This is a genomic window from Vibrio sp. 2033, from assembly GCF_033339735.1.
The window spans coordinates 57,672-115,342 of sequence record NZ_JAWOVC010000017.1; the positions used below are offsets into that span (position 1 = coordinate 57,672).

Consider the following 57,671-nt stretch of genomic DNA (forward strand, 5'->3'; position numbering starts at 1 on the left):
CCGTGGCAGCGTGAAAACGGTCGAAACCGTATGCTTTGAGATATTACGCGAGATTACTCGTGTGAACCGTGCTTACGACGCCGATAATTTTGTCGTGTACGCATCGCCGTTTGTTGCTGAAGCGCTATTGGGCGATGAGTCTCATGCGTTGGCAGAGCTCGAAGTATTTATTGGCAAGCAAGTGCGAGTTCAGGCTGAACCCCTGTACATTCAGGAACAGTTTGACGTCGTAATGATGTAATTTGGAACATTTGTGAATTCTGGTGTTAACCGTTTTGGGCGTTTTTGTGCGTGGAGTTTAGTTACTGTATTGGTGTTATTAGCCATATTAGTAACCACGCTTCGCGTCACACTGCCGCAACTTAACCATTTCCAAGATGAGATCAAAACCTGGGTCAAACAAGGCACAGGTTTTGACGTTTCTATTGCTAATGTCGCAGGGACGTGGCGCAATAATCATCCCTCAATTGCGTTACTGGGTTTAGAGGCAAATCTACCAAACGTGCAAGATGCACGCTTCGCTGTTGAAGAAGTCCAAATTGAGTTCGACCTTATTCAATCTCTTTTTCAACTTAAACCTGTAGTTGCAGACCTTACCATTCATAACCTCGCTTTAGACATTCACACGGTAGACATTCTGCCGACTTCTCATCGTCAAGATCCGAAGCCTGAAGTGGATAAGAGCGAAGTGAAACTCATTGACCAACTCGACTCACTTCTTTTACGTCAGTTCGAAGACTTCACTATTAGCGATTCACGGATTTGGTATAAGTCGGTGTCTGGTGAAACTCGCCGTTTAGATATTGAGCAGCTTCGTTGGAGCAATCAAGGGAAACGTCACGTAGCCGAAGGCACGGTTAGCATTGCCGATGTTCGCCTGAACTCATTGTTAGTAAGCGCTAACTTTAAAGATCATGGCTCGTTGCGCGATGTATCTGGTGAGTTTTACGTGAGTGCTCAAGATGTCTCGGTCACACCTTGGCTGACCACTTACATGCAAGAAGAGTCAGGAGCAGAGTCGGGTAAAGTCAGCTTAAATACTTGGCTAACGCTCAAACATAGCCAACCGCATGATGCTTATGTTGAATTGCTGCCTTCCGAGTTGGTGTGGAATGAAGATGGACATCATGAGCTGTTTATTGAGTCTGGAATTTTCAATCTTCGACCAGATAAACAAGGCTGGAAAGTAAATGGTCACTCACTTCAGATCAGAACCGATAATACCCCTTGGCCAGAGCTAGACGTCGCGTTTGATTGGCAACCAAACGGCTGGATGCTTAATCTCTCTCAACTCGACATAGAAGCACTCATTCCGCTCATCAAGCTGGCTCCAGAGTCAGAGTCGACCAGTGACCTTATTAACAAACTAGCACCGAAAGGTCGGGTCGAAGATGTCCGATTGTCAATGAACGGTGGTTTAGACACCTTACGCTACTCGGCTGAACTGGATGAACTCGCGATGACACAATGGGAGCTCCTACCCGGGTTTCATCACGTACAGGGCAGCGTATCGGGGGATGTGAATCAAGCTAAAGCAAAAGTCACCGTCATTGATGATGTCTTTCCGTACGGCGATGTATTCCAAGCTCCGCTGAATATCAAACAAGGTGAAGTCGATATTATCTGGCAGCAAGATGATGCGGGTTGGCGTTTGTGGGCGGATAAAGTGACGGCAGCAACGCCTGATCTTCAAGTCTTGGGGGCATTCCGTCTTGATTTTCCAAAAGAACAAAGCCCATTTTTATCGTTCTATGCCGAAGCGGATCTCTACAACGCGGGTGAAACATGGCGCTATCTACCGACTCTGGCACTTGGGCAAGACTTGACCGACTATCTTTCGACCGCGATTCAGGGTGGAAAAGTGAACACAGCAAAATTGTTGTGGTATGGCGAGTTAGGTGATTTTCCTTACAAAGAACATAATGGCATGTTCCAAGCTTGGGTTGGATTAAAAGACGCGAAATTTAGCTTTGATACGGCATGGCCAACCATCACGGATTTGCAGCTAGACTTGCTGTTTGAAAATGATGCCATGTATTTGGATTCAAAATCAGCCACACTAAATGGCGTTCATGCCAAGCGTATCACTGGGCGAATCCCTGAGTTGGCAGAAGGTGGACACATCGAGATTGAAGCGAAAGCAAGCGCGCCGGGTAATGAAGTCCGTGACTACATGATGGCGACGCCATTAGTGGATTCAGTCGGTGCCGCATTGACAGCGCTGCAAGTGAGTGGGCCCGTTTACTCTGAGTTTCAACTCAATATACCGTTTGATTTTGAGAAAGAGTCTCGCGCTTGGGGTTATGCCGATTTAACAGAAAATCGTGTTGATGTTGAAGCGCCGCCAATGACGCTTGAAAACGCCACAGGGCGTATCACCTTCGACAATGATGTGGTTACCACATCGGGTTTGTCGGCCGAATTATTACAACAGCCTATCTCTCTTGATTTCCATGGAGAGAGTGCGGAGCAAGGCTACAACGTGACAATTAATACACTAGGAGATTGGGATGTCGAGCCTCTCAAACCCTATGTCGGTGAGCGTTGGTTAAACCTTGTTTCTGGCCATGCGCCGTGGCAAATGGACATTGACTTGCAACTCAATGATGTTGGTTTCACTTATCAGCTTGAAGTGCTGGCGCAGCTAAATCGTCTGGCTAGTCAATATCCTTATCCTTTAGCGAAACAAATTGGCGAGTCTGGGCAAGCGAAACTGCAAGCATCCGGCAACCAAGAGAGTATTTCAGCAAGACTACAGATCCCAAATGTGAAGTATCAAACTGAGATAGATATCGCTGGCGATGTCCCGGTTCTGACTGCGACTCATTTAATGGTTGGCAAAGGTGGCTTCCGGATTAGTCCTATTGTCGGGCACGATGCTTCGGTGCGTGTCGAAGAACTGAATTTAGACCAATGGGCTGAGCTTGCGCAGGTCTCTGAGAGCAAGCCTTCATCGTCTGTTTTGGCAAGCATGAAAACGCCGACCATTCCATTGCCGACACGCATTGAAGTTGAAACGCCAAACTTACAGCTCGGTGGGATTGAGTTTCATGATGTGGATTTTTCAGCAAGCAAGAAAAATTTGAGTTGGCAACTCGATGTGGACAGTCAAGAGGTTAAAGGGAAAGCTAACTATCTGAAACCCTATGATCTATCGGTCTCTTTTGAGCACTTGCATCTGTACATCCCAGGGTTTGAAGAGATGACCAAAGAGCGCAGCTCAATCTTTGCGAGTGAAGATCAAAACGCACCTTTGATTACCAATTTTGACCGCAAGTTTCACGCTGAGATGCCAAACTTAACTTTGAACATTGATGATTTTTGGCTGCAAGGCTACAAAGTGGGCAAAGTGAATGTTGATTTGCAGCGTCGCCAGAACCGCTTGGAGTGGAAAAATATCACCTTTAGTAGCGGCAAAAACCGCATTGATATGAGTGGTTGGTGGGACCTGACGAAAGAGAGTAGTCATTCCAACTTAACCATGAAAATGAAAGGTGATAACAACACCGATCTTATGGAGCGCTTTGGTATTACATCAGGCATTCAACAAGCACCATTTGAGATCAATGCCAATATGGAATGGGACGGCGCACCTTGGTCAATGAAGACACAAACCTTGCAAGGAAACGTCTCAACGGAATTTGGTAAAGGCGTGATCAGTGAAGTTAGTGGTGCGGCACGCTTGTTAGGCTTGTTTAGCTTGGATTCTATCATCCGTAAGATGCAGCTCGACTTTACCGACGTATTCGATAAAGGCATGGCATTCAACTCGATCACGGGAACGGGCAAAATCCAAGACGGTGTGTTTATCACCAATGATATTGTAATGGATGCGTTAGCAGGGGAAATGCAAATCCGCGGCATCGCTAATATGAACAGCAGAATGGTTGATGCGGAAGTGAAATTCACACCAGACATCACATCAGGCCTACCAATGCTGACCGCGTTTGCCGTTGCGCCTCAAACTGCTTTGTATGTCTTGGCCATCTCTACGGTGATATCTCCGGTGGTTGAGGTCTTCACTCAAGTCAATTATGAAGTGAAAGGCCCACTAGATTCACCAACGGTGAAAGAAATTTCGCGAAGTAAAGGTGAATACAAGCTGCCAGAAAAACTGCGTGAACAGGCCAAATAACTCACCGAATATAATGGAATAGGGAGGAAACACATGGAGCGTGTTGGCATTATTCAAATGACTTCGGGTCCGGATATTAACGCGAATTTGGACTTCATTGAAAAACAGTGTGCTTTAGCGAGCAAGCAAGGTGCCAAACTTGTTCTTACTCCTGAAAATACAGTGCTATTTTCCAGTCGCGAAGCTTATCATCAACATGCAGAGCCACTTGGCAGTGGCATGATTCAACAGCGGCTCTGTGAAATCGCCAGAAAGAACCAGTTAACGCTGATTGTCGGAAGCATGCCCATTCAAACCGCAAAAGGTGTCACCACCACAACACTTGTATTGCCGCCGCACGGTAAATGCATTGCTCACTATGACAAACTGCATATGTTTGATGTCGACGTAGCCGATGGTTATGGTAGTTATCGTGAGTCGGATACGTTTATGGCGGGTAATCAAATAGTCGTTGCGGAAACTGATATCGGCAGTGTTGGATTGAGCATTTGTTATGATTTACGTTTCCCAGAACTTTATAAAGTATTGCGTCAAGAAGGGGCGGATATCATTGTGGTGCCCGCTGCGTTTACCGCTGTGACGGGGCAAGCTCACTGGGAAGTATTATTGCGAGCTAGAGCGATTGAGGCACAATGTTGGATTTTGGCAAGCGGACAAACTGGAACGCATCCATGTGGACGAAAAACATGGGGACACTCGATGGTCGTTGACCCTTGGGGACGTATCCATAAGCAGCTTCAGGATGAAGTAGGCTTATTGGTGACAGAGATAGATTTGTCACAAAGCCAACAAGTAAGGCAGAATATGCCGCTGACTCAACACAGTCGCTTTCAAAATGAATTGAGACGGAAATAAAAGAGCTAACTATGAGCACAAACCAAATAGAACAGGCACTCCTTGCCCCAAATGGTCTGACAGAACAAGACATTGCTGACACGCTTGCCAGCATTGCTACGCGCCAGATCGATTATGCGGACATTTACTTTCAGTCCAGCTGGCATGAGTCTCTGGTTCTAGAAGATAGCATCATCAAAGATGGCTCTTTTAACATTGATTGTGGTGTTGGTGTCCGTGCAGTAACTGGCGAGAAAACCGGCTTTGCCTACTCTGATCAAATCCAGCCTGAAGGCCTGAAGCAGAGTGCAATGGCGGCGCGCGGTATTGCTCAGCAAGGGCAGAATGGTAAAGTCCAAGCGTTTAAACGCACCGAAAACCAAGCGTACTACGCCGCTGTGAATCCACTAGCTGAATGGGAAAAGCAGCAAAAAACAGAATTGCTCAAATCTCTAGATGCTTACATCCGCACTAAAGAACCATTGATTAAAGAAGTCTCGATCAGCATCAGCGGTGTGCATGAGCAGATGCTTGTTGCGGCAACAGACGGTACTTATGCAGGCGATATTCGTCCTTTGGTGCGTTTGTCTATTAGCGTGCTCGCACAAAAAGGCGAACGACGTGAACGCGGTAGCGCTGGTGGCGGCGGCCGTTTCGGTTACGATTTCTTTTTAACGGAAAGCAATGGTGTGAAACAAGCTTTTCATTACGCAGACGAAGCGATTCGCATGGCGTTAATCAACCTTGAAGCAGAAGCAGCACCAGCTGGCATGATGCCAGTGGTATTGGGTTCTGGCTGGCCTGGCGTGTTGCTACACGAAGCGGTAGGTCATGGCCTAGAAGGTGATTTTAACCGGAAGGAATCTTCGGTTTTCTCTGGCAAAATGGGTCAACAAGTGACGTCTTCGCTGTGTACCATCGTCGATGACGGCACGTTAAAAGACCTTCGTGGTTCACTGAATGTGGATGATGAAGGGGTAAACGGTCAGTACAACACGCTTATCGAGAATGGTGTGCTGAAAGGCTATATGCAAGACAAGCTAAACGCGCGGCTCATGGGTGTAAATCCAACGGGTAACGGTCGTCGTGAGTCGTATGCACACTTGCCAATGCCTCGCATGACCAACACCTACATGCTTCCAGGTGAACATACGCCAGAAGAAATTATCTCGACGGTCGAGAAAGGTTTGTATGCGCCAAACTTTGGTGGCGGCCAGGTGGACATTACTTCGGGTAAGTTTGTGTTCTCTGCATCCGAAGCATACTTGATTGAAAACGGTAAAATTACGCGCCCTGTTAAAGGTGCGACGTTGATTGGCTCAGGTATCGAAGCAATGCAGCAAGTGTCTATGGTCGGTAACGACTTAAGTATCGACAAGGGCGTTGGCGTATGTGGTAAAGCAGGTCAAAGTGTGCCGGTTGGTGTTGGTCAGCCGACCTTGAAGCTGGACTCACTGACAGTGGGTGGCACTGAGTAACTCAGTCGAATCGTTATAAAAAGAGCGCTCATTAGAGCGCTCTTTTGCTTTGTGAGTCGGTGTCAATTACAGGTTTTCTTCAGCAAATTCCGCCAAGCGGCTACGAACCACACCGTTGAGGTGAATATTTGCGCTGCCTTCAAAGTTCTTGAAGCGCTCAACCATGTACGTCAATCCTGATGTCACTGGGGTGAGGTAATGAGAGTCAATCTGCGCCAAGTTACCGGAGCAGACGATTTTGGTTCCTTCGCCACAGCGGGTAATGATGGTTTTGATTTGTGATGCAGTGAGGTTTTGACACTCATCAAGCAGTACAAACGCATTTTGAATCGAACGGCCACGCATAAAGTTGATCGATTTAAATTGAATGTTGGCTTTATCGCAGATGTACTTCAATGAGCCTTCAGTGCAGTGATCGTGTTTATGTAGTGCTTCCAAGGTATCGGTCACCGCCGCTAACCACGGCATCATTTTCTCCTCTTCGGAGCCGGGTAAGAAGCCGATGGATTCACCGATATCTGGCGTGTTACGTGTTACGATAATTTTATCGAACATGCTTTTTTCAATGGTTTGCTCCAATGCTGCTGCCATTGCCAGTAATGTCTTACCACTACCCGCTGCACCCGTTAGAATCACCAAGTCAATTTCTGGATCGAGTAAGGCATCTAACGCCATTCCCTGGTAGATATTTTTAGGTGTGATGTCCCAAGCCTTACGATGCATTAGACGTTCGCGGCTCAGGTCGAGAAGCGTTAGCTTGTCTTCATTGATGGTTTCTACGCGACCAGCAAAGTCACTGTCTTCATCAATAACGTATTGGTTGATAAAGGTTGGGTCGAAGGGTTCGCGACTGAGTTTGTGGTAAGTTTTTCCGCCCAGTGCATAGCTTTCTACTTCCTCAATACCGCTCCAGAAATCACCTTCACGCAATTGAAAGCCTTTGGTTAGGTATTGAATGTCGTCAATCAGTTGGTCGGTTCTATAGTCCTCAACAAAGCGTACACCAGCCCCTTTGGCTCGCAGACGCATGTTGATGTCTTTCGTGATCAGTACCACTTCACGTGGTGCACGTTTATTTTGCAGATAAAGCACCGCGTTGAGAATACGGTTGTCACCGGCCTTGTCGGCGAAGGCTTTGACGGTTTCCTGCAGTTCAAAATCCGCCAAAATGGAAATGGTACCTTGGTCGGGGTTGTCTTTAGAAACAGGAATACCTTCAGAGATTTCATCTGGCGTTGCTTCTTTAAACAAATCTTCCAAGGTGCGAATAGCTACGCGCGCATCTCTTGCAACGTCGCGCTTGCTGTCTTTGATTCGGTCGAGTTCTTCCAACACGGTCATGGGGATAACGACATCGTGTTCTTGGAAAGAGAAGATGGCAAAGGGTTCATGAAGAAGAATGTTGGTATCGAGTACAAACAGTTTCCGATCGGTATCGCCCATAGCGTCTCCTTGCCGTAGTACGGCTCTGCATGCGAGTTGTTAGGTCGTTTCCAAATAGGTGTGAAGTGACCTAACTCTGATTGCTTGCAATAGAGGTTGTCGGGCTGATGTCGGCTAGTGTGCAACCGAGTAGCAAGACAACTTACTGCAAACCCGTGTTGATCCTAATCGTGTACTAACGCGCTTAAATCATATGCAATGGTTTTAAACGCCCCTCATTAGAAGTATACGTAATATTTACGTTCTACAACTTAATAATTGGCTTGAGTATTTTACAATTTGATTGCATTTAGAGTTTGGGAAAAAAAGTTTCTGCTTGGTGCGGTTTCGGCGTGACCTAAATCACAGCTTCAAGTAAGATTAGCGACCTTTTTCTGCGTATAGGCTACGTCCGATTTATCATGTTGAGCTGGCTTAAAAAATACTCAGTTCATACTGAAATGACGAATGCTATCGGCATAGCAGAAGCCAGAATCAGATCTAAACTATTATCCATGCCCACGGGCATGAGTAGACCAACAAGAAATACGAATCAAGAACTAATAACGAGGTAGTCAATTCATGACATTTGCTTTGGGGCAGCGCTGGATTAGCGATACGGAAAGCGATTTAGGTTTAGGTACCGTTGTAGCAATGGATGCTCGTACTGTGACATTGATGTTTGCAGCGTCAGAGGAAAACCGAGTTTACGCACGTAACGATGCACCTGTTACCCGAGTCACCTTTAATGTTGGGGATGTCATCGATTGCCAAGAAGGTTGGTCTCTAAAAGTAGAAGAAGTACTGGAAGATGAAGGTCTTTACACCTATTTCGGTACTCGTGAAGACACGCAAGAAACCGCTGTTGTTCTGCGTGAGATTTTCCTTAGCAACCAAATTCGTTTTAACAAACCTCAAGATAAGTTGTACGCCGGTCAAATCGACCGTATGGACAACTTTGTTCTGCGTTACCGTGCGCTAACCAACCAGTTTGAGCAGCATAAGAGCCCAATGCGTGGCCTATGTGGTATGCGTGCAGGTTTGATCCCTCATCAGCTTTACATCGCGCACGAAGTTGGCCGTCGTCACGCGCCACGCGTCTTGTTGGCGGATGAGGTAGGTTTGGGTAAAACCATCGAAGCGGGCATGATCATCCACCAACAAGTTCTGTCTGGTCGTGCCGAACGCATTTTGATTGTGGTGCCTGAAACACTGCAGCATCAATGGCTGGTTGAGATGATGCGTCGTTTCAATCTGCATTTCTCTATCTTTGACGAAGAGCGCTGTATCGAAGCGTTTGCGGATGCAGAAAACCCATTTGATACTCAGCAATATGTGCTGTGTTCTTTGGATTTCCTACGCAAGAGCCGCAAGCGTTTTGAACAAGCACTGGAAGGTGAATGGGACCTACTGGTTGTCGATGAAGCGCATCACCTTGAATGGAGCCAAGATAAACCGAGCCGTGAATACCAAGTGGTAGAAGGCTTGGCTGAACGTACTCCAGGTGTGTTGCTACTGACTGCAACGCCAGAGCAGCTTGGTCGTGAGAGTCACTTTGCTCGTCTGCGTTTGTTGGATCCAGACCGCTTCTATGATTACGAAGCATTCGTTGAGGAAGAAGAGCAATACGCACCCGTAGCAGATGCGATTACTTCACTCTTTTCCGGTGAAAAGCTACCTAATGAAGCAAAAAACCAGATCACTGAGTTGTTGTCTGAACAAGACGTAGAACCACTTTTCCGCATTATCGAAAGTGAAGCGGACGAAGAAGCTAAAGCGTCGGCACGCCAAGAGCTGATCGATAACTTGATGGATCGTCATGGTACAGGGCGTGTTCTGTTCCGTAACACGCGCGCGGCCATCAAAGGCTTCCCTACGCGTAACGTGCATCTGATGCCAATGGATATTCCACCGCAATACACTACATCAATGCGTGTTGCTGGGATGATTGGCGGTAAGATGAGTTCTGAAGCACGTGCGATGAAGAACCTTTACCCGGAAGAAATTTTCCAAGAATTTGAAGGCGATGACGCGAGCTGGTGGCAGTTTGACTCGCGTGTGAATTGGTTGCTTGAAAAAGTAAAAGAGAAGCGCAGCGAGAAAATCCTCGTGATTGCTTCTCGTGCGAGTACCGCACTGCAATTGGAGCAAGCACTGCGTGAGCGTGAAGGTATCCGCGCCACCGTTTTCCACGAAGGTATGTCGATTCTTGAACGTGACAAAGCGGCGGCTTACTTTGCGCAAGAAGAAGGTGGAGCACAAGTTCTTATCTGTAGCGAAATCGGCTCTGAAGGTCGTAACTTCCAGTTTGCCAACCAACTTGTCATGTTCGACTTGCCATTTAACCCAGACTTGCTTGAGCAACGTATTGGTCGTTTGGACCGTATCGGTCAAAATCGCGATATCGACATTCATGTTCCTTACCTGAAAGGCACATCGCAAGCGATCTTAGCACGTTGGTTCGATGAAGGCCTGAACGCTTTTGCGGAAACCTGCCCAACAGGCCGTGCTGTTTACGATAAGTACTCCGATGATCTGATTGAAATTCTTGCCTCTGGTGATACCAGCACGCTAGATGAGATCATTGAAGCGTCAGCAAAAATGAATAAAGAGCTGAAATCCCAATTGGAGCAAGGCCGTGATCGCCTATTAGAAATGCATTCAAATGGCGGGGAAAAAGCACAACAAATCGTTGAGAAAATTGAATCAACTGACGGCGATACCAATCTGGTCACCTTCGCACTTTCTCTTTTTGACACGATTGGCTTGAATCAAGACGATAAAGGTGAAAACGCCCTGATTGTGACCCCATCTGAGCACATGATGGTGCCAAGCTATCCAGGTCTGCCATACGAAGGAGCGACGATCACGTTTGATCGTGATACGGCTTTATCTCGTGAAGATATGCACTTTATCAGTTGGGAACACCCAATGATCCAGGGTGGTATCGATCTTCTTATGAGTGAAGGGGTGGGGACGTCTGCGGTATCTCTATTGAAAAACAAAGCGTTACCAGTCGGGACTATTCTTCTTGAGTTGATTTACGCGGTAGATGCGCAAGCGCCAAAACGCAGTGGTATCGCGCGCTTCTTACCGAAAACGCCAATCCGTTTAATGATGGACTCGCGTGGTAATGATTTGTCTGCTCAAGTGGAGTTTGAAAGCTTTAACCGCCAGCTCAGCCCTGTAAACCGTCACTTAGGTAGCAAGTTGGTTACGTCGGTACAGAAAGACGTACACCGCTTAATTGAAGCCGGTGATGTTCTTATTGAAGAGAAGGTCGAAGAAGTACGCAAACAAGCTCATCAAGATATGCAGCACAGTTTGAATGCAGAGCTTGAGCGTTTGCAAGCACTGAAAGCGGTGAACCCAAATATTCGTGACGAAGAAATTGAAGCTATCGACGCACAAATTAAAGAGCTTACTGGTTATATCAACCAAGCTCAGGTTCAGCTCGACTCGCTGCGTTTGATTGTGGTGAGCCACAACTAAGTAAGTATTTATTGCTCATTAAAAAAGGTCTTCAGTTGAAGACCTTTTTCTTTATTTACGGTTTAGTTTCTTTATGCGGAATGCATTAATCACTGATAGCTATCTCATTTACATCAACCACTTCCACCAGATAAATACAGCCAAGAAGCCAAACAAGTAAATCAGGCCTGCAATCGACAACCACTTTAGTTTAGGTCCAACAGCCAAAGGCTCAGGTAACTCAGTTTTGCTCACTAAGGTGTAATTTAGCAGAGCAAAGAATGGCGTGGTCATAAAGGCGAGAATCATCGCAAAGTTCAGCATAGGCAATAACGCAGAAGCCCAGAAAACCACAATACCTAATGCAAGTAAGGAGACTACCAGCATGATCGCTGAAGTGGTTTTAGGGTTAGTGTCTGGTTGTGAGCGCAGTAGGCGTTGAGAATCCGAAATAACGCGCGAATAGCCATCAATAACGGTAATCGTGCTGCCAAAGATACAGAAAAACGCAATTACCGCGATTAAGTAACGAGACCATTCGCCAATCGTTGCCGCATATAAGCCAACCAATTGGTGGGAGAAGCCAACGCCAGAGCTTTCAAGCGCAACGCCAGAACCATAAAGCATCAAAGAGCCTAGCGATACAAAGATAATGGCAAGAAACGCCGTGCCAATATAACCGACATTAAAGTCAAATAGAGCAGAGCGGTATGTTACTTCTTGCTGGCTTGATTGGCGTTTTAGCCATGCTGAGGTTAAACAGGAGATCTCTATCGGTGCAGGCATCCACCCCATTGTCACAACGATAAAACCAATAGCCGCAATAGACCAAGGTGACGGCGGCTCGAAGTTGGCCACTTGTTCAACAGGGTTACCAAAGGCGATAGAAACAGCGAGTAAAGTCGCGATGGTTAACACCGACATGATCACTTTAGATAGCGTATCGAGCGCTTTGTAATGGCCAGCAAATAATATGATCAGGCAGGTGACAATCACAATGATGCTGAGTGATGCCATTGATAGTGAAAACGGAATGAAGTAGCCCAGCAAGCTAGCGCTAAACATCAACAAAGCGGCGGTATTGATGACGGCCGATACCACGCTCAGAAATAGAAATAGCCATAGATAAGGCCGACCTAATTTCGCGTAGCCCTCAACCAAGGTCAGCCCTGTCCCCATGGTGTACTGTACGCCCGCTCGGAAAAAAGGGTATTTAAACAGGTTTACGAGCAGAATCAGTGCAGCCAATTGCCAACCATAAATCGCACCAGCCTTGGTTGATGCCACGAGGTGAGAGCCACCGACCGCAGCAGATGCCATTAATATGCCGGGGCCTAGCGAACGAAAAAATAAGGAAAGTTTGGATTGGGGTTTATCTATAACGGCGGAGTCCATTGCTTATTGTCCTTTTTATCTTATGTATCTTTCTAAAGAGATACATACCGCAGTACATGACAAGCTGAGCGATCGCCCTATACTGCGCAACGGTAATGTCTTTTAAATGCTGTGTTTTGATGTATTTATTTTAAGTATTCTTTGCGAATATCATGCTGTGTGCATCTAGCACTCTATTCAGTTATGCGTCTTGTTGTCAAACTAAATTTACAACGTGCTATTTTTAGTTTTTATGCTAAAGGATTGACTTTGTTTTATTGGGTTGAACTTTTCTTCAGAATCCTGCATCTGGGTGCTATTTGGGTATATAATCGCGGCGTTTTTATTTTGTAGAGATCTCCCATGGCAATGCTTGAATATACCCCTCCCACCGACCCTTGGGTTGATATCGTTTTTGAGGATGACGACATTCTGGCAGTGAATAAGCCATCAGGGCTGCTGTCTGTCCCTGGTCGCCTTGCAGAGCATTACGACAGCATGTGGAGCCGCCTCAAAGAGTTGCATCCAGAAATTCAAGTTGTGCATCGCTTGGATATGTCGACATCAGGGTTGATGTTGCTGGCGAAAAACAAACCCGCGGAGCGAGCATTAAAAAAGCAGTTCCAATATCGCCTCACTCACAAGGTGTATTACGCACGTGTTTGGGGGCATGTTGAGTCGCAAGAAGGGAATATTGATCTTCCATTAAATTGTGATTGGCCAAATCGTCCACGACAAAAAGTATGTTTTGACGACGGCAAACCATCTCAAACTTTATTCCAAGTAGTGAAGCGTGAAGTGCACCCTGATGGCACCCATACGACCGTTGTGCGGTTACTCCCCATTACTGGTCGATCGCATCAGTTACGCGTGCATTTGATGGCGATTGGTCATGCGATTGTGGGTGATGAGTTTTATGCAAGCGAAGAGGCGTATCAGTTTTCAGAACGTTTAGAGTTGCACGCTGCGGAGCTAAGTTTTTATCATCCAGCTACGGATCAGCTGAGCAGTATTTTTGTACCCTGTGACTTTTATTCTGAAGCCGAGGCGATGATCTTTAACTATTTTTCGCCAGAGCGTACATTGCCTGATTATAAAACGTTGCCACACCCTTAATGCCAATTGCACTAACAGCGGTTCTTTCTAGTTCGCTATTTTTGGCTATTTCGTTACTGTGGTTGATGTATCCTGTCTTTCAGCCGTGAACAAGGAGTTGTTATGTCTTTGCCAAGCATCGTATTTTTAGATCGAGCGACCATCCCAGAACATATTGAGATCCCACGACCTAGCTTTCCGCACCACTGGCGTGAGTACGACCTAACTGCGCCTGGGCAGGTAATAGAAAGGTTAGCCGATGCCGATATCGTGATTAGCAATAAAGTCCTGCTTGACCAACATGTATTAGAGCAACTACCAAAATTACGGATGATCGCGGTTGCCGCAACTGGTTTTAACAACGTCGATGTGAACTACTGTGCTAATCATGATATTGCGGTTGCTAATGTACGTGGTTACGCGACGCGTTCGGTGCCCGAGCACGTGATGGCAATGTTATTCGCTTTAAGACGGAATTTATTTGGGTACCACCAAGATATTGCCGCAGGTGAGTGGCAGCGTAACCAGCAGTTTTGTTTTTTTACTCACCCAATCGGGGATATTGGTGGTAGCACGTTAGGTGTTGTTGGTAGTGGGTCACTAGGGCAAGCGACGGCGAATCTGGCTCAAGCGTTAGGAATGACCGTCTTGTTTTCTGAGCGTAAAGGGGCGGCAGAATGTAGACCAGGTTATGTGTCGTTTGAGGAAGTATTAAAACGCTCCGATGCGCTGACCTTGCATTGCTCGCTCAACGATCATACTCAGAATTTAATTGGTCAAGCAGAGTTGCAACAAATGAAGTCCAACGCCATTTTGATTAATACAGGGCGTGGAGGTTTGGTGGATGAGAGCGCGCTGGTGGATGCCTTAAAACAGCAAGAAATTGCAGCGGCTGGTTTTGATGTTTTTACACAAGAACCGGCAGATGAGAGCAATCCGCTGATTGCCAATATGAGTTTACCTAATTTGTTACTGACACCGCATGTTGCATGGGGCAGCGACTCATCTATCCAACGTTTAGCGGAAATCCTGATTGAGAACATTAACGCTTTCGAGCGCGGAGACCGCGTTAATCGCTTAGTGTAACGCTGACTGTAAAATCAAAGATAAAAAAAGCAGACATTGACGTCTGCTTTTTGCGTTTAAATCGAATGCTCATTGCTTGAGCCGTCGAATTAAAACTCTTCTTCGTTTAGACCTTTAAGGATCTGAAAGATTTCGCGGTACGCTTTTGCTGGTTTCCCAGCTTTTTTCTCTTTCGCTGCTTGGCGAGCAAGTTGGCGTAGACGCTGACGATCCGCTTCTGGGTACATTTCCATTACGTCATCAATGGCTTTGTCACCTTCTTCCACTACGCGATCACGCAACGCTTCAAGTTTGTGGAATACAGCCGTTAATTGAGAGTGCTTATTACGAATTTTATCCAGTGCGGCTTGGATTGGCTCTGGATCTTCGTAACGCATCAATTTACCGATACGTTGCAATTGGCGACGACGCGCTTCATTTTTAAAGCGTTGCGCGTCAGCAATTGCTTCTCGCAAATCTTCGCTCAATGGAAACTTTTCTAGAACTGAAGGTTTGAGGCCGACAAGCTCCTCACCTAGCTTTTGCAGTTCTTCCATGTCTCGCTTCATCTCGGATTTACTTACCCAGATGATCTCTTCTTCTGGTTCCCATGGCGCTTTTTGATTCTTACGTGCCATTTCAGTTGCCTGTGTTTTGATTAATATTATGACTATTTTAACAAGAATCATGGGGAGAAAGCGAAATTCTTGTTATCCTATTGTTCATCAAAGACAAGATGTGAAAGACAATGGATATTAAACAGCAGGTTGCTGAGCAACGTACCGAGCTAGAGCAAGCCGTCGCAAGAGCCTTAAAGCTTGCATCGGCAAAATCTGACGCCGCCGAAGTCGCAATTACTAAAAGCACTGGTTTAAGTGTTTCAACTCGTATGGGTGAAGTAGAAAATGTCGAGTTCAACAGCGATGGTGCGCTGGGCATTACCGTTTACCGAGGTCAACGCAAAGGCAGTGCTTCCACGTCTGATTTAAGTGAAGCTGCAATCGAGCAAACCGTTATAGCGGCGCTAGATATTGCACATTACACATCTGAAGACCCATTTGCAGGCCCTGCACCGAAAGAATACATGGTGCAAGAGATCCCTGAGCTTGATCTTTTCCACCCTGACGCACCCGATCCAGACTATGCTGCCAATGTGGCGATTGCAGCAGAAAAAGAGGCGCTAAATTATAATAGTGCAATCAAACAAAGTGATGGCGCGAGTTATGATAGTCATTACGGCGTGAAAGTGTATGGCAATAGCCATGGCTTATTAGCTAGTTATGCGTCTAGCCGACATAGTACTAGCTGTTGTGTAATTGGCGTTGGTCAAAACGGCGAGATGGAACGTGATTACAGCTACACCGTGGCACGTCATCGTGATGACTTATGGACCCCAGAAACGGTGGGTCGTAAGGCGGCAGAGAATACGGTTAACCGCCTAGATGCGCAGCGTCTAAAAACAGGTCAATACCCAATCATGTTTGCGGCTGATGTTGCGACAGGCTTGATTGGCCATCTCGTTATGGCGATCAGCGGTGGTAACCTGTACCGAAAATCTTCTTTCTTACTTGACCATCTAGGCAAACAAGTGCTTCCTGAATGGTTCAATATCTCAGAACGTCCGCATGTATTGCGTGGTTTGGCATCAAGTCCATTCGATAGTGAAGGTGTGTACACTCAAGACCGTGAAATCATTACCGACGGTGTACTAGCAACTTATCTGTTAACCAGTTATGCCGCACGTAAAATGAAGATGACGCCGACAGGTCACGCTGGTGGGATTCATAACTGGTACGTGAAGTCGACAGGCCAAAACTTCGAACAAATGCTTAAAGAGCTCGGTACTGGTCTTCTAGTGACAGAAGTCATGGGACAAGGTGTGAACGTGGTAACGGGGGATTACTCTCGCGGTGCCGCAGGCTTCTGGGTTGAGAATGGCGAAATCCAATACCCAGTATCAGAAATTACCATCGCAGGTAATCTAAAAGACATGTTCACCAAGATTGTGGCGGTTGGTAGTGATATTGAAACGCGCTCACAAATCCAAACGGGCTCTATCCTACTGGATACCATGAAAGTGGCGGGTGAATAAGCTTTTCTAGCAATTCAGAATCAAAAAAGCCTGATGTGTTCATCAGGCTTTTTCTGTTAGGTAATCAGTATTGTGGCAAGCCCTAAGAAGACAGATAAACCAATCACATCCGTCACCGTTGTTAATGCCATACCACCAGCTAAAGCAGGATCGATGTTCATTTTTTTCAATAGGATTGGAATCGTTACTCCTGCAATACCTGCGACCAATAAGTTGGTCAGCATGGCGGCGGAAATGATTCCTCCGAGCATCCAGTTACCTTTCCAAGCAACAACAATACCACCAATAATCAGCGCCCACATGATACCGTTGAGTAAGCCGATCGAAGCTTCTTTCATTAACAGTTCGCGTTTGTTTGAGTCACCGATATGACCAAGAGCAAGACCACGAATCACTAGTGCGACGGTTTGGTTACCAGCGACACCACCCATGGACGGAACAATCGTCATCAATACTGCAATGGCCGCCATTTGATCTAATGTGGCCTCAAACATATTAGAAACGGAAGCAGCAGCAAGGGCGGCTAATACGTTAGCGCCAAGCCAGATACTGCGTTTGCGAGCTGATTTTACAACAGGCGCGAAAGTATCTTCGTCATCGTCCATACCCGCCATACTCATCATCGAGTGTTCCGCGTCTTCACGAATAACGTCAACCACGTCATCGATGGTGATACGACCGACCAAATGCAAGTTTTCATCAACAACAGGTGCAGATACCCAATTACGGCGTTCGAACAGACTCGCAACATCTGAGTCGCTAGTATCGACGGTGATGGCCTCGTCCGCGTCTTCCATTACATCAATGATTTTTACGTCTGGCTGAGTGGTAATAAGCGTCGTGATCGGCAGTTCACCGATGAGCTTACTCTCTTCATCGATCACATACAGGGCATCCGTAGCTTCTGGAAGCTCGCCTTTCATACGTAGATAACGCAAAACTACGTCCACATCGACGTCACCACGAATTGTGATGACGTCGGTGTTCATCAGTCCACCCGCAGTGTCTTCTGGGTAGGATAGGGCGGTTTCGACCCGTAGACGGTCAGAGGAGTCCATTTGCGACAGGACTTCGCGTGACAGGTTGTCAGGCAAGCTACGCAGTACGTAAGCCACGTCATCGGTATCCATGCCTTCTGTCGCTTCTGCAAGCGCTTCTGGTGCCATTTTGGATACGAGGCTGTCTTTGACATCTTCGTTCAGCTCGTCAAGGATTTCACCATAATCTTCAGGGTCGGTGAGTTGCCAAAGAACTTCACGGCTCTTCCGTGGGGAGGCTTCTAAAAGGTGAGCGATATCCTCAGGTTCCATGTCCTGTAATTGACGACGAACATGGACGAAGCGACCATTTTCTAGCGCTTCTGTGACTTCTTGGAGGGCTTGGTGAGCTTGGTCGAATTCAATTTGCTCTGCCATTCATTCCTCCCAATTCCTGATATTTACAATGCGTTGAATAATAACTTAATTCTAGGCGCCTTTTAATAACAACTTATGATACTAAGCAAATTTATTTATTAGGTCAGGGAAGAGAAAGATAATGGGAGGTAAGAAAAAAGCGAGTAAACTACTCGCCTTCATCAAATTTATCTTCGATCAAGTGGCAAACGGCATCCAGTGCTTCTTCCGCTTGCCCACCCGTTGCGTGGATCGTGACGTATTGTCCTTGAGCGGACTCTAGCATTAACAGGCCCATTACGCTGTCTGCTGTGGCGGTTTTGTCTTCTTCATTGTCGATGGTGATGACCGCTTCAAAGCTCTGTGCCAGTTCGACCAGTTTGACTGCTGCACGAGCATGTAAGCCAAGGCGGTTTTGAATCAATACTTTACGACTTAACTCCACGGCTACTCCTTAGCGTTTTTCTCTAGTGAGGTATGGCGAATTTGTACTTGGTGTCCTTTGTTGGAGAAGTATTCACCGATTTGCTGAGTTAAGTACACCGAGCGGTGCTTACCACCAGTACAACCGATTGCAACGGTCAGGTAGCTGCGGTTGTTTTTCTCAAGCAGAGGTAACCAATTCTCTATAAAGCTTTCAATTTGATATTTCAAACTTAACACCGATTGGTGTTGCTCTAAAAATGCGGCGATAGGAGCATCCAGACCTGTAAGCGGGCGTAGTGCTGGTTCCCAATGTGGGTTAGGTAAGAAGCGAACGTCGAATACGTAATCGGCATCGGAAGGCAGGCCGTATTTAAAACCAAAAGACTCAAATACCATAACGAGCCCTTTGCGATCTCTGCCTTCAACGCGCATACGCACGGTTTCACTCAATTCATGCAAAGACTGCCCACTACTATTTAGGACCAGATCTGCATGCGCTTTGAGTGGCGTCAAAATTTGCTTCTCACGCTCGATGGCTTGATCGAGCGAGAGGGAGGTGCCACCTAAAGATAACGGGTGAATTCGGCGTGTTTCGCTGTAGCGTTTGAGTAGCGTTTCTTTATTAGCGTCCAAGAAAAGCACGGTCACATCAAGCTCAGTTTTTAACTGTTCTAGTGTACTCGTCAGTTCTTTTAGCTTTTTAGGAATATTACGAATATCAATACTGACTGCAACATTCTGTTTGCTGTCAGCAACAGAATGAACAAATGCGTCCAGCAAGTTAACTGGCAGGTTATCAACACAGTAGTAACCTAAGTCTTCCAGTACACGAAGCGCAATACTTTTACCGGCACCTGAGTGCCCGCTAACAACGATTAGTCGCATGGAGTTAGTCCTGCTTATTGGTGAATCATGATGTCGTAAAGTTCTTCATCACTCTGAGCATTACGCAGTAGTTTTAATACTTGCTTATCGCTCAGACGTTCTGCCATAGAGGATAGAGTCTTGAGGTGCTCTTTGCACTGTTCTTCTGGTACAAGGAGCGCAAAAAGAAGATCGACAGGTCGATTGTCAATCGCATCAAATTCGATTGCTTCATCACATTGCAGTAAGACAGCAATGGCCTTGTCGCTTGATTGCATTCTCGCGTGAGGGATCGCAATACCGTTTCCGATACCGGTACTGCCCATTTTTTCTCTATTGAGCATGCATTCGAACAGCTCGGTAGAATCTTGGCCCGTTTGATCAGCCACGATACGGCTGATCATTTCAAGGGCGCGTTTTTTACTCGTGCAGTGGACCGCACTTTTGGTGCAGTCCAATGACAGTATTTCGCTCAGTTGCATGATTAATGACTGTTTAGTTTTTCTTTGTGCTTATTAAGTTGGCGAACCAATTTATCTACCAGCGAATCGATCGCGGCATACATATTTTCGTCATCGGCTGATGCGTGGATTTCGCCTTGATTTATGTGAAGCGTAGCTTCCGCGATTTGAGTAATTTTTTCAACTTTTAGTACAACATGCACTTGATTGATATGGTCGAAGAACCTTTCGAGCTTCTGAAACTTAGAATTTACATAGTCTTGCATTGAATCGGTAAGATCAACGTGATGGCCTTGAATATTGATTTGCATAGACTTTCCTTTTCAGTTAGTGCCTTATAATAGGCGTTTACGCTGACTTGAAGGGGCAATTCCCAAGGATTCGCGATATTTGGCTATCGTACGTCTTGCGACCTGAATCCCTTGGTCAGCCAGAAGAGCAGCAATCTTGCTATCACTCAGTGGTTTGGCAGTATTCTCTGCTGCGACCAGTTTTTTAATGAGTGCACGAATTGCTGTTGACGAACATTCTCCGCCATTGTCAGTACTAACATGGCTAGAGAAGAAGTACTTCAATTCAAAAATACCACGTGGTGTATGCATAAATTTTTGCGTTGTTACACGAGAAATCGTGGATTCATGCATGTCCACAGCCAAAGCGACATCATTGAGTACCATTGGCTTCATGGCTTCCTCACCATACTCGAAGAAATCTTGTTGATGTTCAACAATACATCTTGCAACTTTGAGTAGCGTCTCGTTTCTACTCTCTAAGCTCTTAATTAACCATTTTGCCTCTTGCAAATTGCTGCGGATGTACTGGCTATCCGCGCTATTACCTTTGCCTAATTGAGCATATTGTTGATTTACTTTTAATTTTGGCACGCTATCCGGGTTTATAGAAACGGTCCATTTGCCATTGTCTTTAAAAACGGATACGTCTGGAATTACGTACTCGGTATCATCAGGAGTGATGCGACTACCTGGACGAGGATCTAACTGTTGGATAAGCTTTAAGACTTCACGAAGATCGGCTTCTTTCAGCTTAGTCTCTTTGATGACGAGCTTGTAGTCTCGGTTGCCTAGGTGATCAATGTGATCCGCAAGTATCATTTTGGCTTCAGCAAGCCACGGTGTGTCTTCCGGGAAGGTCGTCAATTGCAGTAACAAACATTCTTGTAAGTTACGTGATGCAACGCCAAGAGGATCGAATTGTTGAATGCGTTTACGAACGGCTTCTACTTCGTCTAACTCTATCTCTTCATTATCGAAGCTCTCATGAATCTCTTCAGGCGACAAAGTTAAATAGCCGTAGTCGTCAACAGCGTCAATAATCGCTAATGCAATCGTGCGGTCGGTTTCACTGAATGGTGTTAGGTCAAGCTGCCACATGAGGTAATCATGTAATGATTCAGTGGTTTCGCCTTGGTAGACGGGCATATCATCATCAAGAGCTAAGCCAGTGCTACCAGTATTCGCGCTGTAGACGTCATCCCAAGTCGTGTCGATTTCAAGTTCAGAGCTAATTTCTGATTTCTCTATCACATCGGAGCTATCTGGAACGTCAATTTCTGTTGGTTCGCTAGCACTGTTGCTATCAGCAGCCTCGACCGCTGACTTATCTTCACCGTTTGCTAGAGGCTCGTCTTGGCCTTCTTCAACTTCCAATAATGGGTTTGAGTCCAACGCTTCTTGGATTTCTTGTTGAAGATCGAGTGTCGACAATTGCAATAAGCGAATCGCTTGCTGCAACTGTGGCGTCATGGCTAACTGCTGACCTAGCTTGAGTTGTAATGAAGGTTTCATTCAGTGTTACTTACCTTGTAATGCTCAGAATCTTACCGTTCCTAATATAATCATAGACGGAATTGTTCGCCGAGATAAACTTGTTTCACCTGTTCATTATTGAGAACTTCTGCCGGAGTTCCCGATGCAATTAGGTGCCCTTGGCTCACGATATAGGCTTTTTCACATACGTCCAGTGTTTCACGTACATTATGGTCAGTGATTAACACTCCGAGACCACGATCGCGCAGATGCTCAATGATTTTCTTGATGTCATTAACCGAAATTGGGTCAACACCAGCGAAAGGTTCATCCAATAAAATGAACTGAGGGTTGGCCGCTAAAGCTCGAGCGATTTCCACCCTGCGTCGCTCACCCCCTGATAGTGCCATACCAGCACTGGTTCTGATGTGCTGGATGTGGAATTCTTCCAACAAATCTTCCAGTTTATCTTGGCGCTCTTCCCTCGTCATTTCTTGACGAGTTTCAAGTACGGCCATGATGTTATCTTCTACTGAAAGCTTACGGAAAATCGACGCTTCTTGCGGAAGATAGCCAATGCCAAGTCGTGAACGGCTATGCATCGGCAAAATACTGATGTCATTGTCGTCAATGGTAATGGTGCCTTCATCGCGAGGTACTAAGCCGACAATCATGTAAAACGAGGTGGTTTTACCCGCACCGTTTGGACCGAGTAGCCCAACAATCTGACCAGATTCAACTTCTAAGCTAACATCAGTGACGACTTTGCGTTTTTTGTAGCTTTTCGCCAAGTTTTTCGCACTCAGTACTGCCATATTAGTTCTCTATCTGATTGGGTTGCAAAATGGTCGTAACGCGCTCTTCCTTAGAGCTATCTGCGACTAGCTTTTGTTTACCAATTTGGTAACGAATCGAAGAACCTTTGATGGTGTTGTTGTCTTGTGCCAGCTGCGCTTGACCTTTCATGGTCAGTTCGTCTGTAGAAATACGGTAATCCAACTCCGTAGCTTGACCACTAAGTGTTTTACCATCGTCCATCAGCTGAGAAAACTTCGCAGGTTTACCAAATGCTTGAATCTGTTTAATTGCTTCGGTTTTAGGATCGCGAGTTACCACGATTCTATCAGCATCGATATTGATGCTCCCTTGCTTAAGAGATACATCGCCTTCAAAAACAACCTGGTTACTCTTCATATCCACCTGTTGGGTGTCAGAGTTTATGTAAACCGGCTGTTGAGTATCCGACTTGAGTGCCAGCGCTTGAGGCGCCGCCAATACCAGTGCCAGTAGGCTAAGGTGTAACGGTTTCATATCGACCTTGAACTTCATCTGTCAGAGTCGCAGTATGCTGTTTTAAGTTGCCTTGCATTGCGCCTCCAGTAGTTTCAAATTGTGGTCCAACCAACATCACTTGTTGGTCAGCTTTAAAATCACGATTGGTTAGATTAATGACCAATTTGTCTGTTGCCATGGTATCAAAACTCGCACCAGGCAGAAGATTTTGCATTAAGACTTTGTCATATAAAGTCAAAACTTGGTCTTCATCTAACACTGCTCTTGTGGCAGTCACCTTCCATTCAATGACGCTACCTTCACGGTAAACCATCAAAGTCGGGTTATTAAAAATAGTATCTCCACTCTTAGCATAATGGTCTAAGTTAGTGGAGCGAATGATGTAACTGCGGACACCATCTTCACCGTAGGTGATGTTTTCTAATCCAGAACCACTGAACATGGGCAGTTCAGAATCTGGTGCTACTTGAATTGCGTCGTTGCCTTTAGGGGTTAGTAGGTAATAACCGCACCACGCTACAACGAAGATCAAGAGCAAATAAATAAGGCGAGTAAAACTCATATAATGAAGGCCTATCGTTTAGCTCAGTACTTCCCTGACCATTGCCTTTATTCGTCTAATAAATGATTTAAATGTTTGTGCTGATATTACATCACGCCAGCTTTTAGTAAATCGTGCATGTTCAGTGCACCCACAATTTTTTCGTCTTTACATAAAATCAGAGCGTTAATGTTTTTATTCTGCATCAAGTTCAAACCTTCAACCGCCAGCATATCAGGGTGTGCTGTGGTTGGGTTTGTCGTCATGACCTCGCCAATTGCCGTCGTATGAATATCGATACGCTTGTCTAAGGTACGACGTAAATCACCATCGGTGAATATACCAAGCATAGCATCGTGCTCATCGACGATGGCTGTCATGCCTAACCCCTTTTCTGAAATTTCAAGCAAGGCATCGCGAATTAATGCGTCAGGAGAAACTTTAGGTAACGCTTCTCCAAAGTGCATAATATCAGACAACTTAAGTAGCAGTTTTCTCCCCAGTGCACCACCTGGGTGAGACAGGGCAAAATCTTCGGCAGAAAAACCACGAGCTTGAAGCAGAGCTACGGCTAATGCATCTCCCATCACTAATGTGGCAGTCGTACTGCTAGTTGGCGCCAGGCCTAACGGACAAGCTTCTTGAGGTACCGTAATTTGCAGGTGTAAGTCAGACAGCTTGGCCATATTTGATTCTGGCTTACCTGTCATGCTGATGATCTTAATATTCAGGCGCTTTAATACTGGAAATAGAGACAGAATTTCGTTTGATTCACCAGAGTTAGAAATTGCCAGCACAATGTCACCAGGGCTGATCATACCCAAGTCGCCATGTGCGGCTTCGCCTGGATGAACGAAAAACGCCGAAGTCCCTGTGCTTGCCAGAGTGGCGGCAATCTTGTTACCAATATGGCCTGACTTGCCAATACCCATAACGACAACTTTGCCGTTGTTGGAAAGGATAAGTTCACACGCTTTTTCAAATTGATCATCAAAGTAGGTATCTAGCTCTTGCAGAGCAGCAACTTCGATATCAAGAACTTGTTTAGCAGCAGCGCGAAAATCAAATTGATTGGACATATCAGATCTCTACTTATTGATCGTGGTAATTAAGCGGTCATGTTTGCGAATAAGTACACTTGGTAACCTAAGAAGCACACAAACAAGATGGCACCTTCAATACGGTTAATACTACGTGATTTACCCAAACACATCGCGACAAGTAACAATGAAACGCCTAACATGACCCAGAAGTCACGTCCCATCGCGTACTCACTGAGCACCGATGGATTAATGATGCCAGGAATCCCCATGACCGCCAGAATGTTAAACACATTCGAACCGATAATGTTACCGACAGCCATGTCGTCTTCACCCTTTAAAACTCCCGCAAGTGATGCGGCCAGTTCAGGCAGGCTAGTGCCAATGGCGATAATAGTTAGGCCGATAACAAGGTCGCTCATACCAAAGTGTTTAGCAATGATTACCGCGTTATCAACCAGCATGCTGGCTGCCAAAGGAAGCAGTATCAAGCCAATAACCACCCACATGATTGCTTTAGGGTTACTGACGCCTTCTGGGATCTCTGACTCTTGGTCATCAAGAAAAACATCACCTGATTTTTGCTCTTTGCGGCTGATTTGCAACATAGCAAATAAAAATGCCCCAAAGAGTACAAACAATAAGACACCCTCATAAAAACCGAGATGGCTATTCCAAAGCAGAATACCAGCGAGTACGGTTACGGCTATCATGAGTGGAAGTTCTCGGCGGATGACGGCGGAGCTAATCGACAAAGGCTTGATCAGCGCTGTAATACCTAGGATTAACGCAATGTTCGCTATGTTTGAGCCTAATACGTTACCCACCGCTGTATCTGTTTTACCATCCCAAGCAGCGGTTGCAGATACCATCATCTCAGGGGCAGATGAGCCCATCGCAAGGATTGTCATGCCGATGACAAGCGGGGAAATACCGACGTTGCGGGCTATCGCTGCAGAGCCAAAAACAAGTTTATCTGCACTCCAAACAAGCAAAACAAGACCGACTATAAGCAACGCAACGGCTTCGAGCATGAGAATTCCTAAGTATTAAATAAGTAAAATGAATAACCGCTAATTTTGACCTTTTGCGGCCTAAAATGGAAGATAAACGAAGAATAAATTAAAGGTTAGTAACGAAAATGTATGTAAATCTCACTCATTTAAATGAGCAATTCTGGTCTAGGATTTAAACACTTCGTGCTAATTAGGTCATAAACCATGAGAAATTGCAGGGATATAGTCGACTTTATTTAATTGAACAGTGCTTTAAATTCAACGCCAATGTGCTTATGATTGCAGCCTAATAAATGTACCGACGTTACTTTATTAAACGTAGAATTCAACTCCGATGAGTATCTGCTTGATGATTCCGTGAGTTGCAACGCTCCTACAGTAGAAGAGATGATATGTCGAACAACGATTTAGTCACCGTGAACAACCTCACTTTTTCACGGGGAGAACGCATGATCTTTGATGATATTGATCTGCATGTTCCTGAAGGCAAAGTGACGGCCATTATGGGACCATCGGGAATTGGTAAAACAACACTGCTGCGTTTGATTGGTGGTCAGTTGTATCCCGAGCAAGGAGAGATCTGGTTTGATGGCGACAATATTCCCTCTCTCTCGCGTAAAAAACTCTACCATGCTCGAAAGAAAATGAGCATGTTGTTCCAGTCAGGGGCTTTATTCACTGATTTGAATGTTTTTGATAATGTCGCCTTTCCATTGAGAGAGCATACCGATTTATCGGAAGATTTGATTCGCACCATGGTGTTACTCAAGCTCGAAGCTGTCGGTCTGCGCGGCGCGGCGCAATTAATGCCGAGTGAGCTTTCAGGTGGTATGGCAAGACGCGCTGCTTTGGCTCGTGCAATCGCACTTGACCCTGACTTGATCATGTACGATGAGCCGTTTGTGGGGCAAGACCCAATTACTATGGGCGTTTTGGTTGAGCTAATTAGCAATCTAAACCAAGCGTTAGGTTTGACCTCTATTGTGGTTTCTCACGACGTACCTGAAGTCATGAGTATTGCTGACTGGGTATACCTGATGGCCGATGGAAAAATCATCGCCTATGGTACGCCAGAAGAGCTGACTCAAAACTCTGATCCTCGTGTCCAGCAGTTCTTACAAGGTGATGCCGACGGTCCTGTGCCGTTTCGTTTCCCTTCTCAAAGTATCGAAAAGGACTTATTTGATGGTCGATAACTTCATTCACTTTGTCGCCTCGCTGGGTCGACGCACGCTTTCTATTTGCGGAGCATTTGGTCGTGCGACTTTCATGTTGATTGGGGCGCTATTTTCTAAGCCACAACCGATCAGAAGCTTTCCTCTGCTTGTTAAGCAACTTTATTCTGTTGGTGTTCAGTCGCTAGCGATCATCGTCGTATCTGGTCTGTTCATTGGAATGGTTTTGAGTCTACAAGGCTATGTTGTGTTGGTGGATTACGGCGCAGAAGGCAGTTTGGGGCAAATGGTAGCGCTTTCGTTACTCCGTGAATTAGGACCCGTTGTTACTGCACTTTTGTTTGCTGGTCGTGCCGGTTCTGCGTTAACCGCAGAGATAGGTCTAATGAAAGCAACGGAACAACTGTCTAGCCTTGAAATGATGGCGGTAGACCCATTGAAACGAGTGATTGCACCACGGTTTTGGGCTGGGGTTATCTCAATGCCTTTACTGGCTATGATTTTCATGGCTGTGGGAATTTGGGGCGCTCAGCTTGTTGGTGTTGACTGGAAAGGCGTTGATCACGGCAGTTTTTGGTCAGCGATGCAGTCCTCTGTTGAGCTAGGACAAGACATTGGTAACAGTATGATCAAATGTTTTGCGTTTGCAATTACGGTTACTTGGGTCGCTCTATTTAACGGTTATGATGCTATTCCAACATCGGAAGGGATCAGCCGAGCAACTACGCGCACTGTTGTGCATTCTTCTTTAGCAGTACTAGGATTAGACTTTGTACTGACCGCATTGATGTTTGGGAATTAATCATGCAACAAACACGTAAAACTGAATTATGGGTTGGCAGCTTTGTATTAGCGGGAATTTGCGCGATTCTTGTGATGATTTTTCAAGTTGCTGACGTAAAAAGCATTGGCTCTGGTGATACTTATACCCTCAAAGCCGAGTTCGATAATATTGGCAGTTTAAAAGTTCGTTCGCCCGTAAAAGTGGGGGGCGTTGTGATTGGTCGAGTAAGTAGTATTTCGCTTAACCCAGACAACTTATTGCCAGTTGTAACACTATCTATCAATAGTAAATACAATCAGTTCCCAGAAACGTCGAGCGTACAAATTTTGACATCTGGCCTGATTGGTGAGCAATACATTGGTTTAGTACCTGGCTTCGTTTTTGATGATGAAGTCATGCTGGTGGATGGTGATACCATCGAAGACACCAAATCGGCGCTTGTGCTTGAAGACTTAATTGGTCAAGTACTATACAGCGTAGGTGGTTCAGACGACTCAAGTAAGGAATAACTATGTTAGCGAGATTACTACTTTCAGTTTGTGCTGTGTTTAGCGTATTTGGAGCAACAGCAGCAGAGGTGGATAAAACTGAACCTTATAAGATGATGAAGCAGGTAGCTGAAGTCACGTTCGAAAGATTGAAAGCCGAACAGCCGAAAATCAAACAAGATCCAAATTTACTTAAAGTGATCGTTGAAGAAGAGCTAATGCCTTACGTCAACTACCGCTATGCAGGGTTAAAACTTCTTGGTCCAAACTTAAAAGGTGCTAAGCGTGAAGATGTACTTGAGTTTATCGATGCATTTCGTGCTTACCTGATTGCGTCTTATGCACAAGTGTTGACGCAATACTCTGACCAAAAAATTGAGTTTGGTCCTGAGCCTAGCATTGATGACTCTAAGCGTATTACAAGCATTAAAGTTGATATCATCGATACTCCGCGTCCAAACATCAAACTTGAGTTTAAACTGCGTAAAGACAACCAGTCTGGTGAGTGGGAAGCATTCGATATGATTGCAGAGGGCATTAGTTTGCTTTCTAGTAAACAATCCGAATGGAACAGTAAAATTCGTCAAGAAGGCATTCTATCTGTTGCTAAAGACCTAGAAAAATTGGCCGCAGAACCGATCCGCTTCGAGGCGAAGAAATAATGGCCCAGACTCCCGCTCAGTGGCAATTGGATCAAAACATTCTTAAGCTAACAGGGGCACTTGATAGAGATACAGTGCCTTCATTGTGGGCGTATGCACAGCAATGGCAACCTGCTGAATCGGAGCTGGAATGCTCGCTAAAAGAGATAGAGCGAGTCGACTCTGCAGGAATGGTGATGTTAATCCACTTATTAGAGCATGCAAAAAAGCAAAACTGTCATATAATGCTCAGTTTCGTGCCGGCGCAACTGCGCACTTTGTTTCAACTGAGCAATGTTGAATCTTTAGTGGCCAAACACGTACAGAATTATCAGGGGTAAATTGTGGATAGCGCAAAAGTACAACAGTTATTAGAAGAAGCACTAAACCTTCAAGAAGTGCATGTGAAAGGTGAAGGTAGCCACTATGAAGTGGTTGCTGTTGATGCTTGTTTCGATGGAATGAGCCGCGTTAAGAAGCAGCAGCTAATTTATGCTCCTCTGATGGAATACATCCAGCGTAACGACATTCACGCATTATCAATCAAAGCGTTCACACCAGAAGAGTGGGCTCGTGATAAGAAATTGATGTCGCTTTAAGGTTTATTGATGGAAAAGTTTCGAGTTATTGGGTCAGATAAACCACTAGTTGGTGAAGTGACCATTTCAGGTGCAAAAAACGCAGCACTGCCGATTTTATTTGCGTCTATCTTGGCGGAAGAGCCAGTAGAAGTGGCAAACGTACCACACCTTCGTGATATCGATACAACCATGGAATTGCTTAAGCGTTTAGGCGCGAAAGTAAGCCGCAATGGCTCTGTTCATGTTGACCCAAGCAGTATTACAGAATACTGCGCGCCTTATGATTTGGTGAAAACCATGCGTGCTTCTATTTGGGCTTTAGGTCCTTTGGTGGCGCGCTTTGGTCAAGGTCAGGTTTCTTTACCAGGCGGTTGTGCTATTGGCGCTCGTCCTGTGGATCTGCATATTTCTGGTTTAGAGCAGCTTGGCGCAACCATTACATTAGAAGATGGTTATGTGAAAGCAGAAGCGGATGGTCGGCTAAAAGGCGCACACATCGTGATGGATAAAGTCAGCGTAGGCGCGACGATCACCATCATGTGTGCCGCAACGCTGGCGGAAGGCACAACAACACTAGATAACGCTGCGCGTGAGCCTGAAATCGTCGATACCGCTGATTTCCTAAATAAGCTTGGCGCAAAAATCTCTGGCGCTGGCACAGATACCATTACGATTGAAGGTGTTGAGCGCCTAGGCGGTTGTAAACACAACGTGGTTGCTGACCGTATTGAGACGGGAACATTCCTTGTCGCAGCAGCAGTATCTGGCGGTAAAGTGGTATGTCGCAACACTAATGCTCATTTGCTTGAAGCGGTTCTCGCCAAGTTGGAAGAAGCTGGCGCGCTTGTCGAAACGGGTGAAGATTGGATCTCCGTTGATATGACCGACCGCGAGCTAAAAGCGGTAAGTGTACGTACTGCGCCACATCCTGGTTTCCCGACGGATATGCAAGCTCAATTTACGCTACTGAACATGATGGCGAAAGGTGGAGGCGTGATCACAGAGACTATCTTTGAAAACCGCTTTATGCACGTACCAGAACTCATGCGTATGGGCGCTAAAGCTGAGATCGAAGGCAATACGGTTATCTGTGGTGATGTTGAGTCACTCAGCGGTGCGCAAGTGATGGCAACCGATCTACGAGCTTCGGCTAGTTTGGTTATTGCAGGTTGCATTGCTAAAGGCGAAACCGTCGTTGATCGTATTTACCATATCGACCGTGGTTACGACAAAATCGAAAATAAACTGGCTGCACTTGGCGCAAATATTGAGCGAGTGAGCTAGGCAAGTTAAACTGCTCCGCAGGTAACTTGGATATCAAGAGAGCCGAAACCTGAGTTTCGGCTTTTTTATATCACTCTCATGACCATATTTTCCCTTTATGGAAAGAGAGATATTAATAGCTGTATCTGGCAAAAGCCGGTTCCTGGAGAACAAGAATGATTGCACTGTTACGTGTATTTGCTGTCGCTATCTTTGCGATTGTTATGTTTATTGGTGGTTGTGGTTACTGCCTATTAAGCCCTAGAAACCCTAAGCACGTTTTCACTTTTGGCCGTTTGTTTGCCAAGATGTCTCGTGTGTTTGGGATTAAGTTAGAGTTGCGTATCCCTGAAGATGCGTATTCACGCGGCCAACATGTTTACATTGCTAACCACCAGAACAACTGGGACATGTTTACTGTTTCTGCGGCTGTGACTCCGAAAGTTGTGACAGTAGGTAAAAAGAGCTTGGCTTGGATGCCACTGTTTGGTCAGCTTTACTGGCTTACGGGTAACATTCTGATTGACCGAGCGAATCGCTCTAAAGCAAAAGGTACTATCGATCAGGTCGTGAGCAGCATGAAAGAAAGTGATGTTTCGGTGTGGATGTTCCCTGAAGGCACGCGTTCTCGTGGGCGTGGTTTGCTGCCATTCAAAACAGGTGCTTTTCATGCGGCAATTGGTGCAGGTGTGCCAATCATTCCTATCGTATGTAGCTCGACGAATAAAATTAAGCTGAACCGTTGGAACAATGGTCATGTGATTGTTGAAATGCTACCTCCAATCAGCACTGAAGGCTATGGTAAAGAGGGCATTCGCGAGTTAGCGAATATCTGTCGTGAACAGATGAAAGAGAAGCTTGAATCGTTAGATGAAGAAGTCAAACAGCGTAATGCTGCTTAAGTTTTACTGCGATATCATCACGAAAAGACAATAAAAAACGGGTAGCCTGAGCTACCCGTTTTTTATGTTTGTCAGCAAGTACAATTATTTGCGAACTGCAATTGCTTCAATCTCGATGCCAACATCTTTTGGTAGGCGAGCCACTTCTACACAAGAGCGTGCAGGGTAGTTTGCTACGCCGTGCTCATCAAAGAACTTGCCGTAAACTTCGTTCACTGTGCCAAAGTCATTTAGGTCTTTAACAAAAACCGTTAGCTTTACAATATCAGATACTTTAAGACCTGAAGATTCAACTACAGCCTTTACGTTTTCTAGAGACTGACGAGCTTGTTCTGCGATATCAGCAGACACTTCACCTGTCGCTGGGTTTACTGGGATTTGGCCTGAAGTAAGAACCATGTTACCTAGATCTACGCCTTGAACGTAAGGACCGATTGCTGCTGGTGCAGACTCAGTGTGAAGTACTTTCGTCATTTGATTTTTTCCATCAGTTGTAGGGAATAAAGATTCTCAGTTTGCCTCTAAACCCTCGGTAGGTAAAGAGCAAAATACCCTGACATTGCAGGGTATTTTAAACGTATCACAGCCTAGTCGTGCGGCGTGTTTATCGCTCGGTTACGATCTCGCGTGAGAACACTTTCTCGCAGTATTTACACTTTAGGCGGATTTCTTGTTTCTTCTCGAACACGCTAAAGCTGCTTTCTACTGGTTCATTATGAGAAATACAGTTTGAATTCGGGCATTCAAATACATCATTGATGCGCTCAGGAAGCTCTAACGCGAGCTTTTTCACCACTTCATAATTCTCGATTTGATTCACGGTCGCGTGAGGAGCATACAACGCTAGCTTGCTCGCTTGCTCTTCATTGATAAACACATTTTCGATTTTGAGTAGATCTTTATGACCGAGTGCTGATGATGGCAAGTTCAGTCCAATCGTTACGCGTTGTGATGAATTGTGCATATCGAACAGTCTTAATACTTTGATGCCGATTTGCGCAGGGATGTGGTCGATGACCGTACCATTTTTGATTGCTTCTACCTGCAATTGAGTTTCTTTAGCCATGATTTTTCCCCTCGATTACAGTGTTTCGTTTAGAACAAGCGCCAGCAGTGCTTGGCGAGCATACACGCCATTTTGAGCTTGCTGGAAGAAGTAAGCATGAGGCGTTTTATCAACATCAGTTGTAATTTCATCCACACGTGGTAGTGGGTGCAGCACTTTCAAGTTCTCACGCGCGCCTTCTAGTAGTGCCGCCGTTAGGATGTAAGCCGACTTAATATGTGCGTATTCCGATTCGTCAAAACGTTCTTTCTGTACGCGTGTCATGTACAGAATATCCAGTTCAGGAATCACACTTTCCATGTCTGTGTGTAGGCTATATTGAATGCCAGCTTCATCTAGTTCTTCGCAGATGTAATCTGGCATTGCCAGCGCATCTGGTGCAACAAAGAAGAAGCGGATGTTGTTAAACTTTGCTAAGGCTTGAGTCAGTGAGTGCACTGTGCGGCCATATTTTAGATCACCTACGAATGCGACGTTCAGGTTGTCTAGACGCCCTTGTGTTTCCGCGATGGTGTATAGGTCGAGTAGCGTTTGAGTTGGGTGTTGGTTTGCACCGTCGCCCGCGTTGATCACTGGCACGCCATTTGAAAATTCAGAGGCCAAGCGAGCGGCGCCTTCTTGTGGATGACGCATCACAAAGGCATCGACGTAAGAAGAGATGACTTGTACTGAATCTGCGAGTGTTTCGCCTTTTTTCGCCAGAGAGGTATTACCATCATTATCAAAGCCAATCACGTCACCACCAATGCGCTGAATCGCTGTTTCAAACGATAAACGTGTACGTGTTGATGGTTCAAAGAAACAACTTGCAACGACTTTGTTTTTAATCAGTTCTGGTCGAGGTGCTTTTTTAAGGCTACCTGCTGTTTCTACGATAAGTTCCAGTTCTTCGCGTGAAAGCTCTGGAATAGAGATGATGTGCTTCTGGTAAAGCGAGTTCGCCATGATCTTCTTCCCTATAACATTGATGACTACATCCAAATAACCGAAAGGAATTTTGGACATAAAAAAACCTCCCCAATGGGGAGGTTTTAAAATTCAATAGAATTAACGAAAATAACACCACGTAAGCGTAGTCGCTTAGCGAGAGCAAATCGCGTTTTTACGTCAGCAATCAGCGTGGTCATTTCTTAATCCTCAGACAAATTGCCGAGCATTATACGCTTAACTTTCGTGAGCGCAAGCGATTACATCATGGTTTTTATCGGCTGTTTTTGCGCGCTGGTTTAGCTTCCTAGCGTCGCAACCATCACGGCTTTGATGGTATGCATACGGTTTTCAGCTTCGTCGAATACGATGGAGTATTCCGATTCAAATACCTCTTCTGTTACTTCAAGGCCTTTCATACCGTATTTTTCAGCGACTTCTTTGCCGACGGTGGTTTCATCATTGTGGAAAGCTGGAAGGCAGTGCATGAATTTCACATGTGGATTACCCGTTTGTTTAATCACGTCCATATTGATTTGATAAGGTGTCATTAACGCTACACGCTCATCCCATGCCTCGGCAGACTCACCCATAGATACCCAAACGTCGGTGTATAGGAAGTCACAACCTTTCACACCTTCCTCAACGCTTTCTGTTAACGTGATTTTTGCACCTGTTTGTTGCGCGATAGTTTGACAAGTTGCCACGAGATCTTCTTCAGGCCAGAACGCTTTTGGCGCGACAAGGCGAATATCCATGCCCATTTTCGCTGCGCCCACCATAAGTGAGTTACCCATGTTGTTGCGCGCATCACCTAGGTAAGCGAAGGTTACTTCATGTAGCTGTTTACCACGGCCGTGCTCTTGCATAGTCAGGAAGTCAGCAAGGATCTGGGTCGGGTGGAACTCATCCGTTAAACCATTCCAAACTGGAACACCAGCATAAGTACCAAGCTCTTCAACAATGGATTGGCCAAAGCCTCGGTATTCAATCCCGTCGTACATACGACCAAGGACGCGAGCGGTGTCTTTCATCGATTCCTTATGACCGATCTGCGAGCCAGAAGGGCCGATGTAAGAGACTTGAGCACCTTGGTCAAAGGCAGCGACTTCAAACGCACATCGGGTACGAGTCGAAGATTTCTCAAAGATTAGTGCGATGTTTTTACCTTGAAGTTTCTTCTGCTCTGTTCCTGCATATTTAGCTTTTTTCAGCTCTGCAGACAGTTCGAGCAAAAACTGGATTTCTTTGGTTGAGAAGTCCAATAGCTTCAAAAAGTTGCGGTTACGTAAATTGAAAGCCATAGCTCGTCCCTTAGTACATGTGATTAGATTAATAGAATTCATTAAAACATATAAATGCTTTTATTGTGAATAATTATTTTTAAATAAAGCTAAAAAAGGTTGATGTATTCACATCAACCTTAGTTTTGATTCACCTAATGTAAAGAGACGAGTAAGTTATATATCGTCTCGTTCTATTGGACAGCTCATACAGCGAGCGCCACCGCGACCACGACCAAGCTCGTTACCAGGTACTGTCAGTACTTTGATGCCAGCTTTATCGTATTTTTCGTTGGTGTATACGTTGCGTTCGTAACCAATTACTACGCCCGGTTTTACAGTTAGAACGTTATTGGCGTCATTCCATTGTTCGCGTTCCGCTTCATAGCTGTCGCCACCAGTGGTGATGATTTTCAGCTGATCTAAGCCAAGAGCGGACTCAATCGCGTGCAGATAGTTATGTGAGGCTTCAACATGCATTTCACCGTTGCCTTTTGGTGTTAAGCGCCATGTGTCGAGATCTTTGCGCATGATCTCAGGGTAGACAGAGAAAGTATCTACATCCATATGGGTCATCACGGTGTCTAAATGCATACATGAGCGGTGTTTAGGCAGATCAATTGCAATCACTTCGGTCGCTTGGCCTGCTTTAAATAGGCTCGCTGCAAGGTTCTCTACACCTTGCGCAGTCGTACGCTCAGACATACCGATAAGAACTGCACCTTTACCAATAACCAACACATCACCGCCTTCGACATTCGCGTTATCATAATGCAGATCATCGTCACCGAAGTATTTGATAAAATCTTGGCCAGCAAAAATTGGGTGCCAACGATAAATCGCACGTAGGTGGTTTGTTTCACGTTGACGTGCAGGCATCATCATCGGATTAAGAGAAACGCCGCCATAAACCCAACACGAGGTATCACGCGTAAATAGGTGGTTAGGTAGCGGCTCAATAACAAAGTCGAGAGGACGCTTCATTTTTGGAAGCATAGAAGATGAGGAGATCGGTAGCTCTGAGTAAGCTAAGCCACCTAAAAAGATGCAGGCAAGATGTTCATCATCCATTTCTGAAAAGTATTGGCGTAGGTCTCGCGCAAATGTTGGCCCGTAGCGAAAGTCAGAAATCTGAGTGTTCAGCAGCCATTGTTTTGCTTCTGGAACGGCGAGGGTTTCGACCAGTAAATCGTGGAGGAGAAGCACTTCAACGTCTTGCTCGCGCAGCGTACGTGCGAATGCATCGTGCTCTTCACCTGCCGCTTCTACAGCAAGAACGTCATCAAATAGCAACTCATGACAGTTTGACGGAGTTAAGTGGGTTAGGGCGCGTTCAGGGCGATTTAATAGAACTCGTCGAAGTTGACCAACTTCTGATCCAACGTACAGCTTGCTCATTTTGTATCCTTACAAATTTTCCAGCCATTAGTTATGACAAGCTTCCTAGAAAGATGCAAGTTATCAAGCTTTGTTTATATTCTGGTGTTTCTGGTTTTGTGAGTTTTTTATTTTTATTTTTATTCTTATGAAATTTATTATTAGATATAAATGCTATTTTACTAAAATTAGAGTGCGTGCGTTTTTATTCTAATTTTCCCGTTGAGAAAGAATACACGCACAGTGCATAAAACGTGCATTTTTATTCTAAATTATGCATTATTAAAGTGAATTTATTCGTTATGCTTCTTCGTTTTACACGTGAGTGTATTCAAGAAAGCATCATAAACACGCATAGAAAGAGAAAATAACCACATTAAGTGTCAATTAGGATGTTCTGAATATTAAAAAATGCCATTCTTTGTTAATTTTTTGTTTCTTTGTGTGGTCGGTTTAATATTTAGATTCAAATAACCGATAAGAATCGCAGTGGTATGATGTTTGTTTGTGGCTTTTCATCGCAATCCATGCCATATTTCACCGGATCAGCATACTCAGTATCGGGTATTGTGTTTCCATCAAGTAACTAATCTGGAGCCAAAACATGTCTCACGAAGATGAATATCTATCAGTAGAAGAATTAATTGAGATTCAAAAGGAAGAGACTCGCGATATCATTGCAGCATTGCTAGAAGATGGCAGCGATCCAGATTCGCTATACGAAATTGAGCACCACCTGTTTGCCGAAGATTTTGACACGCTAGAAAAAGCGGTAGTTGAAGCATTCAAGATGGGCTTTGAAGTTCTTGAAGCAGAAGAAACTGAAGATGAAGATGGTAACAAGTTGCTTTGCTGTGATGCGACTATGGAGTCCGCACTAGACGCAGAAGCGATTGATGCGCAAGTTGAAAAATTGATTCACTTGGCAGAAAAATACGACATCATCTATGACGGTTGGGGTACGTACTACGAAGGCGAAGATGCGCTTTACCCTGAAGAAGATGAAGACGACGAGTAATCAAAGCTCACTACTTTTGGAAAAACCAGCGTTTAACGCTGGTTTTTTTATTCCTTGAAAAACTGACGAATGTGGAGGCGATAAATAATTCACATTGAGTTTATAGGGGATTTCTCCCTATAATGCGTGAAAATTGATCTAGCTCAAGGTGTATATGCAACTCTCACTCGCCGGTTTATGGCAAGTCTCTCCACTGACGGACCTTTCTATCCCACAGGATGACATTACTTTCCCTGCTCCTTTGAGTCAGGTATTGCCAGCTGAACTGACAGAAGAAGCAATTCGTCAGCAAGAGTGGCACCTGATGCATGACATTGAAGTGGATGAATCCATGATGGCATTCCCAGCGGTAGAAATGGTGTTGGGTGGTGTGGATTACCATGCAGAAGTGCGTTTGAACGGAGTAGCATTGTTTGACTGTGACGGTTCTCAAAATGTCTACAAGAAAGACATTCGCCCGTTCATGCAGATGGGGCGCAACCGTTTTGAGATCCTATTCCTTGAGGAAGAAGAAGATCTTCTGTTGGATGAGGATAAACCGGAGTTGTGTTCACTTGCAGATCATGAATACCAAAAGAGTGACGAGCGCTTAGGGGTATGGCAAGAGCCGTATCTGCAGTTTATTCGCAATGTGCGTTTAGACCGCGTGGCTACTGAACAGATTTGGCACCACGGTGGTGGTTGTGAGTTTAAGGTGGATTTGTACTACCAAACTTTTGCGCCGGGTTTAGTATCGGCATCGGTTAAGTTCAATGGCATGACTTACCATATTCCTATTGATGTCCGAGCGGAGCATGCGAGCGCTTTATTCCAGATCGAAGCGCCAAAGTATGCCGATCTTACTGATCCTGATCCAAGTGATCTCTACCAGTTGTCTGTTGAGTTGGATGGGCAGCACCAAAACTTCACTGTTGCCTTGAGCCAGGAGCTTTGTGTTACCCATGTTGTGCTTTAACGTCTAATAATATTATCTATTACAGCATCTTAAGCATTACGACTTCACATGCATCATGCCCTGTTTGTCCAAGCGGGGCATCGAGATGCTCAAAGCCTAGCTTTTCATACAAGCTTACCGCTTCTCTCAGACATTCAGTTGTCTCTAAATAGCACTGCTGATACCCAAATTGTTTCGCCAATTGTAAGCTCAATGCGACGATGCGTTTGGCTAAACCGTGTCCTCGTGTTTGAGGTAAGAAGTACATCTTTTGTAGTTCACACACATTTGGCTCGCCCGCTAAAGGGGCAAAGCCACCGCCACCAACGATCTCTCCGCGATGTTCAATGACCCAATAGGCGGCCCCGCATTGATTGTAAACCGAATACATATCATCAAGCGTTGGATCGGCCACACCATAACCTTTGTCTGCGGTTAAGCCGTATTCTGCAGAGACTTTACGAATCACATCTGCGACTTGCGGGTTGTCTGCTTTAGTAAGAGGTCGAAGAACGTATTCCTCAGACTGACACACTTTTGTTAGCCCTTTTAGGTAAGTCTCTAGACCAAGTTTGAGTTGCTCTTGCTCGCTGTCATCGAGTTGGGTAAGCAGTTGTTCAAAGAAGTGGTTTTGCTGTTGGTCCAGTTGTGATAACGCCTGTTGGCCTTGCTCTGTAATCGCTACGAGTTGACTACGTTTGTCTTTTGGGTTTTCGATGCTCTCGACCAAACCTAATTTAATCAAACCAGTAACGGTTCGGCTCGCGTTGGACTTGTCGACATTAAGCTGCTGTGCCAGCTGATTGATGGTCAATGGCTGCAATTGGATTTCACCCAATGCGTGCGCTTGCACTGGAGTGAGAGCGACATCGCTGCATTGTTTATCAAGCATACCAAGCAATCGGACGGCTTGACGGGAGTAGTGTCGAAGTTGACGAGCGTTCATTATCACTTACCTCTAAAAATAAGGTTGCGCACCGCAATTAAATTAATTGCGGTGCGCAACCTTGTCAATGGTAAATGTCATTTTTCTCGTTAGGAGACGTAGTGAGCCTCCATGTTTAAGCGTGGTGATGTAAACAAAACTGCGGTGCTGGAGCTTTTTCTGATGATTTACGCATCCATACTTTCTCGTGGAAGTAGTAAGCCACCGTGTTCAAACTCGGCTCTAGCATCGCCATTACGCCGCCGACGAATGCATCACCTGTTAGTAAGTAAACCACGGTAAAAGCGACGCTGAAGTGCACGGTCGCAAAGCTTGCGGTTTTTAATTTGGTCATCCACTGACGAGCTTTAAGTGCTGGGACTTTTGCCCATGCCTTTTCATGAAAGTAGAAGGCTACGGTGTTCACTGAAGGCTCAATCATGGCAATTAAACTACCAATTAGAATGTCGCCTGTGAGTACGTAAGCGACACTAAATGCGATAGTAAAATGCAGTGCTGCGAAAGTTAGTGTCTTTTTCATGATAATTACTCAATCGTGTTTGTTTCGATGAGTTCATTATCGATAATAATTCTCATTAATGATAATGGGTAATGAGTATTGTTGTGATAGGGGGAAGCTATTGATGATGGTTTTGGTGAAATGTATACAAAAAAGGTTGGCCATGATGACCAACCTTTTGAACCAAAAGTGAGAAGTGTTAATTCTTCTCTTTCACTGAGGCTTAAAGCGCAGCGATCGTTGTCTTCTGCTCTTCTAGCTTAGCTAGCGTTTCTTTGTAGCCTTCAAGCTTCTCACGCTCTTTAGCAACAACTGCTTCAGGTGCTTTCGCTACGAAGCCTTCGTTACCTAGTTTGCCTTCGATACGCTTGATTTCGCCGTGAGTTTTCTTGATTTCGCCATCTAGACGAGCAAGCTCTGCATCTTTGTCGATCAAACCCGCCATTGGGATCATCAGCTCAGACTTGCCAACCAGTGCCGTTGCACACGCTGGAGTTTGTTCGCCAGCTTCAAGCACGCGTACTGCTTCTAGCTTCGCTAGTGACATCAGTACTTGCTTGCTTGCTTCTAGACGAGAGGCATCTTCTGCATTTGCTGCTTTCAGCATAACGTCAAGCGGCTTACCAGGGTTGATGTCGTATTCAGCACGTAGGTTACGGATGCTGGTAATGAACGCCTTCACCCATTCGATATCATCTAGCGCTTCTTGGTTGAAGTTTGCTTCGTCGAATTGAGGCAGTACTTGAAGCATGATTGTCTCACCTTCTACACCTTCAACTAGTGGCTTGATGCTTTGCCAGATAGTTTCAGTGATGTAAGGAATCACAGGGTGAGCTAGACGTAGCGTCTTCTCAAGTACCGTGATTAGTGTACGGCGAGTACCACGCTGTTGCGCTTCAGTACCTTTCCATAGAACGGGTTTAGTTAGCTCTAGGTACCAGTCACAGAATTGGTTCCAGATGAATTCGTAAAGTGTGTTCGCAGCCATATCTAGACGGAAGTTGTCGATATGGTTGTTGAACGCTTTCGCTGCTAGTTCAAACTGAGACTCGATCCATTTGTCTGCTAGTGAGTATTCAATCTCACCACCGTTGAAGCCACAATCTTGCTCTTCTGTGTTCATCATTACGTAACGGCTTGCGTTCCATAGTTTGTTACAGAAGTTACGGTAACCTTCAAGACGCTTCATATCCCAGTTGATATCGCGACCTGTTGATGCCATTGCTGCAAGAGTGAAACGCAGTGCGTCTGTACCGTATGCTTCGATACCGTTTTCAAACGTCTTACGAGTGTTCTTCTCGATCTTCTTCGCTAGTTGAGGCTGCATCATGTTGCCACAACGCTTCTCTACGAGAGACTCTAGGTCGATACCATCGATCATGTCGATTGGGTCAAGTACGTTACCTTTCGACTTGGACATCTTGTCGCCGTTTTCGTCACGGATTAGACCAGTAACGTAAACCGTCTTAAATGGTACTTGTGGTTTGCCGTTTTCGTCTTTCACGAAGTGCATGGTCATCATGATCATGCGCGCAACCCAGAAGAAGATGATGTCGAAACCAGTTACTAGTACGTCTGAAGGGTGGAATACTTTCAGATCGTCAGTTTGCTCTGGCCAACCTTGAGTACCGAACGTCCATAGTGCAGAAGAGAACCACGTATCCAGTACGTCTTCGTCTTGGTGAAGTTCAATGACTGACTCTAGGTTGTTGTTCTTGCGAACTTCTTCTTCAGTGCGACCTACGTAAACATTACCTTGGTTGTCGTACCAAGCTGGGATGCGGTGACCCCACCATAGCTGACGAGAGATACACCAGTCTTGAACGTCACGCATCCAAGAGAAGTACATGTTTTCGTATTGCTTAGGAACGAATTGGATGTCGCCGTTTTCTACTGCTTCAACTGCGGTTTTCGCTAGAGGCGCAGTACGTACGTACCATTGGTCAGTTAGCATTGGTTCGATAACAACGCCACCACGGTCGCCGTAAGGAACTTGTAGATCGTGATCTTTCACTTCTTCAAGTAGACCTAGCTCGTCGAATTCAGCAACGATAGCTTTACGAGCGGCAAAACGCTCCATACCGTGGTATTTAGCTGGTAGCTCAGTGCTGTAAGCGTCGCTTGCTTCGCCGTTAGTGTTGAATACTTCTGCTGAGTCGCGGATGTTCGCGTCGAAAGTCAGAATGTTGATCATTGGTAGCTGGTGGCGCTTACCTACTTCGTAGTCGTTGAAGTCGTGCGCAGGTGTGATTTTCACACAGCCAGTACCTTTTTCCATATCTGCGTGCTCATCGCCCACGATTGGGATGCGACGATCAACGATAGGAAGGATGATTTCTTTACCGATAAGATCTTTGTAACGTGGATCTTCTGGGTTAACTGCAACACCCGTATCGCCTAGCACGGTCTCTGGACGAGTCGTTGCAACAACGATGTAGTCTTTGCCATCCGCTGTTTTAGCGCCATCTGCTAGTGGGTAGCGGAAGTGCCACATGTGGCCTTTAGTGTCTTTGTTCTCTACTTCTAGATCTGAAATCGCTGTGTGTAGCTTTGGATCCCAGTTAACTAGACGCTTACCGCGGTAGATTAGATCGTCTTCGTATAGACGTACGAAGACTTCTTGAACGGCGTTAGATAGACCATCGTCCATCGTAAAGCGTTCACGATCCCAGTCTACAGATGCGCCAAGACGACGAAGCTGCTTAGTGATAGTGCCGCCAGATTCGCCTTTCCATTCCCAGATTTTGTCGATGAAAGCTTCACGACCGTAATCGTGTTTTGTTTTGCCTTCTTCTGCAGCGATCTTACGCTCAACAACCATCTGAGTTGCGATACCAGCGTGGTCAGTACCTACTTGCCAAAGGGTGTTTTTACCCTTCATACGTTCACAACGGATAAGCGTATCCATGATCGTATCTTGGAACGCGTGGCCCATGTGTAGGCTACCAGTGACGTTCGGTGGCGGGATCATGATGCTGTATGATTCTTTAGTAGTGTCACCGTGTGGCTTAAAGTAGCCTTTCTCTTCCCAAGTCTGATACAGAGCTTGTTCGATTGAAGTTGGGTTGTATGTCTTTTCCATAGCGCTCTTTTAATGGATACGTTGATGGTTGAATCTTAGTCAATCTTTATAAGTGAGGGATCTTAACAAGATCGCCTTAACTATAAGGATTGACCGTTAAGGATATTGAATTTCGATCGTTTGCAGCTGGTAACCTGCTTGACGGTAAATTTTATATCTTTCTCTTGCGAGTTGTTTAGCTTTTTCTTCGCAGGGCACGAAGTCTACCACTTGAGCAAACTTGTTCGCAAAGGTTGTCTCATTTTCCGCCAAATTAATTACCAGCTGACGGTTCCAATTAGGTTTTACACCTTCATGGCCGATTTCAATATTGGTGGCGTATTTCGGTCCCTCGCCTACGAGGTTATGTGCCATGAACTTGTCTGCATCAACTTGCCAAAAGGCTTCAGCGAGCTGCTCGGCGTGTGGTTTGTCTTGGCAGTTTAAATACACTTTAGCGCCTTGGCGAGCAAAGTGCTGAGCCAAAAACACGATGTATTCTTCAAAGCCAGCCACCGTTGCTTGCGGGCTCTCTTCGTTAATGATGTAGAAGGTTGCAGTTTGCATCATTCTCTCACTTGCCTTGGGTCTCTTCCTAAGACCATCTTAAGTCCCACTTTCATTTTAGAAAATTAGGATAATAAAAAAGGGCCTTGCGGCCCTTTTAGATTCTGTTCAGAAATTACTCTTCTGTCTCTTGGCCGCTGCGGTTCAAAAGGAATTGGACAAGCATTGAGACAGGACGGCCCGTTGAGCCTTTCGCTGCGCCTGATTTCCACGCGGTACCTGCGATATCGACGTGTGCCCAGTTGTACTTCTTCGCGAACTTAGATAAGAAGCAACCCGCAGTAATTGTGCCACCAGGGCGACCACCAATGTTTGCCATATCCGCAAACGGGCTCTTCAACTGTTCGTGGTACTCGTCTGCCATTGGTAGACGCCATGCACGGTCACTCGCTTGCTCAGAAGCGTTTACTAGCTCATGAGAAAGAGGGTTGTGGTTAGAGATTACGCCGCTGATATGGTGGCCTAGTGCGATAACACAAGCACCAGTTAGCGTTGCAACGTCAACCACGCAGTCTGGTTCGAAACGCTCTACGTAAGTCAGTGCGTCACAAAGAACAAGACGGCCTTCAGCATCCGTGTTCAGAACTTCTACAGTTTGACCAGACATGGTCGTTAGGATGTCACCTGGACGGTAAGCGTTGCTGCCAGGCATGTTTTCACAGCCCGCTAGAACACCAATAACGTTGATTGGTAGGTTTAGCTTCGCTAGCGCTTTCATTGTACCGAATACCGATGCCGCACCACACATGTCGTACTTCATCTCATCCATACCTTCGCCCGGCTTTAGAGAGATACCGCCTGAGTCGAAGGTTAGACCTTTACCTACGAGCACAATCGGTTTTGCATCTGAGTCAGGGTTACCTTTGTACTCGATGATAGACATCATAGATTCGTTTTTAGAACCACGGCCTACTGCTAGGTAAGAGGTCATACCCAGTTTTTCCATCTCTTGCTCACCAATGATTTTGGTGGTTACGGTTTCGTAATCGTCCGCTAGACGACGAGCTTGAGAAGCAAGGTAAGCTGGATTAGCTACGTTTGGCGGCATGTTGCCAAGGTCTTTTGAGGCTTTGACACCTGATGCGATAGCAAGACCATGAGTGATTGCTTTTTCACCCAAGTTCAATTCACGACGCGTTGGTACGTTGAAAACAAGCTTGCGCAGTGGGCGGCGAGTCTCAGGTTTCACGCTCTTGAATTGATTAAATGTGTATAGACCATCTTTAGTCGCTTCTACAGCCTGGCGCACTTTCCAGTATGTATCACGACCCTTAACATGCAGTTCAGTTAGGAAACATACCGCTTCCATTGAGCCTGTCTCGTTAAGTGTGCTGATCGTCTTTTGAATGATTTCCTTGTACTGGCGCTCGCCAAGTTCACGCTCTTTGCCGCAACCGACAAGTAAAACGCGCTCTGACAAAACACCTGGTACTTGATGCAGTAGCAGCATCTGACCAGGTTTACCCTCTAGATCACCACGGCGAAGTAGTGAACTGATGTAACCGTCACTGATTTTATCAAGTTGTTCGGCTACTGGAGAAAGGCGACGTGGTTCAAACACACCAACAACGATACATGCGCTACGTTGTTTCTCTGGACTGCCACTTTTTACACTGAACTCCATGCGTACTCCTACATCCTGAAGACAAATTGCTCTAAATGTTAGATAATGATCGCTTACTTGTTGAATTTTAGCTCCAAGCTTACATGCAGAGCTGATTAAGCGACTAACATCTAGTTTATAATTTTTAAAAAAATAAATGGTTCAACGGGAAACTATAGTGATTCGACCAAAAAAACAAGTTTTGTATAGGTAATTTCAGCGTGATTATTGTTAGATATTTGATCCGCGAAACACTCAAGAGCCAATTTGCGATTTTTTTCGTGCTTTTTTTGGTGTTTGTAAGCCAGAAATTCATAAGTGTTCTTGCTGATGCTTCTGATGGGGATATTCCTGCTGGATTGATTTTCTCTATTGTTGGTTTGAACATGCCAGCAATGGGTCTGTTAATGCTGCCTTTAAGTCTGTATATCGGCATATTGATCACATTTGGTCGTCTGTATGCAGAGAGCGAAATTGTCGTAATGAACGCGACAGGTATTGGTAATAAATTCTTGGTTCAAGCGGCCTTATACCTAGCGTTGATTACTTCAGCGGTGGCGGCTTTCAATGCGTTGTGGCTATCGCCGTGGTCTCAAGACCGCGTTGAGCAGCTTTATGAGCAGGTAGCGTCAGAAAACAGCGTTGACCTACTTAAAAAAGGTCAGTTCCAAGGTACACCAGACGGTTCATCGGTTGTGTTCATCGATGACATTAAAGACAATACCTTGAGCAACGTTTTTGTTGCGCAGATGCGCCCTCGAGATTCAGTGTTACCGAGTGTGATGTTCTCATCTTCTGGTGAAGTAAAAGAGCTTTCGGACGGCCGTCAGGTCATCACCATGAAAGAAGGTACGCGTTATGAAGGTGTGCCTACTCGCGTTGAATATATGATCACGAAATTCGATGAATACGAAGGTGTTATCGGCCAACGTGAGGTCAAAAAGAAAGGGCGAGACTGGGAAGCATACCCAACGGTTGACTTGATAGGTCACCCAGATCCAGAGGCGCAAGCGGAGCTACAATGGCGAATTTCGTTATTTGTGTGTATTCCACTCTTAACAATGCTCGTTATTCCTTTGTCTGCGGTGAATCCGCGTCAGGGACGGTTTGCCAAAATGGGGCCTGCGATTCTGATCTATCTAGCGTATTTCTTGGCGATCAGTGCAACCAAATCTGCATTAGAAGATGGTGACATCCCGGCTGCTATTGGTATGTGGCCAATCAATGCGATGTTGCTGATTGTTGCTATCATGGCGAATATGATGGACAGCGTTGCTGCTAGACGAATAAAAGACAAATTCCGCAAGAAGAGGCTCGCGTAAGCTGTGTTCAAAATCTTAGACCTTTACATCGGTAGAACCATCATCTCTACCACTGCCTTGGTTTTAGCGACGTTTGTTGGCTTATCGGGCATCATCAAATATGTAGAACAGCTACGTAAAGTAGGGCGAGGTGTGTACGACCTCACTCATGCGTTGTACTTTGTGTTACTCAGTGTGCCGCGTGATATCGAAATGTTCTTTCCAATGGCGGCATTACTCGGTGCCCTGATCGGCTTAGGTATGTTGGCTTCAAGCTCTGAGCTGGTGGTGATGCAAGCTGCTGGTTTCTCTAAGCTGGATATCGGGTTATCGGTACTAAAAACGGCCGTCCCGCTCATGATTGTCGTTATGGCGTTAGGTCAATGGGGCGCTCCTGAGGCCCAGAAGATGGCCCGTGACTTACGTGCGTTTGCGATATCAGGTGGTAGCATTGTGTCTGTGCGCTCAGGTGTGTGGGCTCGTGACGCAAACGACTTTATCTTTATAGGTAAAGTCGAAGACGACAAGCTTTATGCTTTAAATATGTGGCGTTTTGATGATGATAAGAATCTACAAAAAGTTATTTTCGCCGAAGAAGTCGACTACCAACAAGATAACAACTGGCTGATGCGCTACGTACAAATTACGGACATGGAAAATGAAAACGTAATTTCAAAGCAAGACATCGAACAGATGGAGTGGCACACCTCTTTGGCACCAGATAAGCTAGCTGTGGTGACCGTGAAGCCAGAAGAACTGTCACTGAGCGGTTTGTATGATTATGTGACTTACCTAAAAGCATCGGAACAAGATGCATCTCGCTATGAGTTGGCGTTTTGGCGTAAGTTGACTCAGCCGCTTTCAATTGCTGTGATGATGTTAATGGCGCTATCTTTTGTTTTCGGTCCACTCAGAAGCGTGACCATGGGGGCAAGGGTATTGTCGGGCGTGGTTGCCGGGTTTACTTTTTACATATCCAGTGAGTTCTTTGGCCCATTAAGCTTGGTGTATGGCATATCCCCAGTGTTTGGTGCTTTGGCCCCGAGTTTGGTGTTCTTAGCTATTGCGATTGCACTGCTACGAAGAAAGCTATAACTGAAGCATCATCGAATAAACCAAGTTTTACCGAACCAAATGTAAAAGGAAGGCATTACGCCTTCCTTTTTTGTGTTCCTAGACAAGTTAGTTTGCCTTCGGTAATACAACAACCTCTGTTTTGGCCCAAATGTCGTGGAAACCACGTTTCTTCGGATCAATCGGTACAGTCAGATTTGCCAAGCCAAAGCCAGATGTCGAAATACGAATTAGAGCTTGAGTTACCGTAATTGGTGCACCGTCTTTGGCATTGCGAACTCGAAGCTTCCAAGCGCGCATCCCAAGAGTTTGTCCTGCTCGCGTCCAGAAGAACACAAAGAAATATATCCACACACCCGCAAGATAAAGTGTAAATAGAGGGCTCAATACAGGGTGCTTTCCGAGCATATCTGCGGCATCAGCGTACTCGCCATAGCTCAACAATCCTGCTGCATTTAGTGCAAACACAACGGCCATAACAATACCAGCGGCCATCATTTCAATTGCGATAATAATCAATGTGTCGTAAATCAACGCTGCAAGTCGACGAAAGAGACCAGCAGGTGGAAGAGTTGTAGACGTTGTCATTATTCCATCACTTACCTTAAAAATTGTGCGTCAGAATATAGATTCCCTCACCAAGAGAAAAGAGACCTAACGCACAGAGTCTTTAATTGTGTATAAACGAAGAGACTTTTCTGCCCTACGTTATCAGCACATGTCATGATACACGAGGCCGTGCAGCAATATGTTTCAACTGAATTCGACTCTCTTAACCATTGGCTTTTTGGTCTGTGACCAGATTAGATAGCTGAGAGAGTTGGTGTTTCTCATCTTCGGTATAATGTTGGCTTAATGAAAGCTCTAAAGCTTTTTCTGACAGCTTGATTGCTGGTGACAAAAATAACTTAGGGTGCATACTAGAGAGAGCTAGCAAGGCCTTTTGTAGGCGAATCTGTATTTGGAGTTGCGCTGCACCATCGTGTGCTATCGGCAAAAAGACATCATCAAACAAATCCTGGTAGCTCAATGCGGGCACAAATAGTCTAGGATATCGAGTTTTGGCTGGCGGCTCACTGAGTAGGTCTCCCCATAATGAAAGTGCTCGTACAGAACGCCCAAGAACGTCAATCGCGGTGCCATTATCATTTACAGCCGGAGATAGTGCTCGTGAGGCGATTTCCGCCATAACGACTAAACCAAAGCGAGGGTCCTGATCATATGAACGCTCCGTTCGAATCGTGAAGGCTGCCGTTACTTCGCTTTCGTCTGGCAATTCTCCACAAACCCAAGCCAATGGTTGACCTACGTACACAAAACTTCCCGGTTGTCGCTCAAGGTAGATGGTGCATTGGTTTGCTTCAGCAATACTATCGAGGTGATGCATATCAACATGCTGTAAGTAGCCAATTTCTTGGCTCAAAATAGGTTTACTTCCTCTGGGCTTATGCTCTGGGTGGCTCCATGGGTGAGCACCTAGCCAGCGCTCTTTGCCCCGTTTTCTTATCGCATCTAACAAGGCTTGCTCTACGTATGAAGTGGTTTCACTGACCCTTCCTAGTACGGAAAGGTGCTGAATCCAACGTAGCAGAGTGAGTATGATCATCACGATTACGGCGATAGTCACGATGAATAGATAAATTTGTGCTTGTTGATGATAGGCCCCAATACCTAGCGCGATAATTCCTACCAAACTAAATAGAAAAGAGCCAAGAAAGGTTGCTAAGGCATTTTGTGTTGTGCTGTCTTCCATCAACAGTTTTGTCGCTCGCGGCGTTACCCCTGCACTAGCGGCACTGTACGCTGAGACCATAATATTGAGAGAGAATGTAGTCACTGCAAGCATGGAGGTTGCGAGGATATTTAATATGTTGTTCAACAAATCCTTGCTGACGTTGATGGCAGGGGGCAGAGTAATGAACTGGTTTAAAACAATCGACATTAAGGCGGTAGCAACAGCTAGTAATGCGTAGAGTGACGTCCGGACCCACAGTTTTCGTGTCATCTGTTTCAGTAACCACTGCCATTTTGACCCAGTCATTCTTTGCTCCTATTCAGTTCTCACTAGAAAGTCGATAGAAAATTCAGAAAGTTATTCTTGCTTAAGCATAGGTTAAATGCCCGTCGTTCTGCTTGATATTTCATGCATCACGAAAGTAAGAAAGCTGCTTGCTTCAAAGAATGGTGCTCTTGAGGTGTGAATTACCACGATTCTGTTACCTTAATTGATAGATGAATTAAAAGTATGTGATTGAAAAGAGGTAGCGCATGATTGTAATTACAGGTGCAAGTAGCGGTTTAGGGGCGGAACTAGCAAAGCGTTATGATGCGGAAGGCAAAGAGACGTATGTAATAGGAAGAAATACAGAAAAACTATCCGCACTAGCAAAACAACTCTCTCATAACGTTGGTTATCAAGCTTGCAACCTCTCATCGCACCAAAATGTGAAACAGCTCTTTGATGGGGTGAAACAGTCCCCTGAAATGGTCATTCATAGTGCGGGAAGTGGTTATTTTGGCTTACTGGAAGAGCAGGAGCCGGAAGAGATTCAAAAGTTGATTGATAACAACCTGAATTCTGCGATTCATGTGTTAAGAGAGTTAGTAAAGCGTTACAAAGATCATCCAATAAAAGTGGTCATGATCATGTCTACAGCCGCGCAACAACCTAAAGCGCAAGAGTCTACGTATTGTGCAGTGAAATGGGCCATCAAAGGATTAATTGAGTCGGTTCGTTTGGAGCTAAAAGGAAAACCTATGAAAATTATCGCGGTTTATCCTGGTGGAATGGATACGGAATTCTGGAAAACAAGCGGCAATACGATGGACACGAGTCACTTCATGCAAGCAGAAGATGCCGCAGAGATGCTACATAATGCGTTGTCGAGCATTGGGAATGGTTATGTTTCTGATATTACAGTGAATAGAACTTAAAAAGAGTTTCGTATACTCATTTTCATCTGGAAGAGTAGTAGAAAATGGAGCGTACGTTTCTTATGAGTACAGCTTTGTCACACTTTGTGGCGAAATTATCAGCAAACGATAGTTATTTAAGGTATTTCTGCTTGCGCAGGTCAAAAGCTTACGTATAATGCCAACCATCAAAGGGCAATAGCCCAAAGATGCCGGTGTGGTGAAATTGGTATACACGACGGATTCAAAATCCGTTGCCTTCGGGCGTGGCGGTTCAAGTCCGCCCACCGGTACCATACATAGAAAGGTCGCTTTTATAGCGGCCTTTCGTCGTTTTAGGTGCTCGTAAATATCAAAAGGAAGTTAGCGTTGCCTTCGCGGTGGCGGCAGGAATGCCAGTCCAATCAACTCCGTCCACCGGTACCATATTTTAAGACAGAGCCTCGATGAAAGTCGGGGCTTTGTTGTATCTGGATCTTCAAAACAAAAAAGCGCGAGGGGTATGCCTCGCGCAAACTACTACATGGTGATAGTAGGAACAGCCTATAGAGCTGTGAACAAGGTATTTTGAGTGTTCGGAGTCCAGTCTGCTTGGGACACGTGCGGTACATCAACTAGATAACGCAAACCTTGATAAGTCACCACATCACCTTGTTTATAGGAAACATTCTGAGTCCAGTTAGTGGCTGGGTCTGCATTTGTCCAAAGGCTAGAGGTTGGAGACGGTGCCCAATCTTGTTGTGCAGTATGGTTTGTTACAGCCTGGTATACAGTACCTAGGTGTAAGACGTAATCGCCAGCGTCGTAGTTATGACCAACTTGCCAGTTCGGTGTGTAGTTATCCATTGTGTCGAAGTCATAACCCGCTTGTTTTGCTAACTGTATAAACTTAGCGAGCTTAGGTAGGTTTTGCGTTGCACCCATGCCACGCTTACCATCTTCAAATAGGAACTCGTGAGTTAATACGATAACTTTATCGGCGTGTAAAGGTGTACCACATGGGAACTCTTGAGCTTTGGAGTTGAGCGGCTTAATCGTTGTTGGTGCACAAGTGTTTAACGCGGAATCCACATATCCAAGAAATGCTTCTGCTTCTGTAAGGCTGTTTGCTGGCATTTCAATGCCCCAATTTTCGGGTGCCCAGTCCACATCCCAACCGTGAGTTTGATAGCCGTTATTCGCTAGGATATTTTGAACCTCGATAGCTGCTTTTACACTGTTGGATGGGTTGGATGTATCGCATACATATCCTGGTTCCCAAGGTTTAAGGTTATCAGACGTGGCGCATAACCCATCTGCTTTGAAGTCTTTCGTCACGCGCCAACCGTTGGTGTAGGGCAGTCTAGCAAACTCTGTTGCCTTGTAGTTCGGGTAGCTTGTAATGTTCGGCAAATACTTTGCTAACACAGATAAGTTTTCCGTAAACATTGAGGCATCGTAAACAGGGTCTTGATACGAGTTAAGCTGGTGGTCCCCGGTCGCATTACACTCCGCAGCACTGTTCGGTCCAAATTCATCCACGCAGTTGTGCACCATGTGATCGTAACTGTGGTTCGCAACAATATGACCAGTGTCTAATGCGAGCTTTAAGGCTTCTAGGGAACGGTCTTCATTCTCATCACCAATTCCATCTAAATGCCAAGCATTAAAGTAAAACGTCGCTTTGATATCTTCCTGGTTAAGTACTTGAATAACGTCAATAGATGCATTGATTGGTCCATCATCAAACGTTAGATAAATGGTGCCTTTAGAGTCGGTTTGAGCAAATGAGTGTTGTGATAGTGCGGCACTTACAAGCGTTGCAATAGCCAATTTATTAAATTTCATTCTCTATTCCTTTTAAGAAATTAATAACGACGTTGTCAGTAGTAAAATATTGATAATTTGAAACTTAATGTGATGTCTTAAATTATTTTATGACTTTTATCCTAGACCTAAATAATTACAAAAAAATAGGTGGTATTTTCTAAATTGGGATTGTGTTCACGAATAATGCAACCGGTTGCGCTTTTTTGTCTTGGTTATTTTTGCTACAGTTTTTACAGGTTGAAATTTACACAACGGGAGTAAGGCTATGAAAAAGATCCTTTTATGCTGTAGCGCAGGGATGTCCACCAGTATGCTTGTTAAGAAAATGGAGCAAGCTGCTGAAAATAAAGGAATTGAGTGCAAAATTGATGCAATGTCAGTGAATGCGTTTGAAGATGCAATTAAAGAGTACGATGTTTGTCTTCTCGGGCCTCAAGTACGTTTTCAGCTAGAAGAGCTAAGAAAAACGGCGCAAGAGCATGGTAAAAACATTGATGCTATTTCTCCTCAGCATTATGGAATGATGAAGGGAGAAGAAGTACTAGAGCAAGCATTAGAATTAATTAACTAAACTATAGTTTTAAATTAAAAAGATAACTGTACATCAAATATAAATATTTGATGCGGGATTCTTTTGCCTAAAATAAGGATGGACTCTATGAAGCTTTATGACGCAATTATAGGCGCAGTCGAAAAGCATATAGCCCCTATAGCAGCTAAAGTGGGGAATCAGCCCCATGTTCGCGCAATGAGAGACGGTTTTATTGTCGCAATGCCGTTTATTATTGTCGGTAGTTTCATTTTGATTTTTGCATTCCCCCCATTTGCCGAAGATACAACCTTTACTTTTGGTCGAATTTGGCTCGATTTCGCCACTACACATTTTGATACCATAATGATGCCCTACAACATGTCGATGGGGATCATGACCATTTTTGTTTCGCTGGGCGTTGCTTATAGTTTAGCTAAGGCTTACAAGATGGATGGGATCACGAGTGCTGTATTGTCACTAATGTCTTTTTTACTCATTGCGGCCCCAGCTAAAGATGGCGCGTTGTCTATGTCTCACATGGGCGGAACCGGGATCTTCACCGCAGTGATGTGTGCATTTTTCTCGGTGGAGCTCTACCGTTTTATGAAAAAGCACAATATTACGATTCGCATGCCAGAGCAGGTGCCACCGGCGATTGCGCGATCATTTGAAGTATTGCTACCAGTCTTAGCGATATTCATTACCTTATATCCACTTAGCCTTTTCGTACAAACCCAGTACGACATGCTGATTCCAGATGCTGTTATGGCTATCTTTAAACCGCTAATTAGTGCGTCTAACTCATTGCCTGCCATTATTGGCGCTTTATTGCTTTGCCAGCTACTTTGGTTTGCGGGTATTCATGGTGCTGCAATTGTTGTTGGACTGCTTTCTCCAATCTTTTTGACCAACATTGGTGCCAACATTGAAGCCTTTGTTGCAGGTGAACCGATTCCAAACGTATTTACTCAACCGTTCTGGGATTTTTACATCTTTATTGGCGGCTCTGGTGCAACACTTGCTCTTGTTATGCTGATGTCGTTTAGCCGTTCTGTTCACCTTAAGAGCATTGGTCGAATGAGTGCGGTGCCTGGCTTTTTCCAAATCAACGAACCGGTGATCTTCGGTAGCCCAGTTGTGATGAACCCGACCTTGTTTATCCCGTTCGTCTTCGCTCCAGTCATCAACGCTACGATTGCGTATTTTGCTGTGCATGTCGGCTTTGTAGGTATGGGTGTCGCTACAACACCTTGGACAACACCGGCACTGATAGGTGCTTCGTGGGGTAGCGGTTGGACCTTTGCGCCAGTATTGCTCGTCATTGGTTTATTAATTCTTGATCTAATCATCTACTTCCCATTCTTCAAAATGTTTGAGAAGCAAATGTTGGAGCAAGAACTACCAACGACGAAGGAAACTAAAGGTGACACGCAGCCGTCAGGCGAAGGCGTTACTGCTTAACTGTGCTTAATGGGCCGCAATTACCGCGGCCCGATTTTCGGAGAGAAAATGATGGAACAAGAATTGGTTGTAATGGAGATCATTTGCAATGCTGGTGAAGCCAGAAGTTTAAGCTACGAAGCATTGCGTTTATCTCGAGAGCAAGATTTTGAAGCGGCTGATGAGAAGCTCTCTCAAGCAAGAGAGTGCATTAATAAAGCCCACTTAATACAGACTCAGCTTATTGAAGAAGATCAGGGAGAAGGGAAAGTCCCGATGACGTTAGTGATGGTGCATGCTCAAGATCACCTAATGACTACGATTTTGGCTCAAGAGATGGCTGTAGAAATCGTCGCACTGAACAAAAAAATCTCGAACAAATAAAGGGGGATGAAAATGTCTAGAGAGGCGATCAAACTTGCCATTATTGGCGGTGGTAGTAGCTATACCCCGGAATTGGTTGAAGGGGTTATTAAGCGCTTAGAATATTTACCCGTTAAGAAAATCCATTTTGTGGACATTGAGTCAGGAGCTGAGAAGCTTGAGATCATCAAAGGATTGGCTCAGCGAATGGTCGATAAAGCCGGCGCAAAAATTGAGATAAAAGCCGGTTTCGATCGCCGTGCTGCGATAAAAGATGCAGATTTTGTGATGACGCAGTTTCGTGTTGGTGGCCTTGCTGCACGCGCTAACGATGAGCGAATCCCAATCAAGTACGACGTCATCGGCCAAGAAACAACGGGCCCTGGTGGTTTTGCTAAAGCACTGCGAACCATTCCGGTCATTCTTGATATCTGTAAAGATATTGAAGAGTTGGCTCCAAACGCATGGATGCTCAATTTCACCAACCCAGCGGGTTTAGTTTCCGAAGCGGTCAGTAAGTACACCAAAGTAAAGAGTATTGGTTTATGCAATGTGCCCGTTTCAATGGAAATGATGATTGCAGAAATGATGGAGTGCGAGCCAAAAGAGCTACAACTTGAGTTTGCTGGGTTAAACCATCTCGTGTGGGTACACAAAGCATGGCTCAATGGGGAAGATATTACTCAAACGGTATTAGAGAAAGTCGGTGATGGTGCCAACTTCAGTATGAAGAATATCTGGGAAGAACCGTGGGATCCGGCATTTCTAAAAGCACTGGGGGCGATACCATGTCCTTATCATCGCTACTTCTATCAAACTGATGCCATGCTTGCTGAAGAGAAACAAAGTGCCGATGAAAAAGGCACTCGTGCTGAGCAGGTAATGGAAACAGAAAATGCGCTATTTAAGCTCTATCAAGATCCTACCCTCGATCATAAGCCGAAAGAGTTAGAGGAGCGGGGTGGTGCTTATTATTCTGATGCATCACTGAACCTAGTTGATTCAATTTATAACAATCGTAATAGTATTCATGTTGTTAACGTTTTAAATAATGGAGCGATCAACGGCCTACCTGACGATGCTGTGATTGAATGTAGTGCCGTGATTGGTAGCTGGGGGGCGAAACCTCTTGCGGTTGGCGAGTTGTCAAACAATATCAAAGGATTACTCCATCAAGTTAAAGCGTATGAGCAGCTAACAATAGAAGCTGCTGTCGAAGGTAATTATGACAAGGCGCTTATGGCATTAACCAATAACCCATTGGTGCCTGACATTGGCCGCGCCAAGTCAATCCTGGATGATATTCTGGCGGTGAACGCTCCGTATTTACCTCAATTTAAACTAACGACGTTGTAAGACTAAGGAAGGGCGCCGATGAAAGTCATTTTTAATGCTGATGATTTTGGTTTAACGAGAGGTGTAAATAACGGCATCGTTAAAGCTCATCAGCAAGGTGTGGTTCATTCAACCACCATGATGGTGGGTATGGATGCTGAGCAACATGCCTTAGAACTAGCTCGCCATAATCCAGACTTGAAAGTTGGCGTTCATCTTAGGTTTACAGCAGGTGTGCCTATAACGAAGCATCGTAACTTGACTAACGGCCGAGCGCACTTTATCAACTATGACGAACTTTGGAGTAAGCAGGACTTCGAAACTCAGGTCGTTTATGATGAAGCAAAAGCTCAGGTGGAACATTTTTTATCGCTTGGGTTAGAGCTAAGCCACTTAGATAGCCATCATCACGCGCATACTCACCCTCAAATTTTGCCCGTTATTAAAGAAGTAGCGAATGAATACCGAGTGCCACTGCGGGGCACTGGCTTGTGTCAAGAATCGATGACAATCAGGTATATCTTTACTGATGAGTTTTATGATCAAAAAGTGAGCTTGGATGGCTTAATGGCACATCTATTGAGCTTAAAAGCTGACTATGACTTGGTTGAGGTGATGTGCCACCCGGCAGAGGCCGATCAGGCGCTTATCTTAAAGAGTGGCTATGCGCTTCAGCGAGAGCTAGAGTTACAAGTTCTTACCTCTCCCATTTTAAAAGAACAGTTAGCTCATCATGGTATAACTGTCACGGATTACTCTGAGCTTGTTTCTACCAATCAAATGGTCGGTGTATGATTAAAGGCTGCCAGCTTCGCCCCCTATAGCACCTTACGAATTGCTGGCAGCCGTTCTACACAAACGAATATTTAATAACAATTGCAGTTGGACCCAATAGCATTATGGCAAGGATTAAAGATGTAGCCGAACTCGCCGGTGTAAATCGCTCTACCGTTTCTCGAATTATTAATGGAGAGGGGAAATTTCGTGAGGAAACTCGAAAAAAAGTAGAGCAGGCTATGGCGCAATTGAATTATCGTCCCAGTGCAATTGCTCGTTCACTCGCAACCTCATCCAGTAATATGGTTGGGTTATTGGTGACTTACTATACGGGGGGCTTCTTTGGCGAGATGATGGAGCAGGTTCAGACCGAGCTGGATATTCATAAGAAGTTTTTGATTACAGCTCAAGGCCATCATTCTGCACAAGGTGAAAAAGAGGCAATTCAGCGTTTTAATGATTTACGTTGTGACGGCTATGTACTTCATAGTCGTTATTTGTCAGATGATGACTTACGTGAACTAGCTAAACAGCCAACACCTTTCGTTCTCCTGGATCGCTACGTGGAAGGAATAGAAGAGCGTTGTGTTACCTTTAACCATCATCATGCAAGCCGTATTGCCGTTGAGCACCTTTTAGCTGGTGGTCATCGAAAGATTGCTTGTATTGCCGGTCCATCCCAACGTCATAACAGTGTATTGAGAAAGCTTGGGTATATTGATGCAATGAAGGATGCTGGTATAGATATTGATGAAAGCTGGTGTGAAGAAGGGAATTATGGCCGGCAAAGTGGTTATGATGCAATGGCTGCAATTTTACAACGACACCCTGATGTGACGGCTGTCTTTTCGTGCAGTGAAGAAATGACGGTTGGCGCAATGCAGTACTTACACGAGCACAGTATTTCTGTACCAGAGCAAATCTCATTAACTAGCTTTGACAGTGTTGATCTTTGTGAAAGTCTTTACCCTACAGTATCAGCAGTGCACTTTCCTATCAGTGACATGGCCCGTGTAGCGGTACAAACGTTAATGGGGCTAGTCAAAGATCAAGAAGTAATAGACAAGCCAGTGTTCGAGGCCAAGCTTAAAATACGCAAAGCAGATCGCTCCTTAAAGTAGCTTACTTCTATCTAATTAAGTGAGTCGCTTAGAAATAACGGTTTGATGTTTTGATAGTTACTGATGAATTTATTCACAAAATTTACTAGTATTCTAACTCTCTTAAGAAATATAAATCAGTAGT

General features: G+C 45.2%; 55 protein-coding genes and 1 tRNA gene (1 of these 56 only partly in view). 28 read left to right on the plus strand and 28 right to left on the minus strand.

Annotated features, from left to right (window positions below; all coding sequences use genetic code 11):
* The 4 genes in view from rng to tldD are tightly spaced (at most 33 nt apart) and all read left to right on the plus strand, a layout consistent with a single transcriptional unit that may run on beyond the window.
* Positions 1-241 carry the end of a ribonuclease G gene (gene rng / locus R7P74_RS19065; protein WP_005381138.1) on the plus strand. Its footprint begins 1,229 nt before the window's first position, so only the last 241 of its 1,470 coding nucleotides appear in the window; its start codon lies beyond the left edge, outside the window; the stop codon is at positions 239-241.
* Between the two features lie 12 nt (positions 242-253).
* Entirely contained in the window at positions 254-4,135 is a 3,882-nt protein-coding gene (locus R7P74_RS19070; protein WP_225474132.1) for a YhdP family protein, read from the plus strand.
* 33 nt (positions 4,136-4,168) lie between these two features.
* On the plus strand, positions 4,169-4,990 hold the full coding sequence (locus R7P74_RS19075) for a carbon-nitrogen hydrolase family protein (protein WP_137282388.1): 822 nt from the start codon (positions 4,169-4,171) through the stop codon (positions 4,988-4,990).
* Positions 4,991-5,001: 11 nt separating this feature from the next.
* Positions 5,002-6,447, plus strand: a complete 1,446-nt coding sequence (gene tldD, locus R7P74_RS19080; protein ID WP_005381134.1) for a metalloprotease TldD — start codon at positions 5,002-5,004, stop codon at positions 6,445-6,447.
* 66 nt (positions 6,448-6,513) lie between these two features.
* Here the strand turns inward: tldD and R7P74_RS19085 are convergent, their stop codons facing one another.
* Positions 6,514-7,890: a PhoH family protein gene (locus R7P74_RS19085; RefSeq protein ID WP_005381133.1), complete on the minus strand. Its 1,377-nt coding sequence runs from the start codon at positions 7,888-7,890 to the stop codon at positions 6,514-6,516.
* Between the two features lie 561 nt (positions 7,891-8,451).
* Between R7P74_RS19085 and rapA the strand changes: the two genes are divergently transcribed.
* Positions 8,452-11,361, plus strand: a complete 2,910-nt coding sequence (rapA, locus tag R7P74_RS19090) for an RNA polymerase-associated protein RapA (RefSeq protein ID WP_005388434.1) — start codon at positions 8,452-8,454, stop codon at positions 11,359-11,361.
* Between the two features lie 108 nt (positions 11,362-11,469).
* Here the strand turns inward: rapA and R7P74_RS19095 are convergent, their stop codons facing one another.
* Positions 11,470-12,735 carry an NRAMP family divalent metal transporter gene (locus tag R7P74_RS19095; protein ID WP_005381130.1) on the minus strand — a complete coding sequence of 422 codons (1,266 nt, stop codon included), beginning with the start codon at positions 12,733-12,735 and terminating at the stop codon, positions 11,470-11,472.
* 342 nt (positions 12,736-13,077) lie between these two features.
* On the opposite strand from R7P74_RS19095, the gene R7P74_RS19100 reads away from it, so the two are divergent.
* Complete coding sequence (locus tag R7P74_RS19100) at positions 13,078-13,830, plus strand: pseudouridine synthase (protein WP_053303451.1); 753 nt, start codon at positions 13,078-13,080, stop codon at positions 13,828-13,830.
* Positions 13,831-13,932: 102 nt separating this feature from the next.
* Positions 13,933-14,895 carry a D-2-hydroxyacid dehydrogenase gene (locus tag R7P74_RS19105; protein ID WP_104975636.1) on the plus strand — a complete coding sequence of 321 codons (963 nt, stop codon included), beginning with the start codon at positions 13,933-13,935 and terminating at the stop codon, positions 14,893-14,895.
* A gap of 89 nt (positions 14,896-14,984) precedes the next feature.
* On the opposite strand, the gene yjgA is transcribed toward R7P74_RS19105, so the two are convergent.
* On the minus strand, positions 14,985-15,512 hold the full coding sequence (gene yjgA, locus R7P74_RS19110; RefSeq protein WP_005381124.1) for a ribosome biogenesis factor YjgA: 528 nt from the start codon (positions 15,510-15,512) through the stop codon (positions 14,985-14,987).
* Between the two features lie 110 nt (positions 15,513-15,622).
* Between yjgA and pmbA the strand changes: the two genes are divergently transcribed.
* Positions 15,623-16,966, plus strand: coding sequence for a metalloprotease PmbA (gene pmbA, locus R7P74_RS19115; protein ID WP_025767615.1), 1,344 nt, complete (start codon positions 15,623-15,625; stop codon positions 16,964-16,966).
* 56 nt (positions 16,967-17,022) lie between these two features.
* On the opposite strand, the gene mgtE is transcribed toward pmbA, so the two are convergent.
* From mgtE to R7P74_RS19170, 11 genes are all read right to left on the minus strand, one after another.
* A complete protein-coding gene (gene mgtE, locus R7P74_RS19120) occupies positions 17,023-18,381 on the minus strand; it encodes a magnesium transporter (RefSeq protein WP_005381121.1) in 1,359 nt (452 codons plus the stop codon).
* A gap of 148 nt (positions 18,382-18,529) precedes the next feature.
* Entirely contained in the window at positions 18,530-18,805 is a 276-nt protein-coding gene (locus R7P74_RS19125) for an HPr family phosphocarrier protein (protein WP_005381120.1), read from the minus strand.
* A gap of 2 nt (positions 18,806-18,807) precedes the next feature.
* The gene (rapZ, locus tag R7P74_RS19130; RefSeq protein WP_054577138.1) at positions 18,808-19,671 is read right to left on the minus strand and encodes an RNase adapter RapZ; all 864 of its coding nucleotides are present in this window, start codon (positions 19,669-19,671) and stop codon (positions 18,808-18,810) included.
* Between the two features lie 14 nt (positions 19,672-19,685).
* Positions 19,686-20,132, minus strand: coding sequence for a PTS IIA-like nitrogen regulatory protein PtsN (gene ptsN, locus R7P74_RS19135; protein ID WP_005381116.1), 447 nt, complete (start codon positions 20,130-20,132; stop codon positions 19,686-19,688).
* Between the two features lie 2 nt (positions 20,133-20,134).
* Positions 20,135-20,422 (minus strand): ribosome hibernation promoting factor, encoded by a 288-nt coding sequence (gene hpf, locus R7P74_RS19140; RefSeq protein ID WP_005381114.1) that lies wholly within the window; start codon positions 20,420-20,422, stop codon positions 20,135-20,137.
* A 24-nt stretch (positions 20,423-20,446) separates the two neighbouring features.
* Complete coding sequence (locus R7P74_RS19145) at positions 20,447-21,916, minus strand: RNA polymerase factor sigma-54 (protein WP_005381112.1); 1,470 nt, start codon at positions 21,914-21,916, stop codon at positions 20,447-20,449.
* Between the two features lie 50 nt (positions 21,917-21,966).
* Positions 21,967-22,692, minus strand: coding sequence for an LPS export ABC transporter ATP-binding protein (gene lptB, locus R7P74_RS19150; RefSeq protein ID WP_005381111.1), 726 nt, complete (start codon positions 22,690-22,692; stop codon positions 21,967-21,969).
* 1 nt (position 22,693) lies between these two features.
* Entirely contained in the window at positions 22,694-23,188 is a 495-nt protein-coding gene (lptA, locus tag R7P74_RS19155) for a lipopolysaccharide transport periplasmic protein LptA (RefSeq protein ID WP_005381109.1), read from the minus strand.
* On the minus strand, positions 23,169-23,732 hold the full coding sequence (gene lptC, locus R7P74_RS19160; RefSeq protein ID WP_005381106.1) for an LPS export ABC transporter periplasmic protein LptC: 564 nt from the start codon (positions 23,730-23,732) through the stop codon (positions 23,169-23,171). Before lptC ends, lptA begins: the two co-directional genes overlap by 20 nt.
* 86 nt (positions 23,733-23,818) lie before the next feature.
* Positions 23,819-24,790 (minus strand): arabinose-5-phosphate isomerase KdsD, encoded by a 972-nt coding sequence (gene kdsD, locus R7P74_RS19165; protein WP_005381104.1) that lies wholly within the window; start codon positions 24,788-24,790, stop codon positions 23,819-23,821.
* Positions 24,791-24,819: 29 nt separating this feature from the next.
* Entirely contained in the window at positions 24,820-25,785 is a 966-nt protein-coding gene (locus tag R7P74_RS19170) for a calcium/sodium antiporter (protein WP_005381102.1), read from the minus strand.
* 374 nt (positions 25,786-26,159) lie between these two features.
* On the opposite strand from R7P74_RS19170, the gene mlaF reads away from it, so the two are divergent.
* From mlaF to R7P74_RS19210, 8 genes are all read left to right on the plus strand, one after another.
* Positions 26,160-26,963, plus strand: coding sequence for a phospholipid ABC transporter ATP-binding protein MlaF (mlaF, locus tag R7P74_RS19175; RefSeq protein WP_005388422.1), 804 nt, complete (start codon positions 26,160-26,162; stop codon positions 26,961-26,963).
* Positions 26,953-27,744 carry a lipid asymmetry maintenance ABC transporter permease subunit MlaE gene (mlaE, locus tag R7P74_RS19180; protein WP_005381100.1) on the plus strand — a complete coding sequence of 264 codons (792 nt, stop codon included), beginning with the start codon at positions 26,953-26,955 and terminating at the stop codon, positions 27,742-27,744. The genes mlaF and mlaE overlap by 11 nt, the downstream gene beginning before the upstream one ends.
* A gap of 2 nt (positions 27,745-27,746) precedes the next feature.
* The gene (mlaD, locus tag R7P74_RS19185) at positions 27,747-28,235 is read left to right on the plus strand and encodes an outer membrane lipid asymmetry maintenance protein MlaD (RefSeq protein WP_005381099.1); all 489 of its coding nucleotides are present in this window, start codon (positions 27,747-27,749) and stop codon (positions 28,233-28,235) included.
* Positions 28,236-28,237: 2 nt separating this feature from the next.
* The gene (gene mlaC / locus R7P74_RS19190) at positions 28,238-28,876 is read left to right on the plus strand and encodes a phospholipid-binding protein MlaC (RefSeq protein ID WP_005381098.1); all 639 of its coding nucleotides are present in this window, start codon (positions 28,238-28,240) and stop codon (positions 28,874-28,876) included.
* Positions 28,876-29,196, plus strand: a complete 321-nt coding sequence (locus tag R7P74_RS19195) for an STAS domain-containing protein (protein ID WP_258662937.1) — start codon at positions 28,876-28,878, stop codon at positions 29,194-29,196. The genes mlaC and R7P74_RS19195 overlap by 1 nt, the downstream gene beginning before the upstream one ends.
* Positions 29,197-29,199: 3 nt before the next feature.
* Complete coding sequence (ibaG, locus tag R7P74_RS19200; protein WP_005381092.1) at positions 29,200-29,454, plus strand: BolA family iron metabolism protein IbaG; 255 nt, start codon at positions 29,200-29,202, stop codon at positions 29,452-29,454.
* Positions 29,455-29,463: 9 nt separating this feature from the next.
* The gene (murA, locus tag R7P74_RS19205) at positions 29,464-30,720 is read left to right on the plus strand and encodes a UDP-N-acetylglucosamine 1-carboxyvinyltransferase (RefSeq protein ID WP_213912446.1); all 1,257 of its coding nucleotides are present in this window, start codon (positions 29,464-29,466) and stop codon (positions 30,718-30,720) included.
* 155 nt (positions 30,721-30,875) lie between these two features.
* Positions 30,876-31,601 carry a 1-acylglycerol-3-phosphate O-acyltransferase gene (locus tag R7P74_RS19210; RefSeq protein ID WP_005381088.1) on the plus strand — a complete coding sequence of 242 codons (726 nt, stop codon included), beginning with the start codon at positions 30,876-30,878 and terminating at the stop codon, positions 31,599-31,601.
* An 84-nt stretch (positions 31,602-31,685) separates the two neighbouring features.
* On the opposite strand, the gene R7P74_RS19215 is transcribed toward R7P74_RS19210, so the two are convergent.
* The 6 genes from R7P74_RS19215 to arcA all read right to left on the minus strand — a co-directional run bounded on the left by R7P74_RS19215 (position 31,686) and on the right by arcA (position 36,275).
* The gene (locus R7P74_RS19215; RefSeq protein WP_005381087.1) at positions 31,686-32,075 is read right to left on the minus strand and encodes a RidA family protein; all 390 of its coding nucleotides are present in this window, start codon (positions 32,073-32,075) and stop codon (positions 31,686-31,688) included.
* 130 nt (positions 32,076-32,205) lie between these two features.
* Positions 32,206-32,667: an aspartate carbamoyltransferase regulatory subunit gene (gene pyrI / locus R7P74_RS19220; RefSeq protein ID WP_005381086.1), complete on the minus strand. Its 462-nt coding sequence runs from the start codon at positions 32,665-32,667 to the stop codon at positions 32,206-32,208.
* 15 nt (positions 32,668-32,682) lie between these two features.
* Positions 32,683-33,612 carry an aspartate carbamoyltransferase gene (gene pyrB / locus R7P74_RS19225; RefSeq protein WP_005381085.1) on the minus strand — a complete coding sequence of 310 codons (930 nt, stop codon included), beginning with the start codon at positions 33,610-33,612 and terminating at the stop codon, positions 32,683-32,685.
* 86 nt (positions 33,613-33,698) lie between these two features.
* Positions 33,699-33,794: a hypothetical protein gene (locus R7P74_RS19230; protein WP_005381084.1), complete on the minus strand. Its 96-nt coding sequence runs from the start codon at positions 33,792-33,794 to the stop codon at positions 33,699-33,701.
* Positions 33,795-33,893: 99 nt separating this feature from the next.
* The gene (locus tag R7P74_RS19235) at positions 33,894-34,898 is read right to left on the minus strand and encodes an ornithine carbamoyltransferase (protein ID WP_042523477.1); all 1,005 of its coding nucleotides are present in this window, start codon (positions 34,896-34,898) and stop codon (positions 33,894-33,896) included.
* Between the two features lie 156 nt (positions 34,899-35,054).
* A complete protein-coding gene (gene arcA / locus R7P74_RS19240; protein WP_005381082.1) occupies positions 35,055-36,275 on the minus strand; it encodes an arginine deiminase in 1,221 nt (406 codons plus the stop codon).
* A 583-nt stretch (positions 36,276-36,858) separates the two neighbouring features.
* Here arcA and rraB point away from each other — a divergent pair.
* Together rraB and R7P74_RS19250 are read left to right on the plus strand one after the other, a co-directional pair.
* The gene (gene rraB, locus R7P74_RS19245) at positions 36,859-37,272 is read left to right on the plus strand and encodes a ribonuclease E inhibitor RraB (RefSeq protein ID WP_005381081.1); all 414 of its coding nucleotides are present in this window, start codon (positions 36,859-36,861) and stop codon (positions 37,270-37,272) included.
* A gap of 154 nt (positions 37,273-37,426) precedes the next feature.
* Complete coding sequence (locus R7P74_RS19250; protein WP_104975633.1) at positions 37,427-38,227, plus strand: glycosyl hydrolase 2 galactose-binding domain-containing protein; 801 nt, start codon at positions 37,427-37,429, stop codon at positions 38,225-38,227.
* Positions 38,228-38,246: 19 nt separating this feature from the next.
* Here R7P74_RS19250 and R7P74_RS19255 read toward each other — a convergent pair whose 3' ends face one another.
* The 5 genes from R7P74_RS19255 to pepA all read right to left on the minus strand — a co-directional run bounded on the left by R7P74_RS19255 (position 38,247) and on the right by pepA (position 44,903).
* A complete protein-coding gene (locus R7P74_RS19255; RefSeq protein ID WP_213908214.1) occupies positions 38,247-39,152 on the minus strand; it encodes a bifunctional helix-turn-helix transcriptional regulator/GNAT family N-acetyltransferase in 906 nt (301 codons plus the stop codon).
* A 115-nt stretch (positions 39,153-39,267) separates the two neighbouring features.
* On the minus strand, positions 39,268-39,672 hold the full coding sequence (locus R7P74_RS19260) for a DUF2061 domain-containing protein (protein ID WP_005381078.1): 405 nt from the start codon (positions 39,670-39,672) through the stop codon (positions 39,268-39,270).
* A gap of 202 nt (positions 39,673-39,874) precedes the next feature.
* Positions 39,875-42,733, minus strand: a complete 2,859-nt coding sequence (locus R7P74_RS19265) for a valine--tRNA ligase (RefSeq protein ID WP_285400316.1) — start codon at positions 42,731-42,733, stop codon at positions 39,875-39,877.
* A 96-nt stretch (positions 42,734-42,829) separates the two neighbouring features.
* On the minus strand, positions 42,830-43,279 hold the full coding sequence (locus R7P74_RS19270) for a DNA polymerase III subunit chi (RefSeq protein ID WP_031777270.1): 450 nt from the start codon (positions 43,277-43,279) through the stop codon (positions 42,830-42,832).
* Between the two features lie 115 nt (positions 43,280-43,394).
* A complete protein-coding gene (gene pepA / locus R7P74_RS19275; protein ID WP_005381073.1) occupies positions 43,395-44,903 on the minus strand; it encodes a leucyl aminopeptidase in 1,509 nt (502 codons plus the stop codon).
* Between the two features lie 200 nt (positions 44,904-45,103).
* Between pepA and lptF the strand changes: the two genes are divergently transcribed.
* A complete protein-coding gene (lptF, locus tag R7P74_RS19280; protein WP_053306816.1) occupies positions 45,104-46,204 on the plus strand; it encodes an LPS export ABC transporter permease LptF in 1,101 nt (366 codons plus the stop codon).
* Positions 46,205-46,207: 3 nt separating this feature from the next.
* The gene (gene lptG / locus R7P74_RS19285; protein ID WP_005381071.1) at positions 46,208-47,278 is read left to right on the plus strand and encodes an LPS export ABC transporter permease LptG; all 1,071 of its coding nucleotides are present in this window, start codon (positions 46,208-46,210) and stop codon (positions 47,276-47,278) included.
* A gap of 87 nt (positions 47,279-47,365) precedes the next feature.
* On the opposite strand, the gene R7P74_RS19290 is transcribed toward lptG, so the two are convergent.
* Both R7P74_RS19290 and R7P74_RS19295 read right to left on the minus strand, forming a co-directional pair.
* Positions 47,366-47,845 (minus strand): RDD family protein, encoded by a 480-nt coding sequence (locus R7P74_RS19290; protein WP_005381070.1) that lies wholly within the window; start codon positions 47,843-47,845, stop codon positions 47,366-47,368.
* A gap of 184 nt (positions 47,846-48,029) precedes the next feature.
* On the minus strand, positions 48,030-49,298 hold the full coding sequence (locus tag R7P74_RS19295; RefSeq protein ID WP_053303445.1) for a DUF2254 domain-containing protein: 1,269 nt from the start codon (positions 49,296-49,298) through the stop codon (positions 48,030-48,032).
* 227 nt (positions 49,299-49,525) lie between these two features.
* Here R7P74_RS19295 and R7P74_RS19300 point away from each other — a divergent pair, with 227 nt between their 5' ends.
* Both R7P74_RS19300 and R7P74_RS19305 read left to right on the plus strand, forming a co-directional pair.
* The gene (locus tag R7P74_RS19300) at positions 49,526-50,191 is read left to right on the plus strand and encodes an SDR family NAD(P)-dependent oxidoreductase (RefSeq protein ID WP_053350617.1); all 666 of its coding nucleotides are present in this window, start codon (positions 49,526-49,528) and stop codon (positions 50,189-50,191) included.
* Positions 50,192-50,381: 190 nt separating this feature from the next.
* Positions 50,382-50,466, plus strand: a tRNA-Leu gene (locus tag R7P74_RS19305).
* A 247-nt stretch (positions 50,467-50,713) separates the two neighbouring features.
* On the opposite strand, the gene R7P74_RS19310 is transcribed toward R7P74_RS19305, so the two are convergent.
* Positions 50,714-51,997: a carbohydrate-binding protein gene (locus tag R7P74_RS19310; protein WP_062730828.1), complete on the minus strand. Its 1,284-nt coding sequence runs from the start codon at positions 51,995-51,997 to the stop codon at positions 50,714-50,716.
* Between the two features lie 247 nt (positions 51,998-52,244).
* Here R7P74_RS19310 and R7P74_RS19315 point away from each other — a divergent pair, with 247 nt between their 5' ends.
* From R7P74_RS19315 to R7P74_RS19340, 6 genes are all read left to right on the plus strand, one after another.
* A complete protein-coding gene (locus R7P74_RS19315) occupies positions 52,245-52,550 on the plus strand; it encodes a PTS sugar transporter subunit IIB (protein ID WP_025767645.1) in 306 nt (101 codons plus the stop codon).
* A gap of 87 nt (positions 52,551-52,637) precedes the next feature.
* Positions 52,638-53,972 carry a PTS sugar transporter subunit IIC gene (locus R7P74_RS19320; protein WP_005381064.1) on the plus strand — a complete coding sequence of 445 codons (1,335 nt, stop codon included), beginning with the start codon at positions 52,638-52,640 and terminating at the stop codon, positions 53,970-53,972.
* Positions 53,973-54,023: 51 nt separating this feature from the next.
* Positions 54,024-54,335, plus strand: coding sequence for a PTS lactose/cellobiose transporter subunit IIA (locus tag R7P74_RS19325; protein ID WP_031777269.1), 312 nt, complete (start codon positions 54,024-54,026; stop codon positions 54,333-54,335).
* Positions 54,336-54,347: 12 nt separating this feature from the next.
* The gene (locus R7P74_RS19330) at positions 54,348-55,670 is read left to right on the plus strand and encodes a 6-phospho-beta-glucosidase (RefSeq protein WP_005381048.1); all 1,323 of its coding nucleotides are present in this window, start codon (positions 54,348-54,350) and stop codon (positions 55,668-55,670) included.
* Between the two features lie 18 nt (positions 55,671-55,688).
* The gene (chbG, locus tag R7P74_RS19335; protein ID WP_005381046.1) at positions 55,689-56,444 is read left to right on the plus strand and encodes a chitin disaccharide deacetylase; all 756 of its coding nucleotides are present in this window, start codon (positions 55,689-55,691) and stop codon (positions 56,442-56,444) included.
* A gap of 104 nt (positions 56,445-56,548) precedes the next feature.
* Positions 56,549-57,547 (plus strand): LacI family DNA-binding transcriptional regulator, encoded by a 999-nt coding sequence (locus R7P74_RS19340; RefSeq protein WP_005381031.1) that lies wholly within the window; start codon positions 56,549-56,551, stop codon positions 57,545-57,547.
* The last annotated feature ends 124 nt before the right edge of the window (positions 57,548-57,671 follow it).

Bases quoted from the DNA above. Each gene is read 5' to 3' on its own strand.
- rraB (WP_005381081.1), top strand. From the start codon at position 36,859: ATGTCTCACGAAGATGAATATCTATCAGTAGAAGAATTAATTGAGATT.
- lptA (WP_005381109.1), bottom strand. From the start codon at position 23,188: ATGAAACCGTTACACCTTAGCCTACTGGCACTGGTATTGGCGGCGCCT.
- rapZ (WP_054577138.1), bottom strand. From the start codon at position 19,671: ATGCGACTAATCGTTGTTAGCGGGCACTCAGGTGCCGGTAAAAGTATT.
- R7P74_RS19145 (WP_005381112.1), bottom strand. From the start codon at position 21,916: ATGAAACCTTCATTACAACTCAAGCTAGGTCAGCAGTTAGCCATGACG.
- R7P74_RS19075 (WP_137282388.1), top strand. From the start codon at position 4,169: ATGGAGCGTGTTGGCATTATTCAAATGACTTCGGGTCCGGATATTAAC.
- kdsD (WP_005381104.1), bottom strand. From the start codon at position 24,790: ATGTCCAATCAATTTGATTTTCGCGCTGCTGCTAAACAAGTTCTTGAT.
- rapA (WP_005388434.1), top strand. From the start codon at position 8,452: ATGACATTTGCTTTGGGGCAGCGCTGGATTAGCGATACGGAAAGCGAT.
- R7P74_RS19095 (WP_005381130.1), bottom strand. From the start codon at position 12,735: ATGGACTCCGCCGTTATAGATAAACCCCAATCCAAACTTTCCTTATTT.
- R7P74_RS19105 (WP_104975636.1), top strand. From the start codon at position 13,933: ATGTCTTTGCCAAGCATCGTATTTTTAGATCGAGCGACCATCCCAGAA.
- hpf (WP_005381114.1), bottom strand. From the start codon at position 20,422: ATGCAAATCAATATTCAAGGCCATCACGTTGATCTTACCGATTCAATG.
- R7P74_RS19320 (WP_005381064.1), top strand. From the start codon at position 52,638: ATGAAGCTTTATGACGCAATTATAGGCGCAGTCGAAAAGCATATAGCC.
- R7P74_RS19265 (WP_285400316.1), bottom strand. From the start codon at position 42,733: ATGGAAAAGACATACAACCCAACTTCAATCGAACAAGCTCTGTATCAG.
- R7P74_RS19170 (WP_005381102.1), bottom strand. From the start codon at position 25,785: ATGCTCGAAGCCGTTGCGTTGCTTATAGTCGGTCTTGTTTTGCTTGTT.
- R7P74_RS19270 (WP_031777270.1), bottom strand. From the start codon at position 43,279: ATGCAAACTGCAACCTTCTACATCATTAACGAAGAGAGCCCGCAAGCA.
- R7P74_RS19210 (WP_005381088.1), top strand. From the start codon at position 30,876: ATGATTGCACTGTTACGTGTATTTGCTGTCGCTATCTTTGCGATTGTT.
- R7P74_RS19100 (WP_053303451.1), top strand. From the start codon at position 13,078: ATGGCAATGCTTGAATATACCCCTCCCACCGACCCTTGGGTTGATATC.
- mlaC (WP_005381098.1), top strand. From the start codon at position 28,238: ATGTTAGCGAGATTACTACTTTCAGTTTGTGCTGTGTTTAGCGTATTT.
- pyrB (WP_005381085.1), bottom strand. From the start codon at position 33,612: ATGGCGAACTCGCTTTACCAGAAGCACATCATCTCTATTCCAGAGCTT.
- chbG (WP_005381046.1), top strand. From the start codon at position 55,689: ATGAAAGTCATTTTTAATGCTGATGATTTTGGTTTAACGAGAGGTGTA.
- mlaE (WP_005381100.1), top strand. From the start codon at position 26,953: ATGGTCGATAACTTCATTCACTTTGTCGCCTCGCTGGGTCGACGCACG.
- arcA (WP_005381082.1), bottom strand. From the start codon at position 36,275: ATGAGCAAGCTGTACGTTGGATCAGAAGTTGGTCAACTTCGACGAGTT.
- R7P74_RS19260 (WP_005381078.1), bottom strand. From the start codon at position 39,672: ATGAAAAAGACACTAACTTTCGCAGCACTGCATTTTACTATCGCATTT.
- R7P74_RS19085 (WP_005381133.1), bottom strand. From the start codon at position 7,890: ATGGGCGATACCGATCGGAAACTGTTTGTACTCGATACCAACATTCTT.
- R7P74_RS19290 (WP_005381070.1), bottom strand. From the start codon at position 47,845: ATGACAACGTCTACAACTCTTCCACCTGCTGGTCTCTTTCGTCGACTT.
- R7P74_RS19340 (WP_005381031.1), top strand. From the start codon at position 56,549: ATGGCAAGGATTAAAGATGTAGCCGAACTCGCCGGTGTAAATCGCTCT.
- R7P74_RS19300 (WP_053350617.1), top strand. From the start codon at position 49,526: ATGATTGTAATTACAGGTGCAAGTAGCGGTTTAGGGGCGGAACTAGCA.
- R7P74_RS19195 (WP_258662937.1), top strand. From the start codon at position 28,876: ATGGCCCAGACTCCCGCTCAGTGGCAATTGGATCAAAACATTCTTAAG.
- tldD (WP_005381134.1), top strand. From the start codon at position 5,002: ATGAGCACAAACCAAATAGAACAGGCACTCCTTGCCCCAAATGGTCTG.
- pyrI (WP_005381086.1), bottom strand. From the start codon at position 32,667: ATGGCTAAAGAAACTCAATTGCAGGTAGAAGCAATCAAAAATGGTACG.
- yjgA (WP_005381124.1), bottom strand. From the start codon at position 15,512: ATGGCACGTAAGAATCAAAAAGCGCCATGGGAACCAGAAGAAGAGATC.
- ptsN (WP_005381116.1), bottom strand. From the start codon at position 20,132: ATGCAACTGAGCGAAATACTGTCATTGGACTGCACCAAAAGTGCGGTC.
- R7P74_RS19330 (WP_005381048.1), top strand. From the start codon at position 54,348: ATGTCTAGAGAGGCGATCAAACTTGCCATTATTGGCGGTGGTAGTAGC.
- pepA (WP_005381073.1), bottom strand. From the start codon at position 44,903: ATGGAGTTCAGTGTAAAAAGTGGCAGTCCAGAGAAACAACGTAGCGCA.
- R7P74_RS19310 (WP_062730828.1), bottom strand. From the start codon at position 51,997: ATGAAATTTAATAAATTGGCTATTGCAACGCTTGTAAGTGCCGCACTA.
- R7P74_RS19250 (WP_104975633.1), top strand. From the start codon at position 37,427: ATGCAACTCTCACTCGCCGGTTTATGGCAAGTCTCTCCACTGACGGAC.
- lptC (WP_005381106.1), bottom strand. From the start codon at position 23,732: ATGAGTTTTACTCGCCTTATTTATTTGCTCTTGATCTTCGTTGTAGCG.
- mlaD (WP_005381099.1), top strand. From the start codon at position 27,747: ATGCAACAAACACGTAAAACTGAATTATGGGTTGGCAGCTTTGTATTA.
- R7P74_RS19235 (WP_042523477.1), bottom strand. From the start codon at position 34,898: ATGGCTTTCAATTTACGTAACCGCAACTTTTTGAAGCTATTGGACTTC.
- murA (WP_213912446.1), top strand. From the start codon at position 29,464: ATGGAAAAGTTTCGAGTTATTGGGTCAGATAAACCACTAGTTGGTGAA.
- R7P74_RS19255 (WP_213908214.1), bottom strand. From the start codon at position 39,152: ATGAACGCTCGTCAACTTCGACACTACTCCCGTCAAGCCGTCCGATTG.
- mgtE (WP_005381121.1), bottom strand. From the start codon at position 18,381: ATGGCAGAGCAAATTGAATTCGACCAAGCTCACCAAGCCCTCCAAGAA.
- R7P74_RS19230 (WP_005381084.1), bottom strand. From the start codon at position 33,794: ATGACCACGCTGATTGCTGACGTAAAAACGCGATTTGCTCTCGCTAAG.
- R7P74_RS19315 (WP_025767645.1), top strand. From the start codon at position 52,245: ATGAAAAAGATCCTTTTATGCTGTAGCGCAGGGATGTCCACCAGTATG.
- R7P74_RS19295 (WP_053303445.1), bottom strand. From the start codon at position 49,298: ATGACTGGGTCAAAATGGCAGTGGTTACTGAAACAGATGACACGAAAA.
- lptB (WP_005381111.1), bottom strand. From the start codon at position 22,692: ATGGCAGTACTGAGTGCGAAAAACTTGGCGAAAAGCTACAAAAAACGC.
- pmbA (WP_025767615.1), top strand. From the start codon at position 15,623: ATGGATATTAAACAGCAGGTTGCTGAGCAACGTACCGAGCTAGAGCAA.
- R7P74_RS19325 (WP_031777269.1), top strand. From the start codon at position 54,024: ATGGAACAAGAATTGGTTGTAATGGAGATCATTTGCAATGCTGGTGAA.
- R7P74_RS19215 (WP_005381087.1), bottom strand. From the start codon at position 32,075: ATGACGAAAGTACTTCACACTGAGTCTGCACCAGCAGCAATCGGTCCT.
- mlaF (WP_005388422.1), top strand. From the start codon at position 26,160: ATGTCGAACAACGATTTAGTCACCGTGAACAACCTCACTTTTTCACGG.